The sequence below is a fragment of the Parahaemophilus parainfluenzae genome, assembly GCF_001053575.1.
Classification (GTDB): Bacteria; Pseudomonadota; Gammaproteobacteria; order Enterobacterales; family Pasteurellaceae; genus Haemophilus_D; species Haemophilus_D parainfluenzae_S.
Map to the genome: position 1 here is coordinate 1 of NZ_JVSL01000018.1, position 51,445 is coordinate 51,445.

Below are 51,445 nucleotides of genomic sequence, written 5' to 3' on the forward strand. Positions count from 1 at the left end.
TGGTGGGTCGTGAAGGATTCGAACCTTCGACCAACGGATTAAAAGTCCGCTGCTCTACCGACTGAGCTAACGACCCACATCATTTCGTAACAGGTGCGTATATTACCGATTTTATTTTCTGACGCAAGAAAAATCTGAAGAAATTGTGTTAATTGCGTGAATACTCGTCAATTTCTAACAATATCTTAGAACAAATAAAAAAGGAGAGTATTTCTACTCTCCCTTTTTCTAAGAATCAAAATTCTTTAAAAATTAGTATGCTAACACTGCACGACGGTTTTTAGAGTATGCTGCTTCATCGTGACCTAACACTGCAGGTTTTTCTTCACCGTAAGAAACAGTAGATACTTTACCAGCGTCAACACCTTTACCAGCTAAGAAACCTTTAACTGCATCAGCACGACGTTGACCTAAAGCGATGTTGTACTCTGGAGTACCACGTTCGTCAGTGTTACCTTCAACAACAACTTTAGAAGCTGGAGTTGCATTTAAGTATGCAGCGTGAGCATCTAAGATTTGAACGTATTCACCTTCGATGTTGAATTTGTCGAAACCGAAGTACACGGTGTTGTAACGTTGTTGAAGATCTTCAACAGAGTAACCACCGAAAGTTTGACCGTTGTTAGCACCGTTGCCTGCTGCATCGTTGTTTGATGAGCTACATGCTGCTAATGCAGCTACTGAACCAGCAACTAATAATGATTTAACAAATTTGTTCATTAGATTTCTCCTCAATGAGTTTTTTTATTTAGTCAAGTATGGAGACCAAGCTGGAAATTTCACTTGGCCATTACTTCCTGGAAGACTCGCTTTAAAGCGACCATCTGCAGAAACTAATTGTAACACCTTTCCTAGCCCTTGTGTAGAGCTGTAAATAATCATGATACCATTAGGAGAAATACTTGGGCTTTCACCTAAGAAAGATGTACTTAATACTTCAGAACTACCGCTGGTGAGATCTTGTTTCACCACGTTGTTATTACCATTGATCATCACAAGTGTTTTACCATCACTACTGATTTGCGCACTACCTCGACCACCAACTGGTGACGCACCACCACCGCTTGCGCTCATGCGATAAACTTGTGGTGAACCACTTCTATCTGAAGTAAAGAGAATTGAACTACCATCTGGAGACCATGATGGTTCTGTATTATTGCCCGCACCACGAGTTAATTGAGTCGGTGTACCACCATTTGAGCCCATTACATAGATGTTTAATAAACCATCTTGTGAAGAAGCAAAGGCAAGTTTAGAACCGTCTGGAGAGAATGCTGGCGCACCGTTATGTCCTGGGAAAGAGGCGACCACTTTACGAGAACCTGAACCTAAGTCTTGTACAACAAGTTGAGATTTTTTGTTCTCAAAAGATACGTAAGCTAAACGTTTACCGTCTGGAGACCATGCTGGAGACATAATTGGTTGTGAGCTACGATTTACGATGAATTGATTGTAACCATCATAATCTGCTACACGAACTTCATAAGGTTGTGAGCCACCATTTTTTTGCACCACATAAGCGATACGAGTTCTGAAAGCACCACGAATACCGGTTAATTTTTCAAATACTTCATCACTCACGGTATGTGCACCATAGCGTAACCATTTATTTGTCACTGTATAGCTATTTTGTGCAAGCACCGCACCAGGTGTACCTGATGCCCCTACAGTATCAACTAATTGGTAAGAAATGTTATAACCACTACCAGTTGATGTCACTTGACCTACCACAACAGCATCAATACCTAAAGCAGTCCAAGCTTCAGGTTTTACTTCTGCTGCAGTCGTTGGTTGTTGTGGCATTTGGCTCACTGGAATTGGGTTAAATTTACCACTATTACGTAAGTCATCTGCAACAATTTGACCAATATTTTCAGGTGCAGAACCTGCGAAAGGAACAACTGCGATAGGACGAGCGCCATCAACACCTTCATCAATCACAATTCGAACTTCATCTTCTGCCATTGCTGTGCTTGCAAATGCAAACATCACCACAAATAGCCCCATAACACGTTTGATCAATTTCATTTAATCACCTTATTTTAACGTTGTTACTTTCCTAAAACCGATTATCGAGCATTGATATCAAAATCGATAGTCGGCGCTTTATATTTCTCATAAATAGCATCAGATGGTGCTGCTGGAACTTTTTTCGTTCTCGCTACCGCACTTAATGCTGCAGTACAAATATCATCAGGTCCAGAAACGCGTTGGTAGCCTAAAATCGTGCCATCTCGACCGAGTTGGATTTTAATGCTACAAACTTTACCGGCAAAGCTTGGGTCTTTTAAGAAACGGCGTTGAATTTCACGTTTAATGACACCTGCATATTGGTCACCAACTTTACCACCATCTCCAGCACCTAGTCCTGCACCACTACCTTGTGTACCGCCTTTATTTGCATTACCACCTTTAGATGCACTACCACCACCGACATCTCCGCCGTTCATGAAGTCATCTAAAGCTGCTTGATCTGCTTTACGTTTTGCTGCGTCAGCCTTCGCTTTTGCTTCTGCATCCGCTTTAGCTTTTGCTTCAGCCTTAGCTTTTGCCTCTGCATCTGCTTTCGCTTTTGCATCAGCTTCAGCTTTTGCTTTAGCCTTAGCATCTGCCTCAGCTTTCGCTTTAGCATCTGCTTCTGCCTTGGCCTTCGCTTTTGCTTCAGCATCGGCTTTCGCCTCAGCCTTCGCTTTAGCATCTGCTTCAGCTTTTTCTTTCGCTTTTTGAGCTTCGGCTTGTGCTTTAGCTTTTGCCTCTTCCTCAGCCTGTTTAGCAGCTGCCGCTAAACGTTTCGCTTCTGCATCAGCTTTTAACTTCGCTGCTTCAGCAGCTTGTTTTGCTTTCGCTTCTTCAGCTTGTTTCTGCTTTTCTAACGCCTCTTGACGAGCAAGTTCTTGTTGCTGTTTTTGCTTTTCAATTTCTTGCTGCTTTTGTTTTTCAAGTTCTTTTTGACGTTGAATTTCCTGCTGACGCTTAATCTCTTCTTGTTTCGCAATTTCTTGCTGATTTGGTTCAGGTTCAGGCTCTGGTTTCTTCTCTTCGACTACAGGTTCTGGTTTTTTCTGTTTATCAGTTTGACCTTTTTTCTGTTGTTGAATACGTCCCCATTCCTGTGCTGCGCTGCCGGTATCGACCATCACAGCTCCCATGGCATCACCTTCACCTTCTCCACCACCCATTATTTCAACGGTTTGATAAAGAGAGCTCCAAATCAACAAACCAAACAATGCAAGGTGCATCGCAATAGAGATGACAAACTCATTTGCACGTTTTTTTCGTCGATTATTCTGCACGGTTTTACCTACTTATTCTTAAATTGGGTTGGTCATTAAACCCACAGACTTAATGCCGGCAAGATGTAGTAAATTCAGTGCTTTAATCACTTCTTCATAAGGTACATCTTTTGCTCCGCCCACTAAGAACATTGTGTTATTGTCTTTATCAAATTCTTGTTTTGATAATTGGGTTACCATTTCTTCGTTAAGGCCTTCTTGGCGTTGACCACCAATAGAAATCGAATACTGCCCTACACCTGCTACTTCTAAGATAACCGGTGTTTTATCTTCATTTGATACATTTTGACTTTGCACCGAATCAGGGAGTTCCACTTGAACGCTCTGACTGATAATCGGCGCGGTTGCCATAAAAATTAACACTAAAACTAAAAGAACATCGAGAAATGGCACGATGTTAATTTCAGATTTAATGTCTTTACGCTGACGACGAGCCATAATTTCCTCTAAAACTTCGCTAAAATCCACCGCACTTTTCGTCTGATTTATCAAGTGCGGTCAATTTTTCATTGATTTTTAATGGGGCGCTTTACCAAAAGCTTGACGATGTAAAATTGTGGTGAATTCATCAATGAAGTTACCATAATTTTGTTCAATCGCATTTACACGTAAGCTTAAACGGTTATACGCCATTACAGCTGGAATCGCCGCAAACAAACCGATTGCAGTTGCGATCAAGGCTTCTGCGATACCTGGAGCAACCATTTGTAATGTTGCTTGTTTCGCACCACTTAACGCCATAAATGCGTGCATGATCCCCCAAACGGTACCAAATAAACCAATATATGGACTCACAGAAGCCACTGTTGCTAAGAAAGGTACACGACTTTCAAGCGCTTCTACTTCACGATTCATCGCAAGGTTCATTGCACGAGTCGTACCTTTAATGATTGCTTCTGGCGCATCTGCGTTCACTTGTTTTAAGCGAGAGAATTCTTTAAAGCCAACAAAGAAAATTTGTTCGCTACCCGTTAATACTTCACGACGATTAGATAAACCATCATAAAGTTTGTTTAAATCTTCACCAGACCAGAAACGATCTTCAAAAGTGTTCGCTTCTTTTAACGCGCTCGTCAAAATACGGCTACGTTGAATGATGATTGCCCAAGAAATAATTGAGAACGAAATCAAGATCACAATTACAAGTTGAACAACGATACTCGCTTTTAGAAAAAGATCTAAAAAGTTCAATTCTGCAGTCATTGCATACTCCGAAAAGTTATTTACTTTAAAAATGCCGCTTTTAATTCTTCAGGAATTGCGACAGGTTTCATTTTGCCTAGATCAACACAGGCTACCTTAACAGTAGCCTTCGATAACACCACTGTCTCACGAACTAACCGCTGTTCAAAGAGAATTGTTGCTCCTTTCACTGCCGTTATTTCCGTTTCGACAATAAGATAATCATCCAATTTTGCCGGAATACAATAGTCAATAGACATGGTTTTGACCACAAAAGCTAACTGTTGTTCCTGCAATAATGATTGTTGGGAAAAATTAAGCGTTCTTAAATATTCAGTTCGCGCACGCTCAAAGAAATGTAAGTAACGTGCGTGATACACTACTCCGCCTGCATCCGTGTCCTCATAATAGACACGAACCGGAAAGGTAAAACATTGGTTATTCAAAATAATGCTCAAATTATCAGCCATAACAAGCCGCTTATTTTAGAACCTGTTCATTAGATGTGCAAGATCCAAATAATAATATTTGTCTATCGCTCTTATAAAAACCAATGCTGAACAATGGCAATTATTGTGGTGAAATAACCAATAAACGGCAAGAAAACGAGCTGCCATATTGCTCGACGAATTTCAAATCCGATACCGTGGATCCACAAATTAATCAATCCCCAAAAAATCGCAAGAATCCAAGCTGGATGTGCAGTTCGAAGTGCGGTCGAAAATTGATTTAAATTTAAAAAGAAAGCCGCGGTTAAAAATAACGCCAAAATAAACGAAAGGGTTCGCAAGGAACCCTTATTACTTAATTGATAGAGTGAATTAATCATCATTACTCGTCAAATTTACCTGACTTTTCTTTGCCAATGGTTAATTTAGCACTCACCATAACTGCAGCCAACACACCCACTACCCAAATTACGTATAACATATTGTTTCTCCTTAGTATAATGAGTTTTTGTTGTCTTCAACAAAGCTTTCATCCAAGCGACCAAACATTTTGTAGTATGACCAAATGGTGTAAAGCAATGAGATGGTAACAAATACTAATGCCAAGTAGAACATTAAGGTTAATGTTAATTCACTTGACGTTGCATCCCACATTAACAAACTTTGTTCTGGATGAGTACTTGAAGGCATTACAAATGGGAACATTGATACTGCCGCAGTAATAATCACACCAGCCATTGTTAATACAGAGAAGAAGAACGCAAAACCACAACGATTTGCTTTAGATGCAACCACATTTAATAATGCACCAACCACAGCTAATACTGGGAATGCCCATAAAGCTGGATTTTCATTGAAGTTTTTGAACCATGCACCTGCTTCAACTGCTACTTGCTTACCTGAAGCTGGTGCTGACGCTGCAAAATGATCAATCGTGCTAGTCACCACATAACCATCTTTGAAAGAAAGCCACACACCTGCAAGTACAAAAGTAATTAATGTCACTAATGCACCGATTTGTGTAATCGCTCTTGCGCGATCACGCAATGCAGCAGTGGTTTTCATTTGTAACCAGTTTGCACCGTGAGTCACTAACATTGCAAGGCTTAACACACCGCAAAGTAATGCGAATGGGTTTAATAATGCAAAGAAAGAACCTGTGTAAGTTGCTTGTGAAAGCTCATTTAATTCGAATGGTACACCTTGTAATAAATTACCAAATGCTACACCGAATACTAATGCAGGTACAAAACCACCCGCAAATAAGCCCCAATCCCACACGGCACGCCATGTTGGATTATCAATTTTCGCACGATATTCAAAACCAATTGGACGGAAGAATAACGCAGCTAACACAAGGAATAAGGCAATATAGAAGCCTGAAAACGCCACAGAATAAACAATCGGCCATGCCGCGAAGATTGCACCACCAGCAGTTAATAACCAAACTTGGTTACCATCCCAGTGTGGAGCAATAGAGTTAATCATAATACGTCTTTCTACTTCTTTCTTACCAGCTACGGGTAAAAGTGCGGTCACGCCCATATCGAATCCATCTGTTACAGAGAAACCGATAAGCAATACAACAACTAGCACCCACCAAATAATACGTAGAATTTCATAATCAAGCATAATCCATCTCCTGCTTATTTAGATGATTGCTCAAAATAGTATTTGCCGGTTTTCAATGCACTTGGACCTAAACGTGCATATTTAAACATCAAATACATTTCCGCAATGATGAAGAAGAAGTAAAGTACACAAATTAAACCGATAGAGAACCATAAGTCACCTACACTCAAGTTAGAGGCAGACACACCCACCGGTAATACTTCATAAATCGCCCACGGTTGACGACCAAATTCAGCTAAGAACCAACCAAATTCAATCGCTAAGATTGGCAATGGGATACCCCAAAGCAATGCTTTAAGTAATAAGCGAGAAGAAGTGACTTTGTTACGTAAATTTTGAACAAATGCACCAAAGGTCAGTAAAATAATTAAACCACCTGCCGCTAACATACCACGGAACGCCCAGAAGTTAGGACCTACGTTTGGAATAGTATCACGTGCTGCTTGTTTAATTTGTTCATCCGTTGCATCTACAACTTTATCTGTGTAACGTTTTAATAATAAACCGAAACCTAAATCACCTTTGACTTCATCAAATTTTGCTTTAGTTTCTGGATTTACTTGGCCTGCTGATTTTTTCTCTGCTTTTAATTGTGTGAATAAATCATAAGCAACCATACCGTTACGAACACGACCTTCATTTTTTGCTTGAATTTCTTTCAAACCAACGATTTCAGTATCTAAAGAACGCGTTGCAATTAAACCACCTAAATATGGGATTTCAATCGCAAAATCATTTTTCATTTCTGCAGTATTTGGAATCGCCACTGGGTGGAATGGAGCTGGTGCAGGATGAGTTTCAAACTCAGCTTCCATTGCAGCTAATTTCACAGGTTGTGCTTTACCGATGTCGTAACCTGATTCATCACCCATAATTAATACTGCTGATGCCGCGATAAAGCCAAAGGTTGCCGCTACAGAGAATGAACGTTTAGCAAAACCAATATCACGGCCTTTTAATAAATAGAATGCACTAATACCTAATACAAACATTGCACCAGTTGAATAACCTGCTGTTAATGTATGTAAGAATTTACTTTGCGCAACTGGATTTAACCAAAGATCTAAGAAGCTGGTCATTTCCATACGAACGGTTTCAAAGTTAAATTCTGCCGCTACTGGATGTTGCATCCAACCATTTGCCACTAAAATCCACATCGCAGAAAGGTTTGAACCAAAGGCTACGCAGTAAGTTGCGAGTAAGTGTTTACCTTTAGTTAAACGATCCCAACCGAAGAAGAATAGCCCCACGAAAGTGGATTCTAAGAAGAATGCAAGTAATGCTTCGATCGCTAATGGTGCACCGAAAATATCACCTACATAGTGAGAATAATAAGACCAGTTTGTCCCGAATTGGAACTCCATGATAATACCGGTCGTTACCCCTAGAGCAAAGTTAATACCAAATAACTTACCCCAGAATTTAGTCATATCTTTATATACTTCTTTGCCCGTTTTAACATAAATGGTTTCCATGATCACAAGAACGAAAGATAAACCTAATGTTAATGGTACAAAAATGAAGTGATATAACGCAGTTAACGCAAACTGCAAGCGTGAGAGATCAACAACGTCTAACATCTCAACTCCTTGTATAAATCTACAAGATTTTCACTTTATGATTACCAAGGATAATCCCAAATAATCACCCCAAACTACTCAACAAAAATCGTTAAGAAACATTGAATTATTTACGTAATAATTGCCTTTTCTATTCTAAAAACAGAATGCAGTAACCGATTACAATATAAACATTCAAAATTTTGCCCTATTCTACTACTATTTATGAGGATAAAAAATAGAAAAAACCGTTATATTGATCACATTTTTTGATATAAGTTACAAAATACCCTATTTAGCGTAACTATAGCGAAATTGATCTGCATCAAATCTTGCATATTTATCTCAAATAAAAAAATTTATCTCTATCACAAGGAAACTTTATCGAAAAGAAATAGACAAAATAACCACTAGACAGGGCGACAAGATTTTGCTATTTTTTAGCCCAATAATATTTGGAAAGATTTGTAGGGATTTACAATGAAAAAAATTTGTGTAATTTTGACCGCACTTTTCGGTTCGATGGCTCTATCTGCCACTGCAGCACCTATTACAGAAAACAAAGCTGCTCTTCCACAACAATGCACACAGTTATTTAAAGAAACAGAAAATTTGATTGCCCAAGCAGAAAAACAGCCAGGCACTCATACTCAAGTAGGTAAAATTAAAAGTAAACTTAATCAAAGCAAACAGCAAATTCTTGAAATGGAATTAGCAACTCAACAAAAAAGCTGTGATGTGGGTTTAGCAAGATTAAATAGTATGAAGAGCTATACTGAAGAAACTAACTAATCAAGTTTTAAAAAGAAAGGACATATTGATATCAATATGTCCTTTTTTCTATCTCTTATTCTGACTGCTTCTGAAGTCCAAAGTGTCGATAAGTTAACGAAGTCGCAATTCGGCCTCGAGGCGTACGCTGTAAAAATCCTTGTTGAATCAAGTAAGGTTCTAACACATCTTCAATAGTGTCACGCTCTTCGCCAATTGCTGCCGCCAAGTTATCTAACCCAACTGGTCCACCATCAAAACGTTCAATCACTGCGGTAAGTAATTTTCTATCTAAGTAATCAAAGCCCGCATCATCTACATCCAACATTGAAAGCGCTTGTTTCGCAATGTCTGCCGAAATAATGCCATCATTACGCACATCAGCAAAATCTCGAACGCGACGCAATAAACGGTTTGCAATACGAGGCGTACCACGTGAACGACGAGCGACTTCAAAAGCGGCTTTATCTTCTAATTCTAGATTTAAGCAAGAGGCACTTCTTGTCACAATAGACGTTAAATCTTCAACGGAATAAAATTCTAAACGTTGAACAATACCGAAACGATCACGCAATGGCGAGGTTAATGAACCAGCTCTGGTTGTAGCGCCAATTAATGTAAAAGGGGGTAAATCCAATTTAATTGAACGTGCTGCTGGCCCTTCACCAATCATAATATCCAGCTGATAATCTTCCATTGCCGGATAAAGCACTTCTTCAATCGCAGGAGAAAGACGGTGAATTTCATCAATGAATAACACATCATGGGGTTCAAGATTTGTCAGCATTGCCGCTAAATCGCCAGCTTTTTCAAGCACAGGGCCTGATGTTGTGCGAATATTCACACCCATTTCATTTGCCACAATATTAGCTAGCGTTGTTTTTCCTAAACCTGGAGGACCAAAGATCAACAGATGATCTAAGGCATCTTGACGCAATTTTGCGGCCTTGATGAAAATATCCATCTGCTCTCGCACTTGTGGTTGTCCCACATAGTCGGCTAAAAGTTTTGGACGAATCGCACGATCGATGACATCTTCATCCATCTTTGCCTGACTGCTAATAATTCTATCTGCTTCGATCATATCTGTTTAATCTTTATAGTGCGGCTTTTAAGGCTTCGCGAATTAATTGCTCACTGGTTAAGTCTGCTTTAGCCACTTTTTTCACCATTTTTTCAGCATCGGTTGGTTTATAGCCTAATGCAATTAATGCAGCAATCGCTTCATCTGCTGAGCTTTCAGCTTTGCGTAATTCTGAAGTTGAAGGAATATGTTTGCTCTCCACAAAGAAATCACTTTGGCGAACATCTTTAAACTTACCTTTTAACTCTACCAATAAACGTTCAGCTGTTTTCTTGCCCACACCAGGAATTTTCACTAATTTTGACAGTTCTTCTCGCTCAATAGCGTAAGCAAACTGCTCTACTGACATTGCAGATAAGATCGCAAGTGCCAATTTAGGTCCAACACCATTGGTTTTAATTAATTCACGGAATAAAGTGCGGTCAGTTTTTTGGGCAAATCCAAAAAGAAGATGAGCATCTTCACGCACAACAAGATGGGTAAATAAAGTAGTTTCTTGCCCGATTTCAGGTAAATCATAAAAACTGGTCATCGGTAACAATAATTCGTAACCAACGCCTTGTACATCAAGCAAAATTTCAGGAGGTTGTTTTTCTAATAAGATGCCTTTTAAACGACCGATCATAAGATTTCCATGTAAAAATTTTTTGCATAGAATAAAATAAAACTGGATATTAATCCAGTTAAATTTTTAATCTAAATCGACCTCGGCTATACCTTGTTTTTAAAAGTGCGGTCATTTTTTCATGTGTTTCTGTCGTCTTGACCGAGCTCGCAATATGCAAAGAATGTTGAATGGTGTGGGCATGTGTAATCGCAATGGCTAAAGCATCTGCCGCATCAGCTTGTGGTTTATCTGAGAGCTTCAAAATTCGTATCACCATATCTTGTACTTGAACTTTATCTGCCGAACCAATCCCAACAACAGTCTGTTTCACCAAGCGAGCCGCATATTCAAATACAGGTAAATCGTGGTTCACAGCAGCCACAATTGCGGTACCACGAGCTTGTCCCAGTTTTAAAGCGGAATCCGCATTTTTAGCCATAAACACTTGTTCAATGGCAAACATATCCGGCTGAAATTGCGTGATGATTTCTGTCACACCGGCATAAATTCGTTTTAAGCGTGTCGGTAAATCCTCGACCTGCGTGCGGATTGCTCCACTGCCGAGATATTCTAATTGGCGACCATTTTGCCTAATCACACCATAGCCCGTTACACGAGAACCAGGGTCAATGCCTAAAATAATACTCATAAATTCTCAAAAATAAACGGCCGGTCAATGCCGGCCGTTTTTAGCGTTAATTATTGGTTTGCTTTTGCAGTTGCTTTTGCATCTACATCACAGTTTTTCACAACAATTTTATCTGCTTTTTTGCCTTTGATTAAAAGATTTACTGGCACAACAGAATCGAATTTATCTAAAGTTAAACCACTGTCTACGTTCCAAACATATTTGCCAGAAGTAAATGAAGTGAAGTCTTTTTGAGCTGCATCACGAGCAAAATCTTTCGCAACAACTTTGTTGCCTACCATTACCATTGCCGCTGTTGGCTCTTGGTTTTCGAATTGATAAACTGCAGTTACAGTTTTCTTGTTACAAGTATAAACTACTGTTTTATCCGTTACAGTAGGTGCTGCAGTTTGCTCTGCCTTGTTTTCCATTTTTGGTGCATCGCTTGCACAAGCTGATAAAACAACAAGAGCGGCCATTGCAGGTAATACTTTAGCTAATTTCATTCTAAATCTCCTTAAAATTACAGCTGAGCTGCAACTTCATCACTAATTTCACCGTTATGATATACGTTTTGTACATCGTCACAGTCTTCTAACATGTCAATTAAACGCAACAATTTAGGCGCAGTTTCAAGATCAAGATCAACCGTTGTTGATGGAATCATTGTGACTTCTGCGTTATCAATTTTAAATCCTGCTGCTTCGATTGCATCGCGCACAGAACCTAAATCTTCCCACGCAGTATAGATTTCGAATGAACCATCATCTTGTGGCTGAATATCATCCGCACCGGCTTCGATTGCCGCCTCCATTAACGCATCTTCTTCACCTTCGCTAATTAAAATCAAGCCTTTTTTGCTGAATAAATAGCCCACAGAACCTTCAGTCCCTAAGTTACCACCACATTTAGTGAAACTTGGGCGAACCTGTGAAATGGTTCGATTTGCGTTGTCACTTAGACACTCAACCATCACAGCAGTTCCACCCGGACCATAACCTTCGTAAATTCTTGTTTCCATATTGGTGTCATCACCACCGCCCACACCGCGTTCAATCGCACGGTTAATGGTGTCGCGAGTCATGTTGCTTGATAAAGCTTTATCTACTGCTGCACGTAAACGCGGGTTTGCACTGACATCACCGCCACCAATTTTTGCAGCAGTGACTAATTCACGAATTAATTTTGTAAAAATTTTACCGCGTTGCGCATCTTGTGCTGCTTTACGGTGTTTAATATTTGCCCACTTACTATGGCCTGCCATGTTGTTTTCCTTCTTATCTTAAAAACGTTTGTAAATTATACCCTCTTCTATAGAGGAAAGCCGTTCATCAAATATTTTTTGATAGCCTCGGCATTATTCGGCGATTTCGTCATTTGGATCGCTTGTTCAGGTGAAACCCATAGATACGCCAAATGCTCACTTAATATCGGCTCAAATTCCTGCTCAACTGCCAATAAAAACCAATGTTCATGACAGTGAGTCACATTCGGTGCGTATTTATAGCGGAAATGCGGGAAAATTTCAAATTCTATGCTCTTTTTGCAATCAAAAAGTGCGGTCGAATTTTCTTCTATTTTTAATCCAACTTCTTCCCAAACTTCCCGAATGGCGGTTTCTCTTGGTGTTTCATTTCTTTCTAATGTCCCCGTAACAGATTGCCAAAAAGTAGAATCATCTTGACGTTGAAGCATAAGAACACGATGCGTGCTTTCTGCATAAATTACCACGAGAACCGATTGATTATTTTTATATTTCAAACTAGTCATCTGTATAATTGAGAATGGGCAGCATCATACCTTTTCTACTAAAAACTTTCAAAAAAATTACCGCACTTTAAAACTAAAGTGCGGTAATTATCTCAATTATTTTAGTTTAACCAGCCAGCTTGTTGAGCAATAAACAATCCTGCAAAGGCGGTTAAGTAGAATAATCCTATAAGGGATAACCACAATAAGCCGCCTTTTACACTGTGTTTCGCGTGCTTAGTCAGAGATAAATTCAACCAAGCGAAGATTGGCGCAGAAACAAATGAAGCAATCATCGCAAATTTCAGCATTGGACCCACTGCATTATTAAAGTAGAAAATAATCGCTAAACCCGACAATGCGGCTAAAATCATGCCAATGTTTAAAACTCTTACTGAGCTTTCTTGTTTACCAGACAAAATACGTACTGCTTCAACATTAGTACGAGAATAACCATCAATTACCGTAATTGTTGTACCAAACATACACATGAACGCAATTACTGCAATTAATAAGCGAGACCATTCACCGATAGTACTTGCGTACATATTGATAAGTTGTGCGATATATTTTCCGCCAACCATCTCTACGGTTTCAGGAGAACCATATTGTACCAATGCACCAAGCGCTAAGAATACGACAGCTAAAATGGCTGTACCGATATAACCCACGTTAAAGTCAAATAAACCATCTTCATAAGATACTTTCGTTAGACGACGTTTTGCCACCACCCACATAGAGTTAACAGCAGAAATTTCAATTGGTGCAGGCATCCAGCCCATTAATGCAACTAAAAATGCTAATTTACTTAATTCCCATGGAGAAGGCGCGACAAAATCAGGTGCAGCTACGCCATGGATACCATTACGCATAAAGGCGATCACGACAGCGCTCACGGTGGTTACCGTCAAAGCAATCATGATGATTTTCGATAAACTATCTAATAAACGGTATTTACCCAACAATAAAATGCCGGTTGTCACAAGAATCACTAATGAGCTTAATACTGGCATTGGAAGTGGAATTGGTGTAATAAACGTTAAAATTGCGGCTGTTAATAATCCCACTGCAGCAGTATTAATTACTGTGGCAAAAACGTTTAAAGCAAGGAATAACCAAAGGTAGAACTTCCCTTTTTGACGGTAACCTTCTAACAACGTATTACCGGTATCTAGGGTATATTGAACACCGAAACGGAAGAAAGGATATTTAAATAAGTTAGCAAGAATAACAATACTCACCAATTCCCAACCATAGATCGCACCAGCTTGGGTAGATGCAATAATATGCGAACCACCAACAGCTGCTGATGCCATCACGATGCCAGGACCTAAGGCAGAGAATTTACTCGCCCATGTTGATTTTTCTACTGGAGTTGAAACTTCACTCATAAAATGTTCTCTTATAAATTGACCATAAATTTAAAAGGACCTATTTATAATAGAATTTTATTCTTGAGTAAAGTAAATAAAATCCACTTAAAAGCACTAGTAAAAAAATAAAAACCTGATTATTTCAAAATTTCAGAATATAGTTCTAAAATAAATAAATTTTCCTAGTATTCATACCACAAAACTGATATCTTTAAGTGAATAAAATTTTTTCAATAAAAAGAAAGTGCGGTTAAAATCAGTTTAATTTTTGACCGCACCATAAGAATAATGAGACTAATTATTTTGAACGTTTTCTATTTTTGAAGACTTGAAATATTCATTAATAATTGGACGATATAGGAAAAATCCCCAAATACATAATGTAATTAGACTTCTAATTGCATCTTTATCTGCATATCCCCCATCGATAAAATCACTGACAACAGACAAACATCCTATCACTATATAGAGTGTTCTCCCCCATGATTTACCTTCAAGCATAACAATAGAAGATAAAAATATAAGGGAAGAAACTACAAATGCAAAAATCAAATAGGGGATAGCTTCAGGAACTACATATCCTAAAGTACGCCACCCATCCCATAAAATATAGAAAACCGAACAAAATCCAATCACTGAAGCAAGGATATTAATCCAGGCAATTACTTTTAATGATGTAGGCTGTTTCATTTACTCTCCACAAAAGTGCGGTCAAAATTGACCGCACTTTATTATTTAAATTTCAACATTACTCAGATTTTACAACCTGAATACTTAACTCAGCTAATGCCTGTGGATTCGCAAAACTTGGTGCCTCTGTCATTAAACAAGCTGCGGCCGTTGTTTTCGGGAATGCAATCACATCACGGATATTTTCAGTGCCAGTTAAAAGCATGGTTAAACGGTCTAAACCGAATGCTAAACCAGCATGTGGCGGTGTACCGAATTTTAATGCATCCAACAAGAAACCGAATTTTTCACGTTGTTCTTGTTCATTGATACCAAGAATGCGGAATACGGTTTGTTGCATTTTCGGATCGAAAATACGCACGGAACCACCACCTACTTCATAGCCATTGATCACCATATCGTAAGCATTTGCTACCGCATCAGTTGGATTCGCTTCTAATTGTTCTGGCGTAAAATCTTTTGGTGAAGTGAATGGGTGGTGCATTGCTGCAAGATTACCCTCTTCATCACGTTCAAACATTGGGAAATCAATCACCCAAAGCGGTTGCCACTCATCTAAACGAGTTAAGCCAAGATCACGACCTAATTTCAAACGTAATGCGCCCATTGCATCCGTGGTGGTTTGCCATTTGTCAGCACCGAAGAATAAAATATCTCCAGTTTGAGCTTTCACACGTTCTGCTAACGCTTTCCATACCTCTTCATTTAAGAATTTTGCGATTGGGCTTTGTACGCCTTCAAGACCAGCATTAATGTCATTTACTTTCGCCCAAGCTAAACCTTTTGCACCGTAAATACCAACAAATTGTGTATATTCATCAATTTGTTTACGAGTGATTTCAGTACCATTTGGTACACGAATGACTGCCACACGACCGTTTGGATTGTTTGCTGGCTCATTAAATACTTTAAATTCAACGTCTTTAACGATATCTGCCACATCGACTAATTCAAGCGGGTTACGTAAATCTGGTTTATCTGAACCAAAACGAGTCATCGCCTCTTGCCAGGTCATTTGTGGGAATTTACCTAAATCCACACCAATGATGTTTTGCCATAAACCATGCACCATGCGTTCCATGATCTCACGCACTTCTGGCGCAGTTAAGAAAGAGGTTTCCACGTCGATTTGAGTAAATTCAGGCTGACGATCTGCACGTAAATCTTCATCACGGAAACATTTCACGATTTGATAATAACGATCAAAACCAGACATCATCAAAAGCTGTTTGAAAAGCTGTGGTGATTGAGGCAATGCATAGAATTTGCCTTTATGTACACGGCTTGGCACTAAATAGTCACGCGCACCTTCTGGCGTTGCTTTGGTAAGCATTGGGGTTTCGATATCAAGGAAACCATTATCATCCATAAAACGACGCACAAAACTGGTGATTTTCGCACGGGTTTTTAAGCGTTGTGCCATTTCTGGACGACGTAAATCTAAATAACGATATTTTAAACGTTGTTCTTCAGTGTTGTTTTGGTTGAAGTCTAATGGTAAAACGTCAGAAGCATTGTAGATGCGTAATTCTTTCGCTAATACTTCTACTTCGCCTGTCGCCATATTTTTATTAATTTGATTGTCAGGACGCGCGATCACTTCACCTTTAATTTGAATACAAAATTCATTACGTAAGCCTGAAGCTGCGGTTAATGCTTCTTGATATTTCGGGTCAAAACAAACTTGCACGATACCATCACGATCACGCATATCGATAAAAATTAAACCGCCTAAATCGCGACGGCGATGAACCCAACCGCTTAATGTTACTTCTTGTCCAATATGGTTGCGGTTTAATGCACCGCAATAATGTGTACGCATCATTTCTGTATTCCTTTCATTTTTCTAAAAATGGATAATTAACGCGTTGATTATACGGAAAAAGACGGGGCATTTAAATTGAAAAGCGAAATTTATTTGATCCTTTAAAAACTTTCACTAAAATGACCGCAGTTTTTTGCATTTTATCTAACTAAATGCTCTCTCAAGACAACAATAGAACTCAAGAATGATGAAAGATACAATTTTTGCCGCCCCGATTGAAAAACTGGGCGATTTTACTTTTGATGAAAGCGTAGCGGAAGTTTTCCCCGATATGATTCAACGCTCGATTCCTGGCTACTCCAATATTATCACGGCGATTGGTATGTTGGCTGGACGCTTTGTGACGGCTGACAGTCAAGTCTATGATTTAGGCTGTTCACGCGGTGCGGCAGCCCTTTCTATGCGACGTAATATTAAACAACCTAATGTGAAAATTATCGGTGTTGATAATTCTTTGCCAATGGTGGAACGCTGCCGTCAGCATGTGGCGGCTTATCATAGTGATGTGCCCGTAGAAATTCTTTGCGATGATATTCGTGAAATTGAAATTAAGAATGCGTCAATGGTGGTGCTCAACTTCACATTGCAATTTTTACCACCGGAAGATCGCGTAGCTTTGCTCACAAAAATCTATCAAGGTTTAAACCCAAACGGTGTATTGGTGCTCTCTGAAAAATTCCGTTTTGAAGATGAAAAAGTGAATGAGTTGCTTATTGACCTCCACCACCAATTCAAACGTGCTAACGGTTATAGTGAACTTGAAGTGAGCCAAAAACGCACCGCACTTGAAAATGTCATGCGTACTGACTCGATTAATATCCACAAAGAGCGGTTAAAAAACATCGGATTTTCACATGTAGAATTATGGTTCCAATGTTTTAACTTTGGATCGATGATTGCGGTGAAATAAACTGAAAAAATAAAGTGCGGTCAAAAACATCATAGTTTTTGACCGCACTTTTTATATGTCATTAACCTTAATTACGCTGCATTCGGCTTATGGAGTAAGGTAAAGGCAATAAAACCAAATACTAAGAAGCAAGATATATCTTGCAATAGAAGCTACCAATTTCTATGCTATAATCGCCCACCAACCTAATAGAAAAGAGGAAAACAAGATGCAAATTTTACACACGATGCTTCGAGTAGGTGATTTAGACCGCTCTATTAAATTTTATCAAGATGTTTTAGGTATGCGTTTATTACGCACAAGTGAAAACCCTGAGTATAAATATACGCTTGCTTTTTTAGGTTACGAAGATGGCGAAAGCGCTGCAGAAATTGAATTAACATACAACTGGGGCGTAACGGAATATGATCTTGGTAATGCTTACGGGCATATTGCTATTGGTGTAGATGATATTTACGCAACTTGTGAAGCGGTACGTGCTCATGGCGGTAAAGTGACTCGCGAAGCCGGCCCGGTTAAAGGCGGCACTACTGTGATTGCATTCGTTGAAGATCCGGATGGTTATAAGATCGAATTTATCGAAAACAAAAGTGCAAAATCAGCTTTAGGGAATTAAGGAATATATTGTGTCAGATACACCTGAAATTCCTTATCATCACCAATTAAAAAATCGCTTCCGTGGCTACTTTCCTGTCATTATTGATGTGGAAACGGCAGGGTTTGATGCCAAAAAAGATGCTCTTTTAGAGCTTGCGGCAATTACCTTAAAAATGGATGAAAATGGCAATTTACAACCTGATCAAAAATGCCATTTTCATATTGAACCATTTGAGGGGGCGAATATTAATCCCGAATCACTCAAATTCAATGGGATTGATATTCACAATCCATTACGTGGTGCGGTATCTGAATTAGATGCCATCACAGGATTGTTCCAAATGGTGCGTCGTGGACAAAAAGATGCTGAGTGTCAGCGTTCTATCATCGTGGCACACAACGCGGCTTTTGACCAAAGTTTCGTGATGGCTGCTGCAGAACGTACGGGCGTAAAACGCAATCCATTCCACCCTTTTGGGATGTTTGATACGGCAACTCTTGCCGGTTTTATGTTTGGACAAACAGTGCTCGTTAAAGCATGCCAAGCGGCAAAAATTCCTTTTGATGGTAAACAAGCGCACTCGGCGCTATATGATACCGAACGTACGGCAGAATTATTTTGCTATATGGTCAATCATTTAAAAGAGCTTGGTGGTTTCCCGCATGTTGCTCAAACAAATGAAACGGAAAAAATAGCTGAAAATCAGACCGCACTTTAATTTTCAAAATTTTTTAGAAAAAAGGCTTGCAATCGTTTTCGGTTTACCGTATTTTAAAAAGTAATTCGATTTAGTTATCTAAATAAGAGAGTTTCAAATGAACTTTATCCTTCGTCACCATCATCGCCATTCAACTGAATAATCTTTCAGGCTGTTGGCGTGCTTGGAAGATTTCTTCCGAGCTGACAAGATAAAGATCAAAAAAATCTTACCCCTCGGAAGGCAACTTTCGAGGGGTTTTGTTTTATTATCAATTTACAGGAGTTTATTACTATGCGACATTTAACCTTAAATCAATTTTCTTTTATGCGACTTTTTTCTTTTAATTAATCAATAAGGAACAACAATATGCTATCTAATCCCGTTGTTATTTCAATTGTCGTGCTACTGGCGTTAAGCCTACTGCGCGTGAACGTGGTTATCGCACTTGTGATTTCTGCTCTTACAGCTGGCTTATGCGGAGACCTAGGTTTAAGCAAAACTATTGAAGCCTTTACAGGCGGCTTAGGTGGTGGTGCTGAAGTTGCCATGAACTATGCGATGCTCGGTGCATTTGCCATTGCGATTTCAAAATCTGGCATCACTGATTTGCTTGCCTACAAAATTATTACCCGAATGAACAAAACACCAACTGGTAAAAATTTAGCGTGGTTTAAATATATGCTGCTTGGTATTTTGCTTTTATTCGCCATTTCATCCCAAAACTTGCTCCCAGTGCACATTGCGTTTATCCCGATTGTGGTGCCACCTTTACTTTCTATTTTTAACCGTTTAAAAATCGATCGTCGCGCAGTCGCTTGTATTATTACCTTCGGTTTAACCGCAACCTATATGATCTTACCGGTTGGTTTCGGGAAAATCTTTATTGAAAGCGTTTTAGTTAAAAATATCAATCTTGCTGGTGCACCACTCGGTTTACAAACCAGTGTTGGTGAAGTTTCTTTTGCTATGCTTATCCCTGTTATTGGTATGATTCTTGGTTTACTCACTGCTGTGTTTGTTACCTATCGCAAACCACGCGAGTATGTTGTAACAACGACTGAACCAACTACAACTGAAATTGAACAACACATTGCGAACATTAAACCTATTCAAATTACTGCAAGTGCGGTTGCTATTGTCGCCACTTTTGCCACACAGCTTTTCACAAGCTCTACGATTATTGGTGGTTTAGTCGGTTTAATAATTTTCGGTATATTCGGTATCTTCAAACTCAAGGAAAGTAACGACATTTTCCAACAAGGCTTACGTTTAATGGCGATGATTGGCTTTGTTATGATTGCTGCTTCTGGTTTCGCCAATGTGATTAATACCACAAGCGGTGTGAAAGAGTTAGTTGATGCACTTTCAACTGGTGCGATTCAAAGTAAAGGCGTTGCGGCATTCTTAATGTTACTCGTTGGGTTATTGATTACCATGGGTATTGGTTCTTCTTTCTCAACTGTACCAATTATCACCTCAATTTATGTGCCACTTTGTCTCTCTTTTGGTTTCTCACCTCTCGCGACAGTGGCTATCGTAGGTGTAGCAGCAGCATTAGGGGATGCGGGTTCACCGGCTTCTGACTCAACACTTGGGCCGACATCCGGTTTGAATATAGATGGTAAACACGACCACATTTGGGATTCTGTTGTGCCAACCTTTATTCACTACAATATCCCACTATTAGCGTTCGGTTGGATTGCAGCCATGACCCTTTAATCGTTATAATCCCTGCATACATTATGCGGGGATTTTTTTATGTCTATTCAATCATTACTCAATACGCTCGAGCAAAAAGTACAGCAACTGACTCAAGCCTATCAGGCTGACTCTGATAAAAAAATCAATGCTAAATTTAACCGCACTTTATTTACCGAAGATTTTGAAACTGTCGGTTTTTATCTCAAAGAAATCCAACAAAGCTTAACTAAGCTATGTAAAATTCCTCATCAAAATGAAGAACAAATTGTATTTATGGCAGAACATATTTTAGGACAATGTACCGCATTGACTGAAGCCATGAATCGCAAGTATAAAAAACCTATTCAACCGAAAATAGCAGAGCCACAAGTTGCAAGTAGTAAATCACAACATAGCATTCATCGTCTCCCTCCAAGAGAGCGTTTAGATAAATATTATGAAGCCTTGCAGCAACTCACGGAAAAATACGAAGAAGCCAAAGCACAAGCTAATACGGCTCAAACAGATATTCAGAGAGATATGCATAATCAAACAGCCGCAATTTATGTAACGCGTCGTCAAAAATGTTTAGAAGCAATTGAGACCTTAGAAGAATACCTTGCCTTTAAAGAAGCCAAAGAAAGTGCGGTCAAAAAATAAGATATTTTTTTAATAGACTGAAAAGCAAAAATCCCTAAATCTTTCGATTTAGGGATTTTTTGAATTTGATGGCGGAGGAAGTGAGATTCGAACTCACGGAGGGCGTAAACCCTCGCCGGTTTTCAAGACCGGTGCCTTCAACCACTCGACCATTCCTCCGTGATTTAAGCGAGGTGAATAATACGTTTTTTCCCCCACCCCGTCAAGCAAGAAAATAAAAAAATTATCTGACTGACTACTTTTAAATCACTATGTTTTAAAAATACACAAAATAAAAAACGGAACCTATTGGTTCCGTCTTTATGATTAAGATATTACTCTGCTTTCGCTTGTGTCGGTTCAGAATAAATATGGCTAATTGCACTATGATGACCTGCCGCGCCTTTACCATTAAAGTAATAATGAGACTCCGTCCATTCTACAATTGGGAATGGTTTAGACTCATCATCAGGTGCTTTCGCTAATGTCATGGCCGCTTTTGTATGTGGTACGGCTGAAATAGTACCTGCACGACCAGTGAACACATAAGAACTTACAAATTTTGCTTTTTCTTGTGGTTCAACTTCTGCAGTTGCGACTTGAGCAACAGGTTCTGATTTATGATGCAAGCGTTCTAATGATTCTTGCACTTTCTGTTGAACCGCTTCATTTGCCGGTTGAGTAATGAAATCTAACGCAGGTTGTGCTTCAACTGATTTCTCTTCCACAACAATACCTGTTGCAGGCGTAATCACACCTTTTTTCGTTTTTTCTTGCTCAAGCAACTCATCCACCGATAAGAAATTATTTTCTTTCGGTGCATTCACCGCAGAATAATCAATGCATAATTTGCCGCTTGCTAATTCTGGTGAAGCCACCGCAGCAAATAATGGCATTGGGGATCTCACTTCATTACGACGACGGCGTTGATTATTCGATGCTCGTAAATGACGAGGTGTACGGCGCTGACGTTCTTGACGTGGTTTATCTTCTGTATTATCAACAGCGTTGTTTTCAACCACTTCATTTTTAATCGCAGGAACTTCAACCGTTTCAATCACATTCTCATTGGCGTTATTTGCATTGTCATCAATACGAACGCGTTTACGTAAATCACGACGTTGACGACGCTCAGCTACCGGTTTCTCTGCTTTTTCTTCTTGACGATTATCATCAGAAACATTCGCTAAATTAACCGCACTTTCTGAAATAACCTCTTCATTAACATTGCGGCGATTACGACGATTATTCACACGCTCACGAGTTGGACGTGCATTTTCTTCGTCTGTATTTTTCGCATTGTCACTATTTTCGTTGCGAGAACGACGATTATTACGACGGTCTTGATTACGACGATTATTACGATTGCCGTTACGATTATTACGATTGTTTTGGTTTTTCTCTTCTTCTTTTGGCTCAGAAGCAAATAAACCTTTAATTGCAGCAACAATTTTCGCAAACAAGGATGGCCCCTCTGGTTTGCGCTCAACTGGTGCTGGCGCTGCCGTTGGGATCGATAGCGATACCGCAGCACTTTCCATCACTTGTTCAGATGTCACGGCTGCTGTTTCAATATTACGTGAAACAAGGGATTCTTCTGGTACGAATGCATCGTCTTGTGCTTCATGGAATTTTGCTAAGTTGTAGCTTAATTCGTTCAGCTCTTCACCTTCACGTACGCGGAACACGCTGAAGTGCGGGGTTTCCATCGCTTCATTTGGCACCACGATAATCTCTACATCATGGCGTTTTTCGATGCTGCTTACTGCTTTACGTTTTTCGTTAAGTAAGTAAGACGCAATTTGTACCGGCACGATAGTGTGTACTTGTTTGGTATTTTCTTTTAACGCTTCTTCTTCGATTAAACGTAAGATTGAAAGTGATAAACTTTCGTTATCACGTACTTTACCCGTACCTTGACAGCGTGGGCAAACATGGTGAGAAGACTCACCTAATGATGGGCTTAAACGCTGACGCGACATTTCCAACAAGCCGAAACGAGAAATACGGCTAATTTGAATACGCGCACGGTCTTGACGCACGGCATCACGGATACGATTTTCTACTTCACGTTGGTGACGAACCGGTGTCATATCGATGAAATCGATAACCACTAAACCACCTAAGTCACGTAAACGTAATTGACGAGCAATTTCATCTGCCGCTTCAAGGTTGGTATTTAATGCCGTTTCTTCAATATCGCCACCACGAGTTGAACGCGCTGAGTTGATATCGATCGCCGTTAACGCTTCTGTCACATCGATCACAATCGAACCACCTGAAGGTAAACGCACTTCACGTTGGAAAGCTGATTCAATTTGTGACTCAATTTGGTAGTGGCTAAATAACGGCACTTCGCCTTGATACAGTTTCACACGATTGATGAAATCTGGACGCACAAGTTTGATGTGCGCTTTCGCTTTTTCAAATACTTTCGGGCTATCAATTAAGATCTCACCAATATCACGACGCAAATAATCACGGATCGCACGAACGATCACATCACTTTCTTGGTGAATTAAGAACGGCGCCGGACGGCTTTGTGAAGCTTGTTTGATCGCTTCCCAATGATGTAAAAGTACTTTTAAGTCCCATTGTAATTCTTCTGGTGATTTACCTACACCTGCTGTACGCACGATAAGGCCTACGCCTTCCGGTACATCTAAAGAACTCAATGCTTCTTTTAATTCGATACGTTCATCACCTTCAATACGGCGAGAGATACCACCTGCACGCGGATTGTTTGGCATAATCACCAAATAACTACCAGCAAGGGAAACAAAAGTGGTTAAGGCTGCGCCTTTATTGCCGCGTTCTTCTTTGTTCACCTGAACGATCACTTCTTGGCCTTCAGTCAAAATATCACGGATATTTGGACGACCTTGAAACACATAATCAGCAGGGAAATACTCACGGGCAATTTCTTTTAAAGGAAGGAAGCCATGGCGCTCTGCACCATAATCCACAAAGGCTGCTTCTAAACTCGGCTCTACGCGAGTGATTTTCCCTTTGTAAATATTCGCTTTTTTCTGTTCATGACCCGGACTTTCAATATCCAAGTCAAATAAACGCTGGCCATCGACCAACGCAACGCGCAACTCTTCTTTTTGAGTCGCATTGATTAACATTCTTTTCATTGTCAATTTCTCGTTTTGAATTATCTAAAATACCTTGAAAATTAACCGCACTTTACAGATTTACTGACCTTAGCCATCGACCTCGTGTTTCTCGCGAACAGTCAATCTCACGACTGTGTGTTGCTGGGTGCATTGATAGCATACTCAATTGTTATCTAAGACAATTTTCGTAAAACAATGCGATGTGTTAATTACGCATTGCAAGGAAGCGTCAACCTTCAAGAAAAACATGTTGATTATCAATGTCTTATGCCATTTGCCGCATTGAGTTTTGACCAACATACAAAATTGCTTTCTAAATGCCAAATTTGAGGCGCAGAAAGACGCTCTATTATCCACATTCAGGGCTAAATTAGCAAGGCATTCTTGCTATTATCACCTGGGATATTGTGATATGATTCAGCCCAATTTTTAAAGGACAGATTCAATGACTGAAAAACAAGAAAAAATCATCAATCAATCCGTCAAAATGCTCACCATTTCTGAGGATGAAGCAGGACAACGCATTGATAATTATTTATTGGCAAAATTAAAAGGTGTACCAAAAAGTTTGATTTATCGCATTCTACGTAAAGGCGAAGTGCGTGTGAACAAAGGGCGAATCAAACCTGAATATAAATTGCAAAATGGTGATGTGGTGCGTGTGCCACCTGTTCGTGTTTCTGAAAAAAATACTGCCCCAATTTCTAAAAACTTGAATAAAGTCGCCTCCCTTGAAAGCCATATTATTTTTGAAGATGACTGTTTATTAGTATTGAACAAACCTTCCGGCATTGCGGTTCATGGCGGGAGTGGCTTGAATTTTGGTGTGATTGAAGCCTTGCGTGCATTACGTCCTGAAGCCCGTTTTTTAGAGTTGGTTCACCGTTTAGACAGAGATACATCGGGCATTTTATTAGTCGCCAAAAAACGTTCTGCCTTACGCAACTTACACGAACAACTTCGTGTTAAAACCGTGCAAAAAGATTATCTCGCACTCGTACGCGGCCAATGGCAATCTCATGTAAAAGTCGTGCAAGCCCCTTTATTGAAAAATGAACTGGCCAGTGGCGAACGCATTGTCAAAGTCAGTGAACAAGGTAAACCTTCAGAAACGCGATTTGCCATCGAAGAACGCTATCAAAATGCGACCTTAGTAAAAGCGTCACCTGTAACGGGACGAACCCATCAGATCCGAGTTCATACTCAATATGCTGGCCACCCGATTGCGCTAGATGATAAATACGGTGATAAAGAATTTGATAAATATATGCAAGATCTCGGGCTTAATCGCTTGTTTTTACATGCGTTTTCTATTCGCTTTGAGCACCCTAAAACGGGTGAAACATTACGCCTCAATGCTCAACTAGACGAAAAAATGAAAGCAATTCTGAAAAAACTGCGTGAAAGCAAAGAGATAAACCCATAGACAAAAAAAATGTTTATTGCTATATTTGATGCCGGAGACAACTCGTTTCTATCATTAATTAACATATAACAACAAAGGATAGCAAAATGGCAAAAGGACAATCATTACAAGATCCTTATTTGAATGCGTTACGCCGTGAACGTATTCCTGTTTCGATTTATCTCGTTAATGGGATTAAATTACAGGGTCAAATCGAATCATTCGACCAATTCGTGATTTTATTAAAAAACACGGTTAATCAAATGGTGTACAAACACGCAATTTCTACTGTGGTTCCAGCGCGTTCTGTTTCTCACCACAATAATAATGGCGGTCATCATGCAGCACAAACTTCTGATGCTGTAGCGGAAGTAGAAACACAAGCAGAATAATTCTGTTCAATGAACGATTTCATCAATTTAAGTGCGGTTGAAAATTCACCTGAAATTTCAACCGCACTTTCGTCATCTAAAACAGGCGACAATAGCCAATCGGCAAAAGATAAAGCTGTCATCGTGCATGTTTTCTTTTCTCAAAATAAAAACATTGAAGATCTACAAGAATTCCAACTTTTAGCGGAATCTGCCAATGTTGAGATTTTACAAATCATCACCACGAGTCGAGCTACGCCACAAGCAAAATACTTTATTGGCGAGGGGAAAGCACAAGAAATTGCTGATGCAGTGAAAACTTTAGATGCCGATGTGGTTTTGGTGAATCATCAATTAACCCCTGCACAAACCCGTAATTTAGAAAGCATCTGCCAATGCCGCGTAGTGGATCGTACAGGGGTAATTTTAGATATCTTTGCCCAACGAGCCCGATCACACGAAGGGAAATTGCAAGTTGAATTAGCTCAGCTCAAGCATTTATCCACTCGCTTAGTCCGCCGAAAAACAGGTTTAGATCAGCAAAAAGGTGCGGTTGGATTGCGTGGTCCTGGTGAAACGCAATTAGAAACGGATCGCCGTTTAATCAAGGTTCGTATTGCACAGTTGCAAAATCGTTTGGCCAAAGTCGAAAAACAACGCAATCAAAATCGCCAAACCCGACAAAAAGCGGATATTCCGACTATTTCTTTAGTGGGTTATACCAATGCGGGGAAATCGACGCTATTCAATTTCATCACACAAGCCAATGTCTATGCCGCGGATCAGCTTTTTGCCACCCTCGATCCCACATTAAGACGTTTACAAATTCAGGATGTTGGTACAGCCATTCTCGCCGATACCGTTGGTTTCGTTCGCCAACTTCCCCATGATTTAGTTTCCGCTTTTAAATCTACCTTGCAAGAAACGGTAGAAGCGAGTTTGTTATTGCACGTCATTGATGCGGCAGACGCTCGAAAGATCGAAAATATTGAAGCTGTGAATTTAGTGCTGGAAGAAATTAAAGCAGACAAAGTGCCTGCATTGTTGGTGTATAACAAAATTGATTTATTGGAAAATGTGGCGCCCCATATTGAATATGATGACGAGAATAAGCCCGTTGCCGTTTATCTTTCAGCCCATTCAGGTGAAGGATTAGATCTGCTACTTGAAGCCATTAAAGTGCGGTTGAAAAATGAGATACTTTCTTTCACCCTCACGCTGCTCCCACAAGAGGGCAAAATCCGCCATGCTCTCTATCAATTAGATAGCATTCGTCACGAGCAAATTTCAGATGAAGGTGAATTTATCCTCAATGTACAAATTGATAAAGTCGAATGGCTCAAACTTTGTAAACAATTCCCTAACCTGTCAGAAATTATTTACTAATACCGTATTGTTTTAATTTATTGGCAATCGCCGTATGTGATACGCCTAATCGTTGTGCCAATTTTCGCGTACTTGGATATTGTGCATAAAAAGCGCGGAGTACACTCGCCTCATATTGCCCCATGATCTCATCCAGGGTTTGCTCACCAAAATCATCCACAGAAATGACCGCACTTTGTATAGGTTTTAAATTTAAACTTTCAATATCAAGCTGGTTATTTTTTGCTAAGGAACAGGCACGATACAAGACATTGTATAGTTCTCGCACATTACCTTGCCAAGGCTGACTTTTTAAATAATTTAAAAAATTAGCCTCATATTGCGGCATTGAAATCTTAAGCTGTGTGCTGATTTCTTGTAAAAAACCTTCGGTTAAAGGCTGAATGTCCTCCACTCGCTCACGCAATGGCGGCACATTTAGTGCTAAAACATTTAAACGATGGAATAAATCACTGCGTAATTTCCCTTGTTCTAACAGTTTTTCCATCGGTTCTTGTGAAGTACAAATCACACGAACATTTGCATGATGTTCTTTTTCTTCACCTACTCGACGGAAAGAACCATCGGTTAAAAAACGTAATAATTTTGCCTGTAAACTTAATGAAAGCTCAGCAATACCGTCCAGCAACACCGTGCCTTCGTTAGCATATTCAAAAAAACCGATGGTTTCACTGTCACCCACTTTACGCCCAAACATTTCGCTTTCCGCATCTTCATCTGGCAAACCTGCACAATTTACCGCAATGAATTTTTTCTCACGGCGCAAGCTCGCAAAATGACAAGCTTTTGCTAATAAGTCTTTACCCGTGCCTGTTTCACCTTGGATTAAAAGCGGCACATCAAACATCGCAAAACGTTGGGCATTTTCGACCGCACTTTTCATGGAGAGGCTTTGAGTGACAAAGCAAGAAAAAGGATCTTGTGGATTAAATGTCAGCATAAAATAAGCTCAATTTTATTGAATAATGCCGATATGATAGGGAGTTTATTGATATGTGTAAAGATTAATTTACATATAAAAAGGCAATCCTTGACTGCCCTTTTAGATGGTTTTTTGTATTATTTTTTCACTGCACGATCAAGTTCTTGTGCGATGATTTCCATGCTTTCTAAACCACCAAACGCAAGATACCAATTGGCAGCATCAAGATACACAATGTGTCCATCTTTATACGCTTTGGTTTGTTTGATGATATCGTTATCCAACACTTTTTGTGCATTGTTGGCTTTTTCTGTAATCGCCGCGGTACGATCCACGACAAGTAAAAAGTCTGGATTTTTTTCTAAGATATATTCAAAACCAACACTTTGTCCGTGCGTAGACGATTTGATGCTGTCATCAATCGGTTTAAAACCAAATTTTTGATACACCATACCATAACGAGAACCGTCACCAAAGGCACTGATTTTACTTTCATTAACTAATACCAATAAAGCTGTTTTGTCTTTCGCATCTTTTGCGACTTGATCAACCTTACTTTCTAATGCTGAAAGTTTTTCTTTCGCAACATTTTCTTTACCAAAGATCTGACCAAGTGCGGTCACATTTTGTTGAAAACTTGGGTAGTAATTGTTGTAGTCATTTTCAACATTAAATACTGGCGCAATTTCTTTAAATTTGTCGATCATTTTTTCTTGACGTTTAGACGCGATGATCAAATCCGGATTGAGTTCGTTAATTTGCTCCAATGATTGTTCTTTCAAATCACCGACATTCTTATATTTTTTGTCTGCAAATTCTGAAAGATAGTTTGGAATTTTTCCACTTTGTGGGAAGCCCACGATTTTATCTTGCACACCTAATGCACGAAGTGTGTCTGCCGCACCGAAATCAAGCACAATGACACGCTGTGGATTTTGTGGCACAACCTGCTTTCCAGCGGCATTTTCAACGGTAATATCTGCTGCTTGAGCAACACCGACCAAAGCAAAAAGTGAAAGTGCTAATGTTGATAATGTTTTTTTCATGAAGATTTCCTTATTTATCTAAAATAAACGGCAATTTTATGGTCGTCGATATCCTGAATAGGTATCGACATATCATAAATATCTTGTAGCACGGGCGATTGCATAATGTGGTTAACTTCCCCTTGGTGTACCAATTTTCCATTTTTCATGGCAACAATGTAGTCTGAGTAACAAGAGGCAAAATTAATATCGTGAATCACAATCACCACGGTTTTGTTGAGTTCTGTCGCTAATTTGCGCAAAACTTGCATGATCTGCACTGAATGTTTCATATCCAGATTATTTAATGGTTCATCCAACAAAATATAATCCGTATCTTGTGCAAGTGTCATCGCAATATAAGCGCGTTGTCGCTGACCACCACTTAAGTTATCGATATATTGATGACGAATATCATCTAAATTCATATAGGCAATGGCATTATCAATAAAAGTGCGGTCAGTTTGGGTTAAGTTTCCTTTGCTATAAGGAAAACGCCCAAAAGCGACTAAATCTTCAATGGTTAGACGCAAATTAATGTTGTTCGTTTGCTTTAAAATCGCAAGTTGTTTTGCAATATCGCTACTTTTCTTACGATTGAGCAATTCACCGTTGAGATAGATCTCGCCACTATCAGCATTCAACAAACGGCTCATAATAGACAGCACCGTACTCTTCCCCGCGCCATTCGGCCCGATAAAAGACGTAATTTTCCCCGTAGGAATGGTGATGGACACATTATCCACCACCTTTTTGCTTCCGTAACTTTTAGTAATATTGCGAATTTCTATTGCCATTTTTTGTTTGCTCTTAATAACAAATAAATAAAGTACACGCCACCGACAAAATTAACGATGATGCTTAATGTCGTGCGGAACGTAAAAATATGGGTCACTAATAATTGTCCTAAAACCAAGGTTATGATGGAAATTAACATCGCAGCAGGAATTAAGACTTTATGGCGATAATCACGAATAAATTCAAAGGTCACGTTCATTACCAATAACCCAAGGAAAGTAAGTGGGCCAACAAGTGCGGTCGACACTGACGTTAAAATTGCCACCAGAATTAAGAGGACTTTTAAAGTCTTTTGATAATCGATTCCTAAGTTAATGGCATTTTCTCGTCCTAATGCCAACACATCAAAGCAATGCCAATATTTCAAGCTGAAAACAATCGTCGCCACTAAAATGGCTAATGCCACCCACAAGATTTGTGTATTGATTCGGTTGAAACTTGCGAATCCAATATCTTGTGCGATCTGGAATTCATTTGGATCAATCAACACTTCCATAAACGTCGTCAAGCTACCAAAGAAGGTGCCGAAAATAATCCCAACAAGCAACAAGAAGAAAATATTTTGGTTTTCTTTCTTAAATAGGAAGTGATAAAGCACTAATGAAAACGCCATCATTAATCCCGTACACAACACAAACAATGCAATGGAATTCATGGAAAGCAATGTGCTTGAACCGAAAAGGAAGATAATCGTCGTTTGAATCAGTAAATACAGCGAATCTAACCCTAAAATACTCGGCGTCAGAATTCGGTTATTCACGACGGTTTGAAAAATCATTGTAGCAAGTGCAATTGCCGCGCCTGTAATCACAATTGCAATTAAGGATAAGGCACGATTTTCCAAGGCATATTGCCAACGGTTTGGTAAGTTGTAGCCTAAATAAAGTGCAAGAGAAACAATGGCTAACAACGACAATACAATCAGTTGAGAAGAAGATTTCTTAGCCATTTCTATACCGCTTTAATAATAAAAATAAGAAGATACCACTGCCAAATACGCCAACCACGGCATTAATGGAAATCTCATAAGGATAAATCACACTTCGACCTAAAATATCGCAGAATAAGACAAATACCGCACCTAACAAAGCGGTATGAGATAACACTTTCTTCAAGTTATCCCCTAAATAAAGCGTGACGATATTCGGAATAATTAACCCCAAGAAAGGGATCACGCCAACAGACACGATAATAATAGAGGACACCACCGCCACAATGAGCAGACCGAGATAAAGTACCTGGTTGTAATTTAGACCTAGATTAACCGCAAAATCTTTCCCCATCCCGACAATAGAAAAACGATGGGCAAATAAATAAGCCACGATGAGTGTAGGAATACTGAAATACAACAATTCATAACGGCCTGACATCACAAGAGAAAAGTCCCCTTGTAGCCACCCGGATAAGTTTTGCAATAGATCTTCTTTATAAGCGATAAAGGCAGTAATTGAACTGATGATATTACCAAACATAATCCCCACTAAGGGCACAAAAATCGTGTCCTTGAATTTCAAACGGGACAGAATCGTCATAAATAATAATGTGCCAAGGAAAGACACGATGACCGCAATGGCGGTTTTTAACAACATTGAAGCTGTTGGGAAAAATAGCATCGCCATTAAAATCCCTAATCTTGCACTGTCCATTGTGCCCGCTGTGGTAGGGGAAACAAATCGGTTTCGGCTGAGTTGCTGCATCACCAAGCCACAAATACTTAAAGAGGCACCCGCAATCAAAATACTGATTAAACGCGGCACACGACTGATGAAAAAAATCTGCCACTGATTACCTTCAAAATTCAGTAATCCTTGTAAATTAACGGTACTTACCCCGAGAAAAAGTGAAACAAAGGAAAGCACGATTAAAAGAAAAATCAGATAACGCCGCTTAATCATAATAAATGAGAATAATTCTAAAATGCAAAGAGAATAGCATATTGAGGAAAAAGAGAAAAGGTGAAGTGCAGTCAGTTTTCAGCTAATTTTTTAGGCCTATAAAAAATGCGGTCAAATTTGACCGCATTTTATTCACTATAATTTTAATGTTCTTTCAACTTCTTTCGCTCGGACTAAGAATTGCTTACGCTCTGCAGTTGCCATACCGCTGCTGGTACCTGGTAATTTCACCGTAAGCGGGTTCACCGCTCGCTCATTGATATGAAACTCGTAGTGCAAGTGTGGACCGGTTGAAATACCCGTATTACCAGTTAATGCAATGCGCTCCCCTTTCTTCACTGTTTGGCCCGCACGCACTAAAGCACGACTTAAATGCATATACACCGTTTGATATTCACGACCATGGCGTATCACCACATAACGTCCTGCACCACCAGCTTGGTAAGCCACTTTTTCCACCACACCTTCTGCTGGCGCAATAACTGGTGTACCTGGTGCGACAGCAAAGTCTACCCCTTTATGTGGGCGAACACGTCCCGTTACTGGATGGCGGCGATTTGGGTTAAATGGTGACGAAATACGTGCTTGGCGTTGTAATGGATAACGCGCAAAGCCTTTACCAAGGGTTTCCCCTTGCTTATCGTAGTAACGACCATTGGCGGCTTGAATGCCATAATAGCTCTTACCCTCTGCCATGATGTGAATCGCTTCAACGTTACCTTGACCGGTTAATTTATCACCTAAATATTCACGTGATACTAAAATCGCAAATTTGGTGCCTTTGCTGAGTTTTTGAAGACTTACCTGCCACTGTAACGCAGAGCTTAACTGGCTGATTTGACGACCATCCAAACCTAAATCACGCAAACTTGATGCAAAAGATCCGTTAATCGTGCCTTTTAGCACCTCTTTCTTCCAGATACTTTTCTTCTCTAAGATTTGGCGTTTAAATTTACCGTCTTCCGTGCGCTCATAAATGCGTTCTTCTTTTTCAGATACCAACCAGTTTAAATATTCCAGTTGATCCTCTTTATCTAAAATCCAATAGAACTGCTGACCGGCGCGTAAGTTTTTTAATTCAGGATATTCGGCAATTAAATTTTTCGCCGTATCATCTTCTAAACCAGAAAGCTCTAACACGTCTTTTAAAGAGTCGCCACGCACCACGGTATGACTAAATTGATCGGTAATACGCAATGCCTGATCAGCTACATCTAAAATGCCACTGAGCGCATCTTGTGCATCTTTTGGCAAATCAGTTAGCTCATCAAACTGTGGTTTAATTTCATCTACTTCATCATCTTTGGCTTGAAGATCATCATCGTAAGAAGTCGCATCTTCCGTATTCGCATTCTGCTTAGTTTCAGGATGTTCGCCTGCTTGAGTTTGTTGCTTATCTGATTCTGTTTTTTCAGGTGTAAGGGATTGATATTGAACGTTATCCACCATCTCTGGCTCAAGATTACTTTGCAAAGAAGGATCATAATCAGCGGTATCTTTAAAAGCGAGGAAAATACCCGTTAAAATAAGCAAAAGTGCGGCAAAAAAAATCGCCGCTTTTATACGGGATTTTCGTTTCCGTCGATCTCTAGCTAATTTAACGTGTTGCAAAATAGATACCTTTAAAATGAATAAAAAGCTTTTCGCTCTTCAGACTACAAACTCTAAAAAAAATTCATTTTACCCTAAAAATGTCAAATCTTATGCCTAAATATTAGGCATAGTCAGAATTTCTTGAGAAAAACAAGGAAATGAGCTATTTTAGTGAGCCATTTTTAAAGGGGGGATTATGCAGATTCACGCCATTCAACCAGCCCAACCAACACCATTAATTACGCTGAAAAATATCAATGTGGTCTTTGAACAAAAAACCGCATTGCGGGACATTAATCTCAGTATTTATCCTAATTCAATTATCACCATTGTAGGCCCAAATGGTGGGGGGAAATCGACCCTCTTGAAAACCTTATTAAAATTACAACCGCCGACATCCGGTGAGGTGATTTATAGCACCAATGTCAGAATTGGCTATGTCCCACAAAAAATTCACCTCGATCACAGCTTACCAATGACGGTTGAGCGTTTTCTGGCACTCAAAAAAGGGGTTAAAACGCAAGAAATATCAACCGCACTTGAGCAACTCTCTATCACTCATTTGAGAAAAAATAATATGCAAAAACTCTCAGGTGGGGAAATGCAACGCGTGTTATTAGCTCGTGCGATTTTGAACAAACCCAATTTACTGGTGCTAGATGAACCAACTCAAGGGGTCGATATTAATGGTCAAGCTGAACTTTATCAGCTGATTCACCGTACTCAACAAGCCTTAAATTGTGCGGTTTTAATGGTTTCCCATGATTTGCATATCGTGATGGCGGACAGTAAAGAAGTGTTGTGCATCAATCAACATATTCGCTGTGCCGGCACACCCGAAAGTTTATCGAATGATCCAACATTTATACGCCTTTGGGGCAACCAAATCTCACAAAATGTGGGCTTTTATACGCACCATCATAATCATCATCATAATATGCACGGTGATGTTTGTAGTTGCAGTGCCAATCCATCTGAATGCCAACAATAAGGAAAAATCATGTTTGAGATTTTATTTCCCGCCTTGCTTACAGGCTTACTGCTTTCCTTAATTACCGCACCACTGGGTGCTTTTGTGGTGTGGCGTAAAATGGCTTATTTTGGTGATACCCTTTCCCACTCAGCCTTGCTTGGTGTGGCGTTAGGGATTTTCTTACAAATTAACCCTTATGTTGCCATTGTAATTTTGACGATTATTCTCGCCGTATTAATGGTTTGGCTCGAAAGTAACACGCAATTTTCAGTGGATACCCTTTTAGGCATTATCGCACACAGTTGTCTTTCCCTTGGTGTGGTTACGGTTGGCTTACTAAAAAATGTCCGCGTAGACTTAATGAGTTATCTTTTTGGGGATTTGCTCGCCATTAATTTTAACGACTTACCTTATATTGGCACGGGTGTCCTCATTGTATTAGGCACACTGCTTTACTTCTGGCAAGCCTTACTCTCCACCACTGTCTCACCTGAACTGGCTCAAGTGGAAGGCATTAACATCAAAAAAATGCGATTTATCTTGATGATTTTGACCGCACTTACAATCGCATTAAGTATGAAGTTTGTTGGAGCCCTGATTATTACATCGCTATTAATTATTCCAGCTGCAACAGCAAGACGTTTTGCAAAGACACCTGAACAAATGGTATTTATTGCCATTTTAATCAGTATGCTTTCCGTCGTTGGCGGGTTATTCCTTTCCGCCTTTTATGATACCGCTGCGGGGCCTTCTGTCGTGATTTGTTCCGCATTTTTGTTTTTGTTATCATTACTAAAAAAGGAATATTTATAATCCGCTCCAACCAGTGAAAACCATTTGCACCGCACCTTAAATCTTGATAAAGTGCGGGCAACTTTTGACGATATTTTAGGATAAGAAATGAGCCAAGAATATTTAGATTTTGAATTACCTATTGCTGAACTTGAAGCCAAAATTGAAGCGCTACGTTCAGCATCTGATGACAAAATTGATTTACACGATGAAATTAAACGCTTACAAAAGAAAAGCGATGAATTAACCAAAAAAACCTTTGCAAATCTTGATGCATGGCAGGTTTCTCGTATGGCACGTCACCCAAATCGTCCATACACGCTTGATTATATCGAACATATTTTTACTGATTTCCAAGAACTTGCAGGCGATCGTGCCTTTGCAGATGATAAAGCAATCGTAGGTGGTCTTGCTCGTTTAGATGGTCGCGCAGTAATGATTATCGGCCACCAAAAAGGTCGTACAGTAAAAGACAAAGTGACTCGTAACTTTGGTATGCCTGCACCTGAAGGTTATCGTAAAGCGTTACGTTTAATGCAAATGGCTGAGCGTTTCAACTTACCTATTATTACCTTTATCGACACGCCAGGGGCTTACCCAGGTATCGGTGCAGAAGAGCGCGGTCAATCTGAGGCCATTGCTCGTAACTTACGTGAAATGTCTACCTTAAAAGTGCCAATTATCTGTACGGTAATCGGTGAAGGCGGTTCCGGCGGTGCATTAGCCATTGGTGTGGGTGACAAAGTGAATATGTTGCAATATTCAACTTATTCCGTTATTTCACCAGAAGGTTGTGCGTCTATCTTATGGAAAAGTGCAGAAAAAGCGTCTACCGCAGCAGAAGTCATGGGCTTAACTGCAACTCGTTTAAAAGAGTTAGGTTTAATTGATAATATCGTTCCAGAGCCATTAGGTGGTGCACATCGTAATTATCATGAAATGGCACGCAATTTAAAACAATGTCTTGTTGAAGAACTAAACGAATTAGATACTTTCGACAAAGATGGCTTATTAGAAAGACGTTACGAACGTTTAATGTCTTACGGTTATTGTTAATAATGTATAAAAAGAGCGGTTAATTTATCCGCTCTTTTTTTGTGTTTTGAGAAATAATGCATGGATGTCAGAAAATGCATCAATGCTAAAATAAAAATAACGTAAAAGGAGTTCAAAATGAAAAATGTATTAGCAATTCAATCTCACGTGGTTTATGGATTTGCCGGTAATAAATCTGCCACTTTCCCAATGCAGCTATTAGGCGTGGATGTATGGGCACTTAATACCGTGCAATTTTCTAACCACACCCAATATGGCAAATGGACAGGCATGGTGATTCCACAAGAACAAATTGGTGAAATTGCCAACGGTTTAGATGCGATTGGAAAACTGCAAGAATGTGATGCGTTACTTTCTGGCTATTTAGGTTCAGCAGAACAAGTTGATCAAATTATCTATGCTTTAGAGAAAATCAAAGCTCGTAACCCCAATGCACTTTACTTGTGCGATCCAGTGATGCCAAATGCCGAAAAAGTCTGCGTAGTAGCTGATGGTGTACGTGAACGCTTAATTGAAAAAGCCATTCCACGTGCGGACATCATGACCCCAAATCTTTCCGAACTTCGTACGCTTTCTGACTTCCCTATCAACACCTTTGACGATGTGCTGAAAGCTGCCAAGGCATTAGTTGCTAAAGGTGTGAAGAAAGTGTTGGTTAAACACTTAGGTAAAGCAGGTAAATTAAATGATCCTGATACCTTTGAAATCATTATGGCGACACCTGAAGGTGTATGGCATTTAAGTCGCCCGCTTTATAAATTTAACTTTGAACCTGTTGGTGTGGGTGATTTAATTGCGGGTACTTTCTTGGCGCATTACTTAAACTGTGGCAACGATGTTGAAGCTTTTGAAAAAATGAATAATGCTGTGGCTGGCGTAATGAAAACTACGTTTGACTTGAAATCTTACGAACTCCAACCGATTGCTGCACGTTTTGAGATCTTAAATCCAAGTACCAACTACAAAGCTGTTAAAGTGGCCTAATGGATCTTTTTTCATTATTCCAAGCACAAATCCCAACCACCGCCAATAAGCTTCTCATTGCATTTAGCGGTGGTTTGGATTCAACTGCACTGCTTTCTTTAGTTAAAAAACTCAGCAAAAAACGACCGCACTTAAGCCTACGAGCTATTCATATCCATCATGGATTAAGCCCCAACGCGGATGCTTGGACGGCTCATTGCCAACAACTCTGTGAACAATTTGAGATTCCACTTATTATTGAAAAAGTCAAAGTGGAAATGCATGATGGCATTGAGGCTGGCGCAAGAGAGGCCCGTTATCAGGCCATTTCAACACATATTCAGCCTGATGAATATCTGGTCACAGCGCATCATTTAAATGATCAAACTGAAACCTTTTTCCTTGCATTAAAACGAGGTGCTGGATTACAAGGTTTAGGCGCTATGCAAAAAGAAAGTCAATTATTCGGGATGCCTATTCTACGCCCACTCCTTTCTTTTAGCCGTAATGAATTAGAAGATTACGTTCAGCAAGAAAATCTATCTTGGGTCGAAGACGAAAGCAATCAAGACAATCATTACGATCGCAATTTCTTACGTAACCAAATTTTGCCTGAAATACGCCAACGCTGGGGACATTTTGATCATGCAGTTCAGCGTGCCGCACAACATTGTTTTGAGCAACAACAACTGATTAATGAATTATTACAAACTTGCTTTGAACAGCACATTCTTGAGGATCAAAAACAGTTTTCACTCGTAAACTTTCTAGACTATTCATTGCAAAAACAAACCGCACTTTTACGCATGTGGTTGGCTAAAAATCAGATTGCTATGCCTACGCAGGTTCAATTAATGCATATTATTTATGATGTTATTCAGGCTAAAGCAGATGCATCCCCACAATTTCAACTTGGGGAGCATATTATTCGCCGTTATCAACAATGTCTCTATTTAACAGGAAAATTCGTTGATTTGTCGCAAACTTCTCTTGATATGCCGTTAAATCAACAGATTACTTTGCCTGATAATCTTGGAAGAATTTATGCAATCAACAATGAGCAAGGCATTTTAGTGCATTGGAATAACAAACAAGTTCAACTTGCCAATACACAAGAGCCGATTAAAATACGATTTGCTTATACTGGCAAAGTGAAACGACAGCATAATCGCCCTGCCGAAACCATGAAAAAAATTTGGCAAGAGCTCGGCGTTCCGCCTTGGCAACGAAATCGTATCCCCCTCATTTTTTATGGTGAGACTTTACAAAGTGCGGTGGGTTTTTTCCGTGTTTTTCAAAACTTAGAGAAATAAAAAAGGGGTGATGATTCACCCATTTTTATGATTAAGAAAAGCGTTTAAAATGCCTGCCGTAAATTCTTTCCGTAAATAAAACCCCAGCGGCAAGGTATCAATCACTTCCCCATTTTTACCAATGCCTTTCGTAATGGCTTTACTGTTTGCACCTTTTGGACGCAGTTGCATAACTTCACCAATACGCGCCGTAATCTGATCTAACTTTCCGAGCACAATATAATCCATCAACTCTTCCCAATCTTGGCGTAATTGATGTTCTTGTTCAGTCGAAGGGTGCCATAAGATAGGTTGACCAATATGTCGCTCACGCAACGGAATATCACGACTACCTTCAATAGGAATCCACAAGACTTTCGATAATTTATGACGAACGTGTGAATTTTCCCAATTTACCCCTGAGTTTTGAACCAATGGGGCAAGACTCACAAACGTGGTTTCCAACGGAAAACTTTCGGCATTAATGGGTAAGGTTTTTAATTCAATGCCTAAATGGGAAAAGTCCTGCTCTGCTTTACTGCCGGCAGTCGCCCCCAATGCGGTTTCAAGCAACATTCCAACCCAACCTTTATCGCGTTTTAAATCAGGCGGAACGGGAATATTTAATTCATCTGCAAGTTCTCCAAAGGTTAACCCCGCAATAGATTGCGCTTTTTCTAATAAGGCTTGTTCGGTTTGTGGGATCATGCGTGGTATTTCTTCAATAATTTTGGTTTAACGTATTCTACGCCTTTGTCGATGTAAGGAATATTCTCTAATTTCAATAAAAAACGTTTTGCCGGCAATCCACCACCAAAACCGGTGATTTCACATTTTTTCCCTAATACACGATGACATGGAATGATAATACTAATTGGATTGCTCCCAACAGCACCGCCAACGGCTCGCACCGCCTTAGGGTTATTAATGCTTTCTGCTAATCCACCATAACTCGTCGTTTTGCCATAAGGAATTTGACGCAATGCTGCCCAAATTGCTTGTTGAAATGCGGTACCTTTAGGCGATAAAGGAATATCGGAGAAACTTTCTGGCTCGCCATTAAAATAACGCATTAAAGCGCACCGCACTTTTTCAAAAAGCGGTAAATCTTCTCGTAAAATCCAATTTGGATTCGGCGTGGTTTGTTCTAATTCACAATCTAAATTTGTGAGATTTTCACCATCAGAAATCATTAATAATCGACCAATTGGTGAGTCCATATAAGCATAAAAAAGTGCGGTCATTTTTCTCTCGTTTTTATGAAGTCATATAAGAAAAAAGCACACCGAACATACATTCGGTGTGCTGCGTATTATGCTAAATTTTTAACAAATTAGAAACTGTAGTTTAAGTTTAAACCGTAAAGGTTAGCACTTGCTTTAGAGGTATAATTCGCTGTTACTGTTGCTAAACCACCGATTGATTGATTTTCGGTAAAGTGAATTTTTTTACCACGTAAGTGCGCAAAGCCCGCATCAATAGAAAGATTCGGGGTAAATTTATAAGTTGCCCCTACGCTATACCACATACGATCAGTATCTGGAATAGATGCACTTGCATGCTCTGTTGGCGCTGCCGCTTCATCATAAGCAATACCGGCACGGAGCGTTAATTTATCATTTACATTATAGGTTGCACCTAATGCATAACGAGAATTGCTACGGTATTTTTCATCTTTATGGAAAGCTAACTCTCCATCATCAAATGTCGCGTGTAACTCTTTGAAACGACTCCAGTGTGTAAATTTGTAGCTGTAGTGTAATGCTAAATTATCTGTGATTTGGTGGAAACCTGATAATTCTAAATAATCTGGTAAGTGTAATGTTAACCCACCTGCAGCAGGCCCTTGACCACGAATAGTACGACCTGCACTCACAGCATTATCATCTTCAAAGTCAATATCGACTTTTGAGTGGTAGGCTAAACCAACACGATTATTTTCGTTAAACTCGTACACTAAACCTGCATTCCAACCAAAACCCCATGCATTTTTATCTTGTAAATGGGTTAATACGGTTTCTTTATTCACACCTTGTAATTTTGCTAAAGAAGCGGCTGCGTTTGGTGAAATTCGTCCAGCTCTCACTAATGCAGGAACTAATGGTGCAACATTTTTTACTGCATCACTTAAAATACCAGCACGACGTTCAATTTCTGCTTTTGCATAAACTGCATTTAAACCCACACCAGCAGTTAAACCTTGAGAAACACGATATGAACCGCTTAAATTTAAGTTAATCGCACTTAAATCAGTTTTACCACCGAATACACCCGCGTTGTAATCTGATTCATATTCACTTTTTAATCCAAAATTCACATTCATACCACCACCAATGGCAAATTTGTCATTAATTGGTGCCACAAAATACATATTCGGAATCAATGAACCAGGAACGACACTATTATGAGCTGCAGAACCTACAGCAACCGTACGACCTAGTGCATTAACGGTAACAGGGCCACTCATGTGAATTTTAGAATCCACATAAACGCCGCCCACAGAGAATTGATTAGTTTTGAATAAGCTCATTAATGCAGGGTTAGTGGCAACTACTGCAGCATTATCAGCAATTGCTGCTTCACCCGCATAAGCACGACCAAGACCTGATGTAGAAACTTCTGCTAATTGGAATGCGGCTGCATTTGCACCGCTTGCTACTAACAATGTGGTCATTGCTAATAGCGTTTTATTAAATTTTGTCATTTGGAACCTTTGTTATTAATAATAATGAAAAAATCCGCGAGATTCTAAAACTCCAATAAATGGAGTGCAAATTATTTTAGATTAATTTTTAAGTGTTCCGACCAGTGATAAATAAATGATATTTAAATTAAAAAAATGCGGCTACTTTGGCAGAGCGTTTTAAAAATGCTAGAATAGAACCAATCTAATTTTAAATAAGGAAATCCTATGACAGTAACATGCAAAGCAGAAGAATCTCTCACTTGTAGTTGTGTTGATGTGGGTACGATTATTGACGGTTCAGATTGCTCTGTTGATATTCATCAAACCTATGCAAATAAAGCTGAAGCTGAAGCGGCACTTAATCGTTTCATTGAAAAAGCTCGCAAAACAGAAAGCGATCCTTGTGACATTAAAAGTGAAATCACTGAAACTGAAAATGGCGCAAATTTAACAGCTCGCTTTACATTTAGTTGCCAAGCTGAAGCGATGATTTTCGAATTAGCGAATCGCTAAAAACACATTAAAAAATAACCGCACTTTATCATTCAAAATAAAGTGCGGTTATTTTTTTGCTTAAATCCTAATTAAATCGCTATCGCAAACGTTTGCTTAATCTGATACAATCACGCCGTTTTATCATTTAACCTAAAAATATAGGATAACATTGTGAGCAAACCATCATTAAGTTATAAAGATGCAGGCGTGGATATTAATGCCGGTAATGAATTAGTTGAACGTATTAAACCACACGTGAAACGAACTACTCGTCCTGAAGTCATTGGGGGATTAGGTGGGTTTGGCGCATTATGTGCTATTCCGGGTAAATATAAAGAACCGATCCTCGTTTCAGGTACAGACGGTGTAGGAACAAAACTACGTTTAGCCATTGACTTAAAAAAACACGATACCATCGGTATTGATTTGGTTGCAATGTGTGTTAACGATTTAGTCGTGCAAGGTGCAGAGCCATTATTCTTCTTAGACTACTACGCTACAGGAAAACTTGATGTGGATGTTGCCTCTGATGTGGTAAAAGGCATTGCAGAAGGCTGTGTACAATCGGGTTGTGCATTAGTGGGTGGTGAAACCGCTGAAATGCCGGGTATGTACCACGCTGGCGATTATGACCTAGCAGGTTTCTGTGTGGGTGTCGTCGAAAAATCAGAAATCATTGATGGTAGCCAAGTTAAAGTAGGAGATGCTTTAATTGCACTAGGTTCAAGTGGCCCGCATTCAAATGGTTATTCTTTAATTCGTAAAGTCATTGATGTTGCTGGCGTCAACCCAGCCACTGAGCAATTAGATGGTCATCCATTAAGTGAACAAGTGCTTGCACCGACAAAAATCTATGTAAAATCTGTTCTCGCTTTAATCAAACAAACGGAAGTCCATGCTATCGCACACTTAACGGGTGGCGGTTTCTGGGAAAATATCCCTCGTGTATTACCGAAAAATACCAAAGCTGTTATTGATGAAAGCAGTTGGGAATGGCAACCCGTATTCAAATGGTTACAAGAAAAAGGCAACATTGAAACCTATGAAATGTACCGTACATTTAACTGTGGCGTTGGTATGGTGATTGCATTACCACAATCGCAAGTGGAAACCGCTTTAGCGATTTTAAAACAATCCGGTGAAAATGCCTGGTTAATCGGTCATATTGAAAATGCGACAGATAACGAACCACAAGTTATTATTAAATAATTTCTCTTTTCCATTTCAGGGCGAAAATTTCAGAATGAAAGGTTCGCCCTTCTTTTATGTAGAATAATATGAAAAAAATTGCCGTCCTGATTTCAGGGCAAGGATCAACTCTTCAAGCGATAATTGAGGCTTGTCAAACTGGGTTTATTCCAGGAAAGATCGTGACTGTCATCAGTAATAAAATCGATTCATTTGGTTTAGAACGCGCTAAAAGTGCGGGCATTCCTAGCCGAGTTTTTTTACGTCAAGATTTTACGTCCAATCTCGATATGGATAAGGCTATCTGTGATTATTTAGACGATCTCAATGTTGATCTCATTGTGTTAGCCGGTTATATGAAAATCTTAACTAAACCATTTACACAACGTTTTGCTGGGAAAATTTTAAATATTCACCCTTCCCTTCTACCCAAATATCCTGGGTTACATACTTATCAAAGAGTACTTGAGAATGGCGACAGCGAACACGGTACGACCGTGCATTTTGTCAATGAAGAGATCGATGGCGGTGCCATTGTGTTACAAGCTAAAGTACCTATTTTCCCTGGCGATACAATTGAAGAAATTGAACTTCGTACACGTGAACAGGAATATAATATTTATCCTTTAGTGATTAAATGGTTTATTGAAGATCGATTAATACTCATTGAAAATCAAGCCTATTTAGACGGCAAGCCGTTACCACCGAATGGTTACGCTAATGAGTAAAGCGATATGCACTCTTGAAAAGGGTGACTTAAATCACCATTAAACAACCTGATTTTATGAAAAAAACAATAAACCCTGTATAATCGGGGTTTTATTATTGTGGGATATAGTATGCAAATTAACTTTACTCAGATTTTTCAAGATAGTCTCAATTTTATGCGTAATCAGCGAAAAACCGTGCTGATTTTCGTTGGGATTTTTGTCGTTTCACAATTAATTAATGCATTAGTCAGTGTCCCAATGCCGAGCTTGGGTGATAATCCTAATCCGTCACAACAGGATATTATTGATGCATTAAGCAAAGTAGAGCCAACTGCACTGATTGGATCTTTTGTATTCCAACAATTATTGATGTCTTTTATTGCGACCTTCGGTATTGCAACCATTCATCATATTAGTCAGCAAAATCAAAATCCGATTAATCAAGGGCTCATGCTGACATTGCGTCGTTTTTTAGGTGTGGTCGTTTTAGATATTTTTATGAGTTTGCCGCTTTTATTTGGCCTTGCTGATGTCATGAGCTCATTTTTAAGCAAAAATGCCCTCTCCCCTCTAGCCTTTGTTTCAATGGTATTTGGTTTATTTTTCTTTGTTCGCCTATGCTTATCGCCTGTGCATTACATTGCGTCCAATCAATCTATCGGGCAAAGTGCTTTACAAGTATGGCGTGCAGGTATTAAGCGTAATGGCGTATTAATTATTTATGCTTTACTCACTTATTTACTTCTTCCTTTAGTAGTGAACACCATTGGTGCAATCTTAGGTTCATCATTTTTAAGTGCTATTGTTGGTATCCTGGCTGCATTATTTCAAATGTTTATTTTGGTATTTACTTACCGTTTTTACAGCTTATTTATGAAGGCATAATATGAAACAACTTCTTGAATTTATTCCGCTTGTTCTCTTTTTCATCACCTACAAAATGTTTGGTGTGCGTGATGCAGCCATCGTATTAGTGATTGCAACCATTGTTCAAATGATTGTGCTAAAACTGAAATATGGCGTGATTGAGAAACAACAAAAAATCATGGCAATTGCTGTCGTCTTTTTTGGATTGCTTACTGCTTATTTCAATGAAATCAAATACCTACAATGGAAAGTCACGATTATTAATGCCTTATTTGCCATTGTTTTATTGGTTGCACAATTCCAATTCAATACGCCATTAGTGAAAAAGTTATTAGGCAAAGAAATCCAGTTACCGGACAATGTGTGGAACAAATTAAATGTAGGCTGGGCAGGATTTTTCATTCTGTGTATGCTGGTAAATATTTATATCAGCCAAAATATGTCTGAAGATGCTTGGGTTGATTTCAAATCTTTTGGTTTACTTGGTATGACCTTTGTTGCAACAATTGTCAGCGGTGCTTATATTTACCGTTACTTACCTAAAGATGATCAAAAAAATGACGGGGACAAATAATGGTTTCAAATCTTATCGATAAAGACGGTCGTCAATCTAAAGGCGTATTATTATTACGTACCTTAGCGATGCCTTCAGACACCAATGCGAACGGTGATATTTTCGGTGGCTGGATTATGTCACAAATGGATATGGGCGGAGCAATTCTAGCAAAAGAAATTGCTCATGGTCGTGTGGTCACCGTTGCCGTAGAAAGTATGAATTTCATTAAGCCTATCGCCGTCGGTGACGTGGTGTGTTGTTACGGCCAATGTCTCAGTGTGGGTCGTTCTTCTATTAAAATCAAGGTAGAAGTATGGGTGAAAAAAGTTGCAAGTGAACCAATTGGGGAACGTTATTGCGTGACAGATGCCGTATTTACCTTTGTCGCCGTAGGAAAAGACGGCAAATCCCGCTCTATTCCACGTGAAGGTAATCTTGAACTAGAGCGAGCATTAGCCTCTATCGAAGAATTAAATTGTTAAAAGGATAAATGATGTATTACGTGATTTTTGCCCAAGATATTCCTGGTACTTTAGAAAAACGCCTTGCTGTACGTGAGCAACATCTTGCTCGTTTAAAACAATTACAAGCAGAAGGTCGCTTATTAACTGCGGGCCCCAATCCAGCCATTGATGATGAAAATCCAGGCGAAGCTGGCTTTACCGGCTCGACTGTGATTGCTCAATTCGAAAGCCTGTCTGCAGCAAAAGACTGGGCAGCACAAGATCCTTATGTTGAAGCTGGCGTTTACGGTGATGTCATTGTGAAGCCTTTCAAAAAAGTTTTCTAAATAAAACGAACTCTACACTCAAAGACGGATCTAAATATCCGTCTTTCTCTTTATATGGAATCTCCTATGCGAGCACTTAAACACACGACAATTTCGTTATTAATTTTAACCGCACTTTCAGGCTCAGCTTTGGCTAATCAACATACCCATAAAAGCCAAAATGAAACTGCGCCACAAATTAACCTTGCAGAAGAACAAGCCAAATGGACACAACAACAGCACGCTCATGAATTAAAGCTGATTGAACAACGCGCGACTTTTCTGCAATTAGAGTCGCTCCTAAAAAGTGCGGTCAAAAATAATCATGTTTCTAATAATACCAAATTATTTCTTGGGCTTATTGATTCTTTAAAAGGCTATCCATTGCAAACTGATGCTATGGCGGCTTATTTAGATGCACGTGTAAAAACCGTTAATCGCGATACGCCTCGTGAAGAAGTAAGTGCATTGCAATCAGACATTGAACAATTTATTCAGCAACATTCCTCTCATTTTCTACGTGGAAAATTAGAACAAAGTATTTTTACGTTGTTCATCAATGCTGAAGATACTCAAGCGCTCGCCAAACTCACGCCTAATAATTTGGAAACACAAATTGCCGTGCTCACGGCTAAATATCAAATAGAAACAGCCAATACTAGTCAAACGTCAGAACATCAATCAAATGACAAGAATAAATCGGCTATTTTATCTGAGTATGAACAACTTTGGCTCAACAACGCTGAACTTCCTAATGATGCTCAGCTATGGGCGGCTTGGTATTCACAGGGTGGACGTACTCCAGAGAAAATCTATCAAAAAGCGGAAATGCTTTTTAGTAAAAATGATGCGAAAGGATTAGAAATACTCGCTAAAGAGTTAGAAAAAATTGAGAATGCTAAAGAAGATGAGCAAGTAGCCGCTCATTTAGCGCTCTATCAGGATCTCTTAAAAAATCCAGCAAATTTGAAAATACTCGCTGAAAGGCTGCCATTAATTGATGGTAACACGAATAAAATCATCAATAAATTTGTCGTAGTACTCGGTTTTGCTCGTTATTTGCGAACCATTCCAGAAAATATGAACGAGCCAACCTTCACCCCTTACGAGCAATGGGCTAAAACTTGGCAATTAGACGAAACTGAATTACGCGATTGGAAAATCGCCTTTATTAGCCGTTTCTTTGATAACGAAAGCCCCAACTTTGTGCAATGGCGCGATCAAGAAATCCTAAAACTGAATGCCGATAACCTCATTGAACGTCGTTTACGTACGGCTATTTGGCAACAAACGGATTTGCTTGTCTGGTTAAATGCCCTTTCCGATGAGACGAAACAAAAACAAGAATGGCGTTATTGGATGGCTAAAATAGCTGCTCAAGCATCCGATAAAGATGCAAAACACCGATTAGAAGCTTTATCGAAAGAACGTGGGTTTTATCCAATGTTAGCAACGGTCAAATTAGGACATTCCTACAAACTGGAAATGCCTAAAATTCCTCAAGAGTCCAATATCCAAGAGAAGTATTCAGCTGAATTAGCTGAGATAGCAGAACTGCGTCAATTAGATCGATTAGGCGCGGCCAAACAACGTTGGCGTGCTCTATTAGAAAAATTACCACAAGAGAAACAACTTGTGTTAAGCCAATATGCGAATGAACAAAATTGGTTTGAATTGGGCGTAGATGGCTCGATTATTGCAAAAGCTTGGGATTATATCGACTTACGCTTACCAAATGCTTACAGTCAATATTTTGATATTGCCCTCAGTAATGTGAACCTCAGCGCAACAGAACCTCAAGCCATTGTGGATAATCGAGTAACCAAAACCTTCGCCATGGCCATTGCGCGCCAAGAAAGTGCGTGGAATCCAATGGCACAATCTTCTGCAAATGCTCGAGGATTAATGCAGCTATTACCAAGTACCGCGCAAAAAACGGCAGAAAATCAGCAACTTCCTTATAATGGAGAGTTAGATTTATTCAAACCGCTTAATAATATTTTACTCGGTACGGCTCACTTAAATGAGTTAAATGCTAAATACCCTAATAACCGCATTTTGATCGCCTCTGCCTATAATGCGGGAGCAAGCCGTGTAGAAAAATGGCTTGCGAGAGCCAATGGCAAATTGGCCATGGATGAATTTATTGCCTCTATTCCGTTCTTTGAAACACGAGGTTATGTTCAAAACGTATTAACTTACGATTTTTATTATCAACACCTACAAGACAAAGAAAAATTACAAACCTTTAGCAAAGAGGAATACGATCGGCTATACTAGTCGCACTAGTTTAATAGTATAGGATTGTTGATATGTATATTAGTCGCAATTTAGAACAATGGAATGCTTTCCTCGCGACCTTACAAACCGCATTTGAGCAAGGCAAAGCACAAGATTTATTAACGCTTCTGCTCACGCCAGATGAGCGTGATGCAGTGGGTTTACGTTTACAAATCGTGGCTCAGTTATTGGATAAGAATCTCTCCCAACGAGAGATTCAACAGAATCTCAATACCAGTGCAGCAACCATTACGCGTGGTTCTAATATGCTCAAAACAATGGATCCGGATTTTATAAACTGGGTAAAAAGCCAACTCGATGAGCAAACTGCAAAAAACTAAGCGAATTCTGACCGCACTTTTACATTTTTTTCGGCCATCTTGGTGGAAAAAAAATTGGCAACGGGTTGCGTGGCGTTTTTCTCTCGCAATCCTGGCATTTTTCATTTGCTTCCGCTTTATCCCTGTTCCCTTCTCTGCCTATATGGCACAGCAAAAAATCGGGCACTTATTACAGTTGGATTTCAGCTATTCAATCAAATACGATTGGGTGAGCCTTGATGAAATCTCACCAAATATGCAGCTTGCGGTAATTGCTGCTGAAGATCAAAAATTTCCAAACCACTGGGGATTTGATTTTGAGGCGATTCAAAAGGCCTTTAAATTTAATGAAAAATCTCAAAGAACCAGAGGTGCTTCAACGATTTCTCAACAAACCGCGAAAAACCTCGTTCTCTGGCATGAACAAAGTTGGTTTCGCAAAGGATTAGAAGTTCCCACAACGGCATTAATGGAAATCTTTTGGTCTAAAGAACGGATTTTAGAAGTGTATTTGAACATCGCAGAATTTGGTAATGGCATCTTTGGTGTAGAGGCAGCCAGTCGCTATTACTTCAAAAAATCAGCGAAAAATTTAACTCAATCAGAAGCGGCATTACTCGCAGCGGTTTTACCTAATCCTATTATCTATAAAGTGAATAAGCCTAGTGCATTAGTTCGTAAAAAACAAAGTTGGATTATGCGACAAATGAATGGATTAGGCTTGAATTATCTAAAAGAAATGTAGATTTGCCATAAAGAAAAAACCTTGAAACTCACTTTAAGTTTCAAGGTTTTAAATTTGGTGGAGATAATCGGGATCGAACCGACGACCTCTTGAATGCCATTCAAGCGCTCTCCCAACTGAGCTATATCCCCAAATAACGCAAGCTATGATAAATTTCGGCTGATAAACTGTCAATATTGAAATAATCAAATCCCACTTATCAGCCTAAATATTAAGCGTTTTGAGATTTAATAAAATCAATGGCACGTTGGATACGCGCTAACACACGTTCACGGCCGATACCCACTAATGTCACATCCATAGAAGGTGATTGGCCTGAGCCTGTTACTGCTACGCGTAATGGCATTCCGACTTTACCCATACCCACTTCTAATTCAGCCGCGGTTTGTTCAATCGCTTCATGCGTAGAATGTAAATCCCAGCTAGAAAGTGCGGTCAATTTTTCTTTTACTTTTTCAAGTGGTTCAATCGCTGCTGCTTTAAAGTGTTTTTTCACTGCCGCTTCATCAAAACTTTCAAACTCTTCGAAGAAATAACGGCTTGCTGAGGCCATTTCTTTTAAGGTTTTGCAACGTTCTGCAAGCATCATCACGATTTCTGTTAACGCTGGACCATTTGAAGTATCAATACCTTGATCTTTATAGTGCCATGCAAGGTGTTTGGCCACATATTCAGGTGGTAATTCACGAATGTAATGATGATTTAACCACAATAATTTTTCTGTGTTAAATGCACTTGCAGATTTACTCACGTGATCTAATTCGAAGAATTTAATCATTTCTTCACGTGTAAAGATCTCTTGGTCACCATGACCCCAACCTAAACGAACAAGATAGTTAATTAAGGCTTCAGGTAAATAACCGTCATCACGATATTGCATCACACTTACCGCACCATGACGTTTTGAGAGTTTTTGGCCATCATCACCATTAATCATGGAAACGTGTGCATATACTGGAATTGGTGCGCCTAACGCTTTTAAGATATTAATTTGACGAGGGGTGTTGTTAATATGGTCTTCACCACGCACAACGTGAGTAATGCCCATATCCCAGTCATCCACTACCACACAGAAGTTGTAGGTTGGTGAACCGTCTGTACGACGAATAATTAAATCATCTAATTCGCTGTTGCTGATTTCAATACGACCACGCACGGCATCATCAAATACGACTGAACCCTCTGTTGGGTTTTTAAAACGTACAACATGTGGCTCATCGGCTGCATGATTGTGATCATGTAAACAATGACGGTCATAACGTGGTTTTTCTTTGTTTTGCTCTTGTGTATGACGTAATTCTTCTAGGCGTTCTTTAGAGCAATAGCAACGATAAGCCAAGCCTTGTTCAATCATTTCATCAATCACTTGATTGTAACGATCAAAGCGTTTGGTTTGATAATAAGGACCATGCTCCCAAGCAAGGTTTAACCACTCCATCCCTTCAATGATTGCCGCTGTTGCTTCCGGTGTAGAACGCTCTAAATCGGTATCTTCAATACGTAATACAAATTCACCGTTGTTATGTTTTGCAAATAACCAAGAATAAAGGGCTGTGCGTGCACCGCCCACATGCAAATAACCTGTCGGGCTTGGGGCAAAACGCGTACGTACTTTGACATTCGGATCTAATTCAAAAGGAGGATCAATTTTCATTTTCTTAATAACCTATTCATTTACAAAAATTACCTTTATTTTACTACGACTTGCGCGACTTCTAAATAAAAAATCTGATTTTATGCCTATTTTTGCAACAACTAGACGCTTTTTCATAAAAATATATTGACTGAAATCTCATTATACTTATAATGCCAATCCACAACATTAAGGGCGATTAGCTCAGTTGGGAGAGCACCTCCCTTACAAGGAGGG

Annotated in this window: 54 protein-coding genes, 3 tRNA genes and 1 other annotated feature; of the genes, 24 read left to right on the forward strand and 33 right to left on the reverse strand. The window is 39.4% G+C overall.

Features of this window, described 5'->3' with window-relative positions; translation table 11 throughout:
* The 11 genes from AC979_RS03795 to AC979_RS03840 form a co-directional block, all read right to left on the reverse strand.
* Positions 1–76: transfer RNA gene (locus AC979_RS03795), tRNA-Lys, on the reverse strand.
* Between the two features lie 176 nt (positions 77–252).
* Positions 253–720: a peptidoglycan-associated lipoprotein Pal gene (gene pal, locus AC979_RS03800; protein ID WP_005696669.1), complete on the reverse strand. Its 468-nt coding sequence runs from the start codon at positions 718–720 to the stop codon at positions 253–255.
* 24 nt (positions 721–744) lie between these two features.
* Entirely contained in the window at positions 745–2,028 is a 1,284-nt protein-coding gene (gene tolB / locus AC979_RS03805) for a Tol-Pal system beta propeller repeat protein TolB (RefSeq protein WP_005696671.1), read from the reverse strand.
* Positions 2,029–2,069: 41 nt separating this feature from the next.
* The gene (tolA, locus tag AC979_RS03810) at positions 2,070–3,293 is read right to left on the reverse strand and encodes a cell envelope integrity protein TolA (RefSeq protein WP_049372928.1); all 1,224 of its coding nucleotides are present in this window, start codon (positions 3,291–3,293) and stop codon (positions 2,070–2,072) included.
* Positions 3,294–3,311: 18 nt separating this feature from the next.
* Positions 3,312–3,731 (reverse strand): colicin uptake protein TolR, encoded by a 420-nt coding sequence (gene tolR / locus AC979_RS03815; protein WP_032803822.1) that lies wholly within the window; start codon positions 3,729–3,731, stop codon positions 3,312–3,314.
* 78 nt (positions 3,732–3,809) lie between these two features.
* Entirely contained in the window at positions 3,810–4,496 is a 687-nt protein-coding gene (gene tolQ, locus AC979_RS03820) for a protein TolQ (RefSeq protein ID WP_005696675.1), read from the reverse strand.
* Between the two features lie 20 nt (positions 4,497–4,516).
* A complete protein-coding gene (ybgC, locus tag AC979_RS03825; protein ID WP_005696676.1) occupies positions 4,517–4,945 on the reverse strand; it encodes a tol-pal system-associated acyl-CoA thioesterase in 429 nt (142 codons plus the stop codon).
* A gap of 71 nt (positions 4,946–5,016) precedes the next feature.
* Entirely contained in the window at positions 5,017–5,304 is a 288-nt protein-coding gene (gene ybgE / locus AC979_RS03830) for a cyd operon protein YbgE (protein WP_049372929.1), read from the reverse strand.
* Positions 5,305–5,306: 2 nt separating this feature from the next.
* Complete coding sequence (locus AC979_RS10375; protein ID WP_101494276.1) at positions 5,307–5,405, reverse strand: cytochrome bd oxidase small subunit, CydX/CbdX family; 99 nt, start codon at positions 5,403–5,405, stop codon at positions 5,307–5,309.
* 11 nt (positions 5,406–5,416) lie between these two features.
* The gene (cydB, locus tag AC979_RS03835; RefSeq protein WP_014064909.1) at positions 5,417–6,556 is read right to left on the reverse strand and encodes a cytochrome d ubiquinol oxidase subunit II; all 1,140 of its coding nucleotides are present in this window, start codon (positions 6,554–6,556) and stop codon (positions 5,417–5,419) included.
* Between the two features lie 14 nt (positions 6,557–6,570).
* Positions 6,571–8,136 carry a cytochrome ubiquinol oxidase subunit I gene (locus tag AC979_RS03840; protein ID WP_014064908.1) on the reverse strand — a complete coding sequence of 522 codons (1,566 nt, stop codon included), beginning with the start codon at positions 8,134–8,136 and terminating at the stop codon, positions 6,571–6,573.
* Between the two features lie 459 nt (positions 8,137–8,595).
* On the opposite strand from AC979_RS03840, the gene AC979_RS03845 reads away from it, so the two are divergent.
* A complete protein-coding gene (locus AC979_RS03845; RefSeq protein WP_049366385.1) occupies positions 8,596–8,907 on the forward strand; it encodes a DUF5339 domain-containing protein in 312 nt (103 codons plus the stop codon).
* 55 nt (positions 8,908–8,962) lie between these two features.
* Here AC979_RS03845 and ruvB read toward each other — a convergent pair whose 3' ends face one another.
* The 9 genes from ruvB to aspS form a co-directional block, all read right to left on the reverse strand.
* Positions 8,963–9,970, reverse strand: coding sequence for a Holliday junction branch migration DNA helicase RuvB (gene ruvB / locus AC979_RS03850; protein WP_049372930.1), 1,008 nt, complete (start codon positions 9,968–9,970; stop codon positions 8,963–8,965).
* Between the two features lie 13 nt (positions 9,971–9,983).
* Entirely contained in the window at positions 9,984–10,595 is a 612-nt protein-coding gene (gene ruvA / locus AC979_RS03855) for a Holliday junction branch migration protein RuvA (protein ID WP_049372931.1), read from the reverse strand.
* Positions 10,596–10,653: 58 nt separating this feature from the next.
* Entirely contained in the window at positions 10,654–11,226 is a 573-nt protein-coding gene (gene ruvC, locus AC979_RS03860) for a crossover junction endodeoxyribonuclease RuvC (RefSeq protein WP_049372932.1), read from the reverse strand.
* Positions 11,227–11,276: 50 nt separating this feature from the next.
* Positions 11,277–11,711, reverse strand: a complete 435-nt coding sequence (locus AC979_RS03865) for a hypothetical protein (RefSeq protein WP_049372933.1) — start codon at positions 11,709–11,711, stop codon at positions 11,277–11,279.
* Positions 11,712–11,728: 17 nt separating this feature from the next.
* Positions 11,729–12,469: a YebC/PmpR family DNA-binding transcriptional regulator gene (locus tag AC979_RS03870; RefSeq protein WP_049372934.1), complete on the reverse strand. Its 741-nt coding sequence runs from the start codon at positions 12,467–12,469 to the stop codon at positions 11,729–11,731.
* Positions 12,470–12,516: 47 nt separating this feature from the next.
* Positions 12,517–12,975: a dihydroneopterin triphosphate diphosphatase gene (nudB, locus tag AC979_RS03875; RefSeq protein WP_049372935.1), complete on the reverse strand. Its 459-nt coding sequence runs from the start codon at positions 12,973–12,975 to the stop codon at positions 12,517–12,519.
* A 101-nt stretch (positions 12,976–13,076) separates the two neighbouring features.
* Positions 13,077–14,345 carry an NRAMP family divalent metal transporter gene (locus AC979_RS03880; RefSeq protein WP_049372936.1) on the reverse strand — a complete coding sequence of 423 codons (1,269 nt, stop codon included), beginning with the start codon at positions 14,343–14,345 and terminating at the stop codon, positions 13,077–13,079.
* Between the two features lie 276 nt (positions 14,346–14,621).
* Positions 14,622–15,017 (reverse strand): hypothetical protein, encoded by a 396-nt coding sequence (locus AC979_RS03885; RefSeq protein ID WP_049372937.1) that lies wholly within the window; start codon positions 15,015–15,017, stop codon positions 14,622–14,624.
* A gap of 58 nt (positions 15,018–15,075) precedes the next feature.
* Entirely contained in the window at positions 15,076–16,842 is a 1,767-nt protein-coding gene (gene aspS / locus AC979_RS03890; protein WP_049372938.1) for an aspartate--tRNA ligase, read from the reverse strand.
* Positions 16,843–17,026: 184 nt separating this feature from the next.
* Between aspS and cmoA the strand changes: the two genes are divergently transcribed.
* The 5 genes from cmoA to priC all read left to right on the forward strand — a co-directional run bounded on the left by cmoA (position 17,027) and on the right by priC (position 21,390).
* Positions 17,027–17,752, forward strand: coding sequence for a carboxy-S-adenosyl-L-methionine synthase CmoA (cmoA, locus tag AC979_RS03895; RefSeq protein WP_049372939.1), 726 nt, complete (start codon positions 17,027–17,029; stop codon positions 17,750–17,752).
* Between the two features lie 208 nt (positions 17,753–17,960).
* On the forward strand, positions 17,961–18,368 hold the full coding sequence (gene gloA, locus AC979_RS03900; RefSeq protein WP_049372940.1) for a lactoylglutathione lyase: 408 nt from the start codon (positions 17,961–17,963) through the stop codon (positions 18,366–18,368).
* Between the two features lie 10 nt (positions 18,369–18,378).
* The gene (rnt, locus tag AC979_RS03905; RefSeq protein WP_080971304.1) at positions 18,379–19,068 is read left to right on the forward strand and encodes a ribonuclease T; all 690 of its coding nucleotides are present in this window, start codon (positions 18,379–18,381) and stop codon (positions 19,066–19,068) included.
* Between the two features lie 117 nt (positions 19,069–19,185).
* Positions 19,186–19,313, forward strand: a sequence feature (His leader region).
* Positions 19,314–19,416: 103 nt separating this feature from the next.
* On the forward strand, positions 19,417–20,769 hold the full coding sequence (locus AC979_RS03910; RefSeq protein WP_049372942.1) for a Na+/H+ antiporter family protein: 1,353 nt from the start codon (positions 19,417–19,419) through the stop codon (positions 20,767–20,769).
* Positions 20,770–20,808: 39 nt separating this feature from the next.
* On the forward strand, positions 20,809–21,390 hold the full coding sequence (priC, locus tag AC979_RS03915) for a primosomal replication protein PriC (protein WP_049372943.1): 582 nt from the start codon (positions 20,809–20,811) through the stop codon (positions 21,388–21,390).
* Between the two features lie 69 nt (positions 21,391–21,459).
* Here the strand turns inward: priC and AC979_RS03920 are convergent.
* Together AC979_RS03920 and rne are read right to left on the reverse strand one after the other, a co-directional pair.
* Positions 21,460–21,549: transfer RNA gene (locus AC979_RS03920), tRNA-Ser, on the reverse strand.
* 155 nt (positions 21,550–21,704) lie between these two features.
* Positions 21,705–24,506, reverse strand: a complete 2,802-nt coding sequence (gene rne / locus AC979_RS03925) for a ribonuclease E (protein ID WP_049372944.1) — start codon at positions 24,504–24,506, stop codon at positions 21,705–21,707.
* A 427-nt stretch (positions 24,507–24,933) separates the two neighbouring features.
* Between rne and rluC the strand changes: the two genes are divergently transcribed.
* From rluC to hflX, 3 genes are all read left to right on the forward strand, one after another.
* On the forward strand, positions 24,934–25,914 hold the full coding sequence (gene rluC, locus AC979_RS03930) for a 23S rRNA pseudouridine(955/2504/2580) synthase RluC (protein ID WP_049372945.1): 981 nt from the start codon (positions 24,934–24,936) through the stop codon (positions 25,912–25,914).
* Positions 25,915–26,000: 86 nt separating this feature from the next.
* The gene (hfq, locus tag AC979_RS03935; protein ID WP_005697164.1) at positions 26,001–26,285 is read left to right on the forward strand and encodes an RNA chaperone Hfq; all 285 of its coding nucleotides are present in this window, start codon (positions 26,001–26,003) and stop codon (positions 26,283–26,285) included.
* 9 nt (positions 26,286–26,294) lie between these two features.
* Positions 26,295–27,650 (forward strand): ribosome rescue GTPase HflX, encoded by a 1,356-nt coding sequence (hflX, locus tag AC979_RS03940; RefSeq protein WP_049372946.1) that lies wholly within the window; start codon positions 26,295–26,297, stop codon positions 27,648–27,650.
* Here hflX and AC979_RS03945 read toward each other — a convergent pair.
* The 6 genes from AC979_RS03945 to mepM form a co-directional block, all read right to left on the reverse strand.
* Entirely contained in the window at positions 27,640–28,590 is a 951-nt protein-coding gene (locus AC979_RS03945) for a sigma 54-interacting transcriptional regulator (RefSeq protein WP_049372947.1), read from the reverse strand. The genes hflX and AC979_RS03945 overlap by 11 nt on opposite strands.
* 119 nt (positions 28,591–28,709) lie before the next feature.
* The gene (locus tag AC979_RS03950; RefSeq protein ID WP_049372948.1) at positions 28,710–29,618 is read right to left on the reverse strand and encodes a siderophore ABC transporter substrate-binding protein; all 909 of its coding nucleotides are present in this window, start codon (positions 29,616–29,618) and stop codon (positions 28,710–28,712) included.
* Between the two features lie 14 nt (positions 29,619–29,632).
* Positions 29,633–30,394 carry an ABC transporter ATP-binding protein gene (locus AC979_RS03955; protein ID WP_049372949.1) on the reverse strand — a complete coding sequence of 254 codons (762 nt, stop codon included), beginning with the start codon at positions 30,392–30,394 and terminating at the stop codon, positions 29,633–29,635.
* A complete protein-coding gene (locus AC979_RS03960) occupies positions 30,385–31,344 on the reverse strand; it encodes an iron chelate uptake ABC transporter family permease subunit (protein ID WP_049366403.1) in 960 nt (319 codons plus the stop codon). The genes AC979_RS03955 and AC979_RS03960 overlap by 10 nt, the downstream gene beginning before the upstream one ends.
* On the reverse strand, positions 31,337–32,290 hold the full coding sequence (locus AC979_RS03965; protein ID WP_070868755.1) for an ABC transporter permease: 954 nt from the start codon (positions 32,288–32,290) through the stop codon (positions 31,337–31,339). Before AC979_RS03965 ends, AC979_RS03960 begins: the two co-directional genes overlap by 8 nt.
* A gap of 135 nt (positions 32,291–32,425) precedes the next feature.
* On the reverse strand, positions 32,426–33,901 hold the full coding sequence (gene mepM, locus AC979_RS03970) for a murein DD-endopeptidase MepM (RefSeq protein WP_049372950.1): 1,476 nt from the start codon (positions 33,899–33,901) through the stop codon (positions 32,426–32,428).
* A 178-nt stretch (positions 33,902–34,079) separates the two neighbouring features.
* Here mepM and znuC point away from each other — a divergent pair, with 178 nt between their 5' ends.
* The 5 genes from znuC (at position 34,080) to tilS (ending at position 38,980) form a co-directional block, all read left to right on the forward strand.
* On the forward strand, positions 34,080–34,874 hold the full coding sequence (gene znuC / locus AC979_RS03975) for a zinc ABC transporter ATP-binding protein ZnuC (protein WP_049372951.1): 795 nt from the start codon (positions 34,080–34,082) through the stop codon (positions 34,872–34,874).
* A gap of 9 nt (positions 34,875–34,883) precedes the next feature.
* On the forward strand, positions 34,884–35,669 hold the full coding sequence (gene znuB, locus AC979_RS03980; protein WP_005699689.1) for a zinc ABC transporter permease subunit ZnuB: 786 nt from the start codon (positions 34,884–34,886) through the stop codon (positions 35,667–35,669).
* 87 nt (positions 35,670–35,756) lie between these two features.
* A complete protein-coding gene (gene accA / locus AC979_RS03985) occupies positions 35,757–36,704 on the forward strand; it encodes an acetyl-CoA carboxylase carboxyl transferase subunit alpha (protein WP_049372952.1) in 948 nt (315 codons plus the stop codon).
* A gap of 117 nt (positions 36,705–36,821) precedes the next feature.
* On the forward strand, positions 36,822–37,688 hold the full coding sequence (pdxY, locus tag AC979_RS03990; protein WP_049366409.1) for a pyridoxal kinase: 867 nt from the start codon (positions 36,822–36,824) through the stop codon (positions 37,686–37,688).
* Positions 37,688–38,980: a tRNA lysidine(34) synthetase TilS gene (gene tilS, locus AC979_RS03995; RefSeq protein WP_049372953.1), complete on the forward strand. Its 1,293-nt coding sequence runs from the start codon at positions 37,688–37,690 to the stop codon at positions 38,978–38,980. Before pdxY ends, tilS begins: the two co-directional genes overlap by 1 nt.
* A 15-nt stretch (positions 38,981–38,995) precedes the next feature.
* On the opposite strand, the gene mutH is transcribed toward tilS, so the two are convergent.
* The 3 genes from mutH to AC979_RS04010 all read right to left on the reverse strand — a co-directional run bounded on the left by mutH (position 38,996) and on the right by AC979_RS04010 (position 41,663).
* The gene (mutH, locus tag AC979_RS04000) at positions 38,996–39,667 is read right to left on the reverse strand and encodes a DNA mismatch repair endonuclease MutH (RefSeq protein WP_049372954.1); all 672 of its coding nucleotides are present in this window, start codon (positions 39,665–39,667) and stop codon (positions 38,996–38,998) included.
* Positions 39,664–40,203, reverse strand: coding sequence for a methylated-DNA--[protein]-cysteine S-methyltransferase (locus AC979_RS04005; protein WP_049372955.1), 540 nt, complete (start codon positions 40,201–40,203; stop codon positions 39,664–39,666). Before AC979_RS04005 ends, mutH begins: the two co-directional genes overlap by 4 nt.
* Before the next feature lie 89 nt (positions 40,204–40,292).
* The gene (locus AC979_RS04010) at positions 40,293–41,663 is read right to left on the reverse strand and encodes an outer membrane protein transport protein (RefSeq protein ID WP_049372956.1); all 1,371 of its coding nucleotides are present in this window, start codon (positions 41,661–41,663) and stop codon (positions 40,293–40,295) included.
* Between the two features lie 207 nt (positions 41,664–41,870).
* Between AC979_RS04010 and AC979_RS04015 the strand changes: the two genes are divergently transcribed.
* The 10 genes from AC979_RS04015 to mtgA all read left to right on the forward strand — a co-directional run bounded on the left by AC979_RS04015 (position 41,871) and on the right by mtgA (position 49,575).
* Positions 41,871–42,158 carry a YfcZ/YiiS family protein gene (locus AC979_RS04015; RefSeq protein ID WP_005697117.1) on the forward strand — a complete coding sequence of 96 codons (288 nt, stop codon included), beginning with the start codon at positions 41,871–41,873 and terminating at the stop codon, positions 42,156–42,158.
* 153 nt (positions 42,159–42,311) lie between these two features.
* Positions 42,312–43,349 carry a phosphoribosylformylglycinamidine cyclo-ligase gene (purM, locus tag AC979_RS04020; RefSeq protein WP_049372957.1) on the forward strand — a complete coding sequence of 346 codons (1,038 nt, stop codon included), beginning with the start codon at positions 42,312–42,314 and terminating at the stop codon, positions 43,347–43,349.
* Between the two features lie 68 nt (positions 43,350–43,417).
* Positions 43,418–44,056, forward strand: a complete 639-nt coding sequence (purN, locus tag AC979_RS04025) for a phosphoribosylglycinamide formyltransferase (RefSeq protein WP_049372958.1) — start codon at positions 43,418–43,420, stop codon at positions 44,054–44,056.
* A 156-nt stretch (positions 44,057–44,212) separates the two neighbouring features.
* The gene (locus tag AC979_RS04030; RefSeq protein ID WP_239657832.1) at positions 44,213–44,923 is read left to right on the forward strand and encodes a beta-methylgalactoside transporter; all 711 of its coding nucleotides are present in this window, start codon (positions 44,213–44,215) and stop codon (positions 44,921–44,923) included.
* Position 44,924: 1 nt separating this feature from the next.
* Positions 44,925–45,479 carry a septation protein A gene (locus AC979_RS04035; RefSeq protein WP_049372960.1) on the forward strand — a complete coding sequence of 185 codons (555 nt, stop codon included), beginning with the start codon at positions 44,925–44,927 and terminating at the stop codon, positions 45,477–45,479.
* Positions 45,479–45,943, forward strand: coding sequence for an acyl-CoA thioester hydrolase YciA (gene yciA, locus AC979_RS04040; protein ID WP_049372961.1), 465 nt, complete (start codon positions 45,479–45,481; stop codon positions 45,941–45,943). The genes AC979_RS04035 and yciA overlap by 1 nt, the downstream gene beginning before the upstream one ends.
* A gap of 11 nt (positions 45,944–45,954) precedes the next feature.
* Positions 45,955–46,251: a YciI family protein gene (locus AC979_RS04045; protein ID WP_049368043.1), complete on the forward strand. Its 297-nt coding sequence runs from the start codon at positions 45,955–45,957 to the stop codon at positions 46,249–46,251.
* A gap of 66 nt (positions 46,252–46,317) precedes the next feature.
* On the forward strand, positions 46,318–48,510 hold the full coding sequence (locus AC979_RS04050) for a transglycosylase SLT domain-containing protein (RefSeq protein ID WP_049372962.1): 2,193 nt from the start codon (positions 46,318–46,320) through the stop codon (positions 48,508–48,510).
* A 32-nt stretch (positions 48,511–48,542) separates the two neighbouring features.
* Complete coding sequence (gene trpR / locus AC979_RS04055; protein ID WP_049372963.1) at positions 48,543–48,851, forward strand: trp operon repressor; 309 nt, start codon at positions 48,543–48,545, stop codon at positions 48,849–48,851.
* Positions 48,829–49,575: a monofunctional biosynthetic peptidoglycan transglycosylase gene (gene mtgA / locus AC979_RS04060; protein WP_049372964.1), complete on the forward strand. Its 747-nt coding sequence runs from the start codon at positions 48,829–48,831 to the stop codon at positions 49,573–49,575. The genes trpR and mtgA overlap by 23 nt, the downstream gene beginning before the upstream one ends.
* Positions 49,576–49,630: 55 nt before the next feature.
* On the opposite strand, the gene AC979_RS04065 is transcribed toward mtgA, so the two are convergent.
* A tRNA-Ala gene (locus tag AC979_RS04065) sits at positions 49,631–49,706 on the reverse strand.
* Positions 49,707–49,786: 80 nt separating this feature from the next.
* A complete protein-coding gene (gltX, locus tag AC979_RS04070; RefSeq protein WP_049372965.1) occupies positions 49,787–51,229 on the reverse strand; it encodes a glutamate--tRNA ligase in 1,443 nt (480 codons plus the stop codon).
* Between the last annotated feature and the right edge of the window lie 216 nt (positions 51,230–51,445).

Bases quoted from the DNA above. Each gene is read 5' to 3' on its own strand.
- znuC (WP_049372951.1), top strand. From the start codon at position 34,080: ATGCAGATTCACGCCATTCAACCAGCCCAACCAACACCATTAATTACG.
- ybgC (WP_005696676.1), bottom strand. From the start codon at position 4,945: ATGGCTGATAATTTGAGCATTATTTTGAATAACCAATGTTTTACCTTT.
- AC979_RS03965 (WP_070868755.1), bottom strand. From the start codon at position 32,290: ATGATTAAGCGGCGTTATCTGATTTTTCTTTTAATCGTGCTTTCCTTT.
- hfq (WP_005697164.1), top strand. From the start codon at position 26,001: ATGGCAAAAGGACAATCATTACAAGATCCTTATTTGAATGCGTTACGC.
- mtgA (WP_049372964.1), top strand. From the start codon at position 48,829: ATGAGCAAACTGCAAAAAACTAAGCGAATTCTGACCGCACTTTTACAT.
- priC (WP_049372943.1), top strand. From the start codon at position 20,809: ATGTCTATTCAATCATTACTCAATACGCTCGAGCAAAAAGTACAGCAA.
- AC979_RS03885 (WP_049372937.1), bottom strand. From the start codon at position 15,017: ATGAAACAGCCTACATCATTAAAAGTAATTGCCTGGATTAATATCCTT.
- AC979_RS04045 (WP_049368043.1), top strand. From the start codon at position 45,955: ATGTATTACGTGATTTTTGCCCAAGATATTCCTGGTACTTTAGAAAAA.
- AC979_RS04010 (WP_049372956.1), bottom strand. From the start codon at position 41,663: ATGACAAAATTTAATAAAACGCTATTAGCAATGACCACATTGTTAGTA.
- tilS (WP_049372953.1), top strand. From the start codon at position 37,688: ATGGATCTTTTTTCATTATTCCAAGCACAAATCCCAACCACCGCCAAT.
- AC979_RS03865 (WP_049372933.1), bottom strand. From the start codon at position 11,711: ATGAAATTAGCTAAAGTATTACCTGCAATGGCCGCTCTTGTTGTTTTA.
- yciA (WP_049372961.1), top strand. From the start codon at position 45,479: ATGGTTTCAAATCTTATCGATAAAGACGGTCGTCAATCTAAAGGCGTA.
- cmoA (WP_049372939.1), top strand. From the start codon at position 17,027: ATGATGAAAGATACAATTTTTGCCGCCCCGATTGAAAAACTGGGCGAT.
- mutH (WP_049372954.1), bottom strand. From the start codon at position 39,667: ATGATCCCACAAACCGAACAAGCCTTATTAGAAAAAGCGCAATCTATT.
- rne (WP_049372944.1), bottom strand. From the start codon at position 24,506: ATGAAAAGAATGTTAATCAATGCGACTCAAAAAGAAGAGTTGCGCGTT.
- pdxY (WP_049366409.1), top strand. From the start codon at position 36,822: ATGAAAAATGTATTAGCAATTCAATCTCACGTGGTTTATGGATTTGCC.
- AC979_RS04015 (WP_005697117.1), top strand. From the start codon at position 41,871: ATGACAGTAACATGCAAAGCAGAAGAATCTCTCACTTGTAGTTGTGTT.
- AC979_RS10375 (WP_101494276.1), bottom strand. From the start codon at position 5,405: ATGTTATACGTAATTTGGGTAGTGGGTGTGTTGGCTGCAGTTATGGTG.
- AC979_RS04035 (WP_049372960.1), top strand. From the start codon at position 44,925: ATGAAACAACTTCTTGAATTTATTCCGCTTGTTCTCTTTTTCATCACC.
- tolR (WP_032803822.1), bottom strand. From the start codon at position 3,731: ATGGCTCGTCGTCAGCGTAAAGACATTAAATCTGAAATTAACATCGTG.
- pal (WP_005696669.1), bottom strand. From the start codon at position 720: ATGAACAAATTTGTTAAATCATTATTAGTTGCTGGTTCAGTAGCTGCA.
- znuB (WP_005699689.1), top strand. From the start codon at position 34,884: ATGTTTGAGATTTTATTTCCCGCCTTGCTTACAGGCTTACTGCTTTCC.
- rluC (WP_049372945.1), top strand. From the start codon at position 24,934: ATGACTGAAAAACAAGAAAAAATCATCAATCAATCCGTCAAAATGCTC.
- trpR (WP_049372963.1), top strand. From the start codon at position 48,543: ATGTATATTAGTCGCAATTTAGAACAATGGAATGCTTTCCTCGCGACC.
- ruvA (WP_049372931.1), bottom strand. From the start codon at position 10,595: ATGATCGGTCGTTTAAAAGGCATCTTATTAGAAAAACAACCTCCTGAA.
- hflX (WP_049372946.1), top strand. From the start codon at position 26,295: ATGAACGATTTCATCAATTTAAGTGCGGTTGAAAATTCACCTGAAATT.
- AC979_RS03870 (WP_049372934.1), bottom strand. From the start codon at position 12,469: ATGGCAGGCCATAGTAAGTGGGCAAATATTAAACACCGTAAAGCAGCA.
- gltX (WP_049372965.1), bottom strand. From the start codon at position 51,229: ATGAAAATTGATCCTCCTTTTGAATTAGATCCGAATGTCAAAGTACGT.
- AC979_RS04005 (WP_049372955.1), bottom strand. From the start codon at position 40,203: ATGACCGCACTTTTTTATGCTTATATGGACTCACCAATTGGTCGATTA.
- ruvB (WP_049372930.1), bottom strand. From the start codon at position 9,970: ATGATCGAAGCAGATAGAATTATTAGCAGTCAGGCAAAGATGGATGAA.
- AC979_RS03910 (WP_049372942.1), top strand. From the start codon at position 19,417: ATGCTATCTAATCCCGTTGTTATTTCAATTGTCGTGCTACTGGCGTTA.
- aspS (WP_049372938.1), bottom strand. From the start codon at position 16,842: ATGATGCGTACACATTATTGCGGTGCATTAAACCGCAACCATATTGGA.
- accA (WP_049372952.1), top strand. From the start codon at position 35,757: ATGAGCCAAGAATATTTAGATTTTGAATTACCTATTGCTGAACTTGAA.
- tolQ (WP_005696675.1), bottom strand. From the start codon at position 4,496: ATGACTGCAGAATTGAACTTTTTAGATCTTTTTCTAAAAGCGAGTATC.
- AC979_RS03945 (WP_049372947.1), bottom strand. From the start codon at position 28,590: ATGCTGACATTTAATCCACAAGATCCTTTTTCTTGCTTTGTCACTCAA.
- ybgE (WP_049372929.1), bottom strand. From the start codon at position 5,304: ATGATTAATTCACTCTATCAATTAAGTAATAAGGGTTCCTTGCGAACC.
- AC979_RS03845 (WP_049366385.1), top strand. From the start codon at position 8,596: ATGAAAAAAATTTGTGTAATTTTGACCGCACTTTTCGGTTCGATGGCT.
- ruvC (WP_049372932.1), bottom strand. From the start codon at position 11,226: ATGAGTATTATTTTAGGCATTGACCCTGGTTCTCGTGTAACGGGCTAT.
- AC979_RS04030 (WP_239657832.1), top strand. From the start codon at position 44,213: ATGCGTAATCAGCGAAAAACCGTGCTGATTTTCGTTGGGATTTTTGTC.
- tolB (WP_005696671.1), bottom strand. From the start codon at position 2,028: ATGAAATTGATCAAACGTGTTATGGGGCTATTTGTGGTGATGTTTGCA.
- purN (WP_049372958.1), top strand. From the start codon at position 43,418: ATGAAAAAAATTGCCGTCCTGATTTCAGGGCAAGGATCAACTCTTCAA.
- AC979_RS03880 (WP_049372936.1), bottom strand. From the start codon at position 14,345: ATGAGTGAAGTTTCAACTCCAGTAGAAAAATCAACATGGGCGAGTAAA.
- nudB (WP_049372935.1), bottom strand. From the start codon at position 12,975: ATGACTAGTTTGAAATATAAAAATAATCAATCGGTTCTCGTGGTAATT.
- AC979_RS04050 (WP_049372962.1), top strand. From the start codon at position 46,318: ATGCGAGCACTTAAACACACGACAATTTCGTTATTAATTTTAACCGCA.
- AC979_RS03955 (WP_049372949.1), bottom strand. From the start codon at position 30,394: ATGGCAATAGAAATTCGCAATATTACTAAAAGTTACGGAAGCAAAAAG.
- cydB (WP_014064909.1), bottom strand. From the start codon at position 6,556: ATGCTTGATTATGAAATTCTACGTATTATTTGGTGGGTGCTAGTTGTT.
- AC979_RS03960 (WP_049366403.1), bottom strand. From the start codon at position 31,344: ATGGCTAAGAAATCTTCTTCTCAACTGATTGTATTGTCGTTGTTAGCC.
- AC979_RS03950 (WP_049372948.1), bottom strand. From the start codon at position 29,618: ATGAAAAAAACATTATCAACATTAGCACTTTCACTTTTTGCTTTGGTC.
- AC979_RS03840 (WP_014064908.1), bottom strand. From the start codon at position 8,136: ATGTTAGACGTTGTTGATCTCTCACGCTTGCAGTTTGCGTTAACTGCG.
- gloA (WP_049372940.1), top strand. From the start codon at position 17,961: ATGCAAATTTTACACACGATGCTTCGAGTAGGTGATTTAGACCGCTCT.